This window comes from Kurthia sp. Dielmo, from assembly GCF_000307285.2.
In the GTDB taxonomy this organism is placed as follows: Bacteria; Bacillota; Bacilli; order Bacillales_A; family Planococcaceae; genus Kurthia; species Kurthia populi.
In genome coordinates this window covers 1-49,248 of sequence record NZ_HE578965.1, presented here as the reverse complement: position 1 = coordinate 49,248, position 49,248 = coordinate 1, and the positions used below count along the sequence as shown (strand labels likewise).

The 49,248-nt window shown below is 40.1% G+C and carries 42 protein-coding genes, 3 pseudogenes and 2 riboswitches; of the genes and pseudogenes, 5 read left to right on the top strand and 40 right to left on the bottom strand.

Going from position 1 to position 49,248, the window contains the following annotated elements; all coding sequences use genetic code 11:
* Positions 1-211: 211 nt before the first annotated feature.
* Positions 212-775, top strand: coding sequence for a beta-class carbonic anhydrase (locus KTHG_RS19485; protein WP_126989165.1), 564 nt, complete (start codon positions 212-214; stop codon positions 773-775).
* Positions 776-1,007: 232 nt separating this feature from the next.
* Here KTHG_RS19485 and KTHG_RS19480 read toward each other — a convergent pair whose 3' ends face one another.
* On the bottom strand, positions 1,008-1,553 hold the full coding sequence (locus KTHG_RS19480) for a GNAT family N-acetyltransferase (protein ID WP_126989164.1): 546 nt from the start codon (positions 1,551-1,553) through the stop codon (positions 1,008-1,010).
* Positions 1,554-1,587: 34 nt separating this feature from the next.
* Positions 1,588-2,364: a polyphosphate kinase 2 family protein gene (locus KTHG_RS19475; RefSeq protein ID WP_139996018.1), complete on the bottom strand. Its 777-nt coding sequence runs from the start codon at positions 2,362-2,364 to the stop codon at positions 1,588-1,590.
* A 159-nt stretch (positions 2,365-2,523) separates the two neighbouring features.
* On the opposite strand from KTHG_RS19475, the gene KTHG_RS19470 reads away from it, so the two are divergent.
* Positions 2,524-3,258: a tryptophan-rich sensory protein gene (locus tag KTHG_RS19470; protein WP_139996016.1), complete on the top strand. Its 735-nt coding sequence runs from the start codon at positions 2,524-2,526 to the stop codon at positions 3,256-3,258.
* Positions 3,259-3,309: 51 nt separating this feature from the next.
* Here KTHG_RS19470 and map read toward each other — a convergent pair whose 3' ends face one another.
* Both map and thiT read right to left on the bottom strand, forming a co-directional pair.
* Positions 3,310-4,062 carry a type I methionyl aminopeptidase gene (gene map, locus KTHG_RS19465; RefSeq protein ID WP_139996014.1) on the bottom strand — a complete coding sequence of 251 codons (753 nt, stop codon included), beginning with the start codon at positions 4,060-4,062 and terminating at the stop codon, positions 3,310-3,312.
* A 95-nt stretch (positions 4,063-4,157) separates the two neighbouring features.
* Positions 4,158-4,712 carry an energy-coupled thiamine transporter ThiT gene (thiT, locus tag KTHG_RS19460; RefSeq protein ID WP_139996012.1) on the bottom strand — a complete coding sequence of 185 codons (555 nt, stop codon included), beginning with the start codon at positions 4,710-4,712 and terminating at the stop codon, positions 4,158-4,160.
* 99 nt (positions 4,713-4,811) lie between these two features.
* Positions 4,812-4,916, bottom strand: a riboswitch (TPP riboswitch).
* 199 nt (positions 4,917-5,115) lie between these two features.
* Here thiT and KTHG_RS21990 point away from each other — a divergent pair.
* Positions 5,116-5,229: a hypothetical protein gene (locus tag KTHG_RS21990; RefSeq protein WP_255512513.1), complete on the top strand. Its 114-nt coding sequence runs from the start codon at positions 5,116-5,118 to the stop codon at positions 5,227-5,229.
* Between the two features lie 155 nt (positions 5,230-5,384).
* On the opposite strand, the gene KTHG_RS19455 is transcribed toward KTHG_RS21990, so the two are convergent.
* From KTHG_RS19455 to KTHG_RS19440, 4 genes and pseudogenes are all read right to left on the bottom strand, one after another.
* A complete protein-coding gene (locus KTHG_RS19455; protein WP_126989193.1) occupies positions 5,385-6,614 on the bottom strand; it encodes an aminopeptidase in 1,230 nt (409 codons plus the stop codon).
* A 353-nt stretch (positions 6,615-6,967) separates the two neighbouring features.
* Positions 6,968-8,080: pseudogene (locus KTHG_RS19450) on the bottom strand (DEAD/DEAH box helicase); the annotation flags it as partial.
* 153 nt (positions 8,081-8,233) lie between these two features.
* A complete protein-coding gene (locus KTHG_RS19445; protein WP_139996008.1) occupies positions 8,234-8,398 on the bottom strand; it encodes a Fur-regulated basic protein FbpA in 165 nt (54 codons plus the stop codon).
* A 251-nt stretch (positions 8,399-8,649) separates the two neighbouring features.
* Positions 8,650-10,404, bottom strand: a complete 1,755-nt coding sequence (locus KTHG_RS19440) for a methyl-accepting chemotaxis protein (RefSeq protein ID WP_139996006.1) — start codon at positions 10,402-10,404, stop codon at positions 8,650-8,652.
* Between the two features lie 175 nt (positions 10,405-10,579).
* On the opposite strand from KTHG_RS19440, the gene KTHG_RS19435 reads away from it, so the two are divergent.
* Positions 10,580-11,440 carry a YncE family protein gene (locus tag KTHG_RS19435; RefSeq protein WP_139996004.1) on the top strand — a complete coding sequence of 287 codons (861 nt, stop codon included), beginning with the start codon at positions 10,580-10,582 and terminating at the stop codon, positions 11,438-11,440.
* A 128-nt stretch (positions 11,441-11,568) separates the two neighbouring features.
* Here KTHG_RS19435 and KTHG_RS19430 read toward each other — a convergent pair.
* The 9 genes and pseudogenes from KTHG_RS19430 to KTHG_RS19390 all read right to left on the bottom strand — a co-directional run bounded on the left by KTHG_RS19430 (position 11,569) and on the right by KTHG_RS19390 (position 20,559).
* Positions 11,569-12,053 (bottom strand): annotated as a pseudogene (locus tag KTHG_RS19430) (YehS family protein).
* Positions 12,054-12,189: 136 nt separating this feature from the next.
* Positions 12,190-12,561, bottom strand: coding sequence for a hypothetical protein (locus KTHG_RS19425; protein WP_126989154.1), 372 nt, complete (start codon positions 12,559-12,561; stop codon positions 12,190-12,192).
* A gap of 242 nt (positions 12,562-12,803) precedes the next feature.
* On the bottom strand, positions 12,804-13,313 hold the full coding sequence (locus tag KTHG_RS19420) for a YfiT family bacillithiol transferase (protein WP_126989153.1): 510 nt from the start codon (positions 13,311-13,313) through the stop codon (positions 12,804-12,806).
* A 289-nt stretch (positions 13,314-13,602) separates the two neighbouring features.
* Positions 13,603-15,528 (bottom strand): PTS fructose transporter subunit IIABC, encoded by a 1,926-nt coding sequence (locus tag KTHG_RS19415; protein WP_139996002.1) that lies wholly within the window; start codon positions 15,526-15,528, stop codon positions 13,603-13,605.
* Between the two features lie 12 nt (positions 15,529-15,540).
* Positions 15,541-16,443 carry a 1-phosphofructokinase gene (gene pfkB / locus KTHG_RS19410; RefSeq protein WP_139996000.1) on the bottom strand — a complete coding sequence of 301 codons (903 nt, stop codon included), beginning with the start codon at positions 16,441-16,443 and terminating at the stop codon, positions 15,541-15,543.
* Positions 16,440-17,186 (bottom strand): DeoR/GlpR family DNA-binding transcription regulator, encoded by a 747-nt coding sequence (locus tag KTHG_RS19405; protein WP_139995998.1) that lies wholly within the window; start codon positions 17,184-17,186, stop codon positions 16,440-16,442. The genes pfkB and KTHG_RS19405 overlap by 4 nt, the downstream gene beginning before the upstream one ends.
* 280 nt (positions 17,187-17,466) lie before the next feature.
* Positions 17,467-18,828, bottom strand: coding sequence for a 23S rRNA (uracil(1939)-C(5))-methyltransferase RlmD (rlmD, locus tag KTHG_RS19400; protein WP_139995996.1), 1,362 nt, complete (start codon positions 18,826-18,828; stop codon positions 17,467-17,469).
* Between the two features lie 91 nt (positions 18,829-18,919).
* A complete protein-coding gene (locus KTHG_RS19395; RefSeq protein ID WP_139995994.1) occupies positions 18,920-19,846 on the bottom strand; it encodes a diacylglycerol kinase in 927 nt (308 codons plus the stop codon).
* A gap of 155 nt (positions 19,847-20,001) precedes the next feature.
* Positions 20,002-20,559: a thioredoxin family protein gene (locus KTHG_RS19390; RefSeq protein ID WP_139995992.1), complete on the bottom strand. Its 558-nt coding sequence runs from the start codon at positions 20,557-20,559 to the stop codon at positions 20,002-20,004.
* A 113-nt stretch (positions 20,560-20,672) separates the two neighbouring features.
* Here KTHG_RS19390 and KTHG_RS19385 point away from each other — a divergent pair, with 113 nt between their 5' ends.
* Complete coding sequence (locus tag KTHG_RS19385; protein WP_255512514.1) at positions 20,673-21,827, top strand: MFS transporter; 1,155 nt, start codon at positions 20,673-20,675, stop codon at positions 21,825-21,827.
* Between the two features lie 189 nt (positions 21,828-22,016).
* Here KTHG_RS19385 and gatB read toward each other — a convergent pair whose 3' ends face one another.
* The 23 genes and pseudogenes from gatB to KTHG_RS19270 all read right to left on the bottom strand — a co-directional run bounded on the left by gatB (position 22,017) and on the right by KTHG_RS19270 (position 49,008).
* Positions 22,017-23,453 carry an Asp-tRNA(Asn)/Glu-tRNA(Gln) amidotransferase subunit GatB gene (gene gatB / locus KTHG_RS19380; protein WP_126989145.1) on the bottom strand — a complete coding sequence of 479 codons (1,437 nt, stop codon included), beginning with the start codon at positions 23,451-23,453 and terminating at the stop codon, positions 22,017-22,019.
* A 2-nt stretch (positions 23,454-23,455) separates the two neighbouring features.
* The gene (gatA, locus tag KTHG_RS19375) at positions 23,456-24,916 is read right to left on the bottom strand and encodes an Asp-tRNA(Asn)/Glu-tRNA(Gln) amidotransferase subunit GatA (RefSeq protein WP_139995988.1); all 1,461 of its coding nucleotides are present in this window, start codon (positions 24,914-24,916) and stop codon (positions 23,456-23,458) included.
* Between the two features lie 20 nt (positions 24,917-24,936).
* Positions 24,937-25,230 (bottom strand): Asp-tRNA(Asn)/Glu-tRNA(Gln) amidotransferase subunit GatC, encoded by a 294-nt coding sequence (gene gatC / locus KTHG_RS19370; protein WP_139995986.1) that lies wholly within the window; start codon positions 25,228-25,230, stop codon positions 24,937-24,939.
* Between the two features lie 301 nt (positions 25,231-25,531).
* The gene (locus tag KTHG_RS19365) at positions 25,532-26,680 is read right to left on the bottom strand and encodes a CamS family sex pheromone protein (RefSeq protein WP_126989143.1); all 1,149 of its coding nucleotides are present in this window, start codon (positions 26,678-26,680) and stop codon (positions 25,532-25,534) included.
* A 15-nt stretch (positions 26,681-26,695) separates the two neighbouring features.
* Positions 26,696-28,702, bottom strand: a complete 2,007-nt coding sequence (gene ligA / locus KTHG_RS19360; protein ID WP_139995983.1) for an NAD-dependent DNA ligase LigA — start codon at positions 28,700-28,702, stop codon at positions 26,696-26,698.
* Positions 28,703-28,714: 12 nt separating this feature from the next.
* Positions 28,715-30,967, bottom strand: a complete 2,253-nt coding sequence (pcrA, locus tag KTHG_RS19355; protein ID WP_139995981.1) for a DNA helicase PcrA — start codon at positions 30,965-30,967, stop codon at positions 28,715-28,717.
* 34 nt (positions 30,968-31,001) lie between these two features.
* On the bottom strand, positions 31,002-31,691 hold the full coding sequence (gene pcrB / locus KTHG_RS19350; RefSeq protein WP_139995979.1) for a heptaprenylglyceryl phosphate synthase: 690 nt from the start codon (positions 31,689-31,691) through the stop codon (positions 31,002-31,004).
* A 119-nt stretch (positions 31,692-31,810) separates the two neighbouring features.
* A complete protein-coding gene (locus tag KTHG_RS19345) occupies positions 31,811-32,134 on the bottom strand; it encodes a YerC/YecD family TrpR-related protein (protein WP_126989139.1) in 324 nt (107 codons plus the stop codon).
* 134 nt (positions 32,135-32,268) lie between these two features.
* Complete coding sequence (locus KTHG_RS19340; RefSeq protein WP_139995977.1) at positions 32,269-34,002, bottom strand: adenine deaminase C-terminal domain-containing protein; 1,734 nt, start codon at positions 34,000-34,002, stop codon at positions 32,269-32,271.
* Between the two features lie 240 nt (positions 34,003-34,242).
* Positions 34,243-35,499: a phosphoribosylamine--glycine ligase gene (gene purD / locus KTHG_RS19335; protein ID WP_139995975.1), complete on the bottom strand. Its 1,257-nt coding sequence runs from the start codon at positions 35,497-35,499 to the stop codon at positions 34,243-34,245.
* 96 nt (positions 35,500-35,595) lie between these two features.
* Positions 35,596-37,131, bottom strand: coding sequence for a bifunctional phosphoribosylaminoimidazolecarboxamide formyltransferase/IMP cyclohydrolase (gene purH / locus KTHG_RS19330; RefSeq protein ID WP_126989136.1), 1,536 nt, complete (start codon positions 37,129-37,131; stop codon positions 35,596-35,598).
* A 99-nt stretch (positions 37,132-37,230) separates the two neighbouring features.
* The gene (gene purN / locus KTHG_RS19325; protein WP_139995973.1) at positions 37,231-37,812 is read right to left on the bottom strand and encodes a phosphoribosylglycinamide formyltransferase; all 582 of its coding nucleotides are present in this window, start codon (positions 37,810-37,812) and stop codon (positions 37,231-37,233) included.
* Positions 37,812-38,867, bottom strand: coding sequence for a phosphoribosylformylglycinamidine cyclo-ligase (gene purM / locus KTHG_RS19320; RefSeq protein ID WP_139995971.1), 1,056 nt, complete (start codon positions 38,865-38,867; stop codon positions 37,812-37,814). The genes purN and purM overlap by 1 nt, the downstream gene beginning before the upstream one ends.
* 13 nt (positions 38,868-38,880) lie before the next feature.
* Positions 38,881-40,305 (bottom strand): amidophosphoribosyltransferase, encoded by a 1,425-nt coding sequence (gene purF, locus KTHG_RS19315; protein WP_126989133.1) that lies wholly within the window; start codon positions 40,303-40,305, stop codon positions 38,881-38,883.
* Positions 40,281-42,515: a phosphoribosylformylglycinamidine synthase subunit PurL gene (gene purL / locus KTHG_RS19310; protein ID WP_139995969.1), complete on the bottom strand. Its 2,235-nt coding sequence runs from the start codon at positions 42,513-42,515 to the stop codon at positions 40,281-40,283. The genes purF and purL overlap by 25 nt, the downstream gene beginning before the upstream one ends.
* Positions 42,505-43,184: pseudogene (gene purQ, locus KTHG_RS19305) on the bottom strand (phosphoribosylformylglycinamidine synthase subunit PurQ). The gene purL and the pseudogene purQ overlap by 11 nt, the downstream one beginning before the upstream one ends.
* Before the next feature lies 1 nt (position 43,185).
* Complete coding sequence (gene purS / locus KTHG_RS19300) at positions 43,186-43,434, bottom strand: phosphoribosylformylglycinamidine synthase subunit PurS (RefSeq protein WP_139995967.1); 249 nt, start codon at positions 43,432-43,434, stop codon at positions 43,186-43,188.
* A gap of 1 nt (position 43,435) precedes the next feature.
* Positions 43,436-44,149 (bottom strand): phosphoribosylaminoimidazolesuccinocarboxamide synthase, encoded by a 714-nt coding sequence (gene purC / locus KTHG_RS19295; protein ID WP_126989129.1) that lies wholly within the window; start codon positions 44,147-44,149, stop codon positions 43,436-43,438.
* Between the two features lie 99 nt (positions 44,150-44,248).
* Complete coding sequence (gene purB, locus KTHG_RS19290; protein WP_126989128.1) at positions 44,249-45,547, bottom strand: adenylosuccinate lyase; 1,299 nt, start codon at positions 45,545-45,547, stop codon at positions 44,249-44,251.
* An 18-nt stretch (positions 45,548-45,565) separates the two neighbouring features.
* Complete coding sequence (gene purK / locus KTHG_RS19285; protein ID WP_126989127.1) at positions 45,566-46,690, bottom strand: 5-(carboxyamino)imidazole ribonucleotide synthase; 1,125 nt, start codon at positions 46,688-46,690, stop codon at positions 45,566-45,568.
* Entirely contained in the window at positions 46,687-47,175 is a 489-nt protein-coding gene (gene purE, locus KTHG_RS19280; protein ID WP_126989126.1) for a 5-(carboxyamino)imidazole ribonucleotide mutase, read from the bottom strand. The genes purK and purE overlap by 4 nt, the downstream gene beginning before the upstream one ends.
* A gap of 134 nt (positions 47,176-47,309) precedes the next feature.
* A riboswitch (purine riboswitch) is annotated at positions 47,310-47,408 on the bottom strand.
* Between the two features lie 82 nt (positions 47,409-47,490).
* A complete protein-coding gene (locus KTHG_RS19275) occupies positions 47,491-47,688 on the bottom strand; it encodes an NETI motif-containing protein (protein WP_139995964.1) in 198 nt (65 codons plus the stop codon).
* A 114-nt stretch (positions 47,689-47,802) separates the two neighbouring features.
* Complete coding sequence (locus KTHG_RS19270) at positions 47,803-49,008, bottom strand: NAD(P)-dependent malic enzyme (RefSeq protein WP_139995962.1); 1,206 nt, start codon at positions 49,006-49,008, stop codon at positions 47,803-47,805.
* Positions 49,009-49,248: the final 240 nt, after the last annotated feature.

Genomic DNA, 49,248 nt, shown 5'->3' with positions numbered 1-49,248 from the left:
AAAAAACATGCCGAAGCATGTTTTTTTATTTCTGTTATATAGCACTTTATTTTTCAAACTTTCTGATAAATAAACAAAATTTTATAGTCCAACGCCATTATTGTCTAATTTGTGTCAAAGTAATATATTTTTATACTAATTTTCGATACAATAAAAAATGTGTACTAACACAAATTCAGATTTTTTCTGACATAAAGGGGGAAATATCATAATGGCAGTATTAGATGATATTTTAGATTTTAACGGTACGTTCGTAGAAGAAAAAGAATATGAACCTTACATCACAAGCAAATATCCAGACAAGCACTATGTAATCTTAACGTGTATGGATACGCGCCTTGTAGAACTTTTACCAAAAGCAATGAACATTCATAATGGGGATGTAAAAATGGTTAAAAGTGCTGGCGCAACAGTGAGTCACCCATTCGGTGGTATCATGCGTAGTCTTCTTGTTGCAATCTATGCTCTACAAGCAGATGAAATCTTCGTTGTTGGTCACTATGACTGCGGTATGAGTGCCGTAGATCCAGCAGTTGTCTTAGAAAATATGAAACAACGTGGCATCAGCGCAGAAACAATTAAAAACGTTCAATATTCTGGCGTTGACTTAAACCAATGGCTAAAAGGCTTTGGCGATGTAACGAAAAACGTTGAACATAGTGTAGACGTTATCCGTAACCACCCATTAGTATCAAAAGAAATTCCTGTACATGGCTTAGTAATTGATCCTGAAACAGGAAAACTTGATTTAGTAACAAGTGGTTACACAGACTAATTTAAATTTTTGATTGAGTTAGACTCAACTAAAAAAGAGGCTTTGACATACGTGTAAAAACAACCTCTCATATGAACATAAGAAAAACCGGAATCGCGCCAAAGTGCGGTTCCGGTTTTTCGTTATGAACGCTAAAAAAGGAACATGACGTGTTTTGTACCAGTCTCTTCTTTTATTGATTCAACAGCGCTTTATAGCGTTTCCACCAGCGTCTAAAGGTGGCCTTACCCTTTCAATAAACGTCTTCAAGTAATGCGTACATATAATGGTCTTCCCACTCTCCATTCACATATAGCAGTTGCTTCAAGAGGCCCTCTTGGTCAAATTTTGCCTTTTCTAGCACACGCACAGAGCCGACATTTTTCGGTGATACATAAGCTTCTAAACGGTGAATCCCAATATCCTCAAACGCAAAGCGACAAATAAGCTCCAGTGCCTCTGTCGCAATCCCTTTTCCCGTCTGGGCCTCATCCAATGAATACCCAACAAACGCACTCGAGAAAGGCAAGCGTTTAATAGCATAAATCGAAATATGACCAATGAGCTCCTGCGAACCGCGTAAAAAAATACCAAAACTAAATTCTCTACGCATCTGCATTTGACGAATGGATTCTTGAATTTTACGCAATTGAATTTTCTCCGTGTAATACTCCGAAGGATGCCTCGGCTCATAAATAGACCAATACACTTTATTGCGGCGTACAAGTTCCGTCATCTGACGAACATCCTCTTCTTGTAACGTCCGTAAAAAACATTGTTCTCCGTTTAAAACGACCATCGTTACACCTTCTCTTTATCTACGGCGTGTCAGGTTAAACTTCTTTTGAAACTGCCTCTGCAGGGTCTGTGATTGTGAGACCACGTTTTTCACATTCTGCTGTGACATGTTTAATAACTTGTTTCAACACTTCAATACGCGCGTATTTTTTATCATTACCCTCTACTAATACCCACGGTGCATTCTTTTTATCCGTTTTTTCAAACATTTCATCAGCAGCTTCTACGTATAAAGGCCATTTTTCACGATTGCGCCAATCCTCATCTGTTAATTTCCATTGCTTATACGGATCTTCTTTACGGTCTTTAAAACGTTGAAGTTGCTCTTCCTCTGAAATCTGCACCCAAAATTTTAACACAATATAATTATCATCTGTTAGCACTTTTTCAAACTGATTTAATTCTTCGTAGGCACGTTTCCATTCTTTTTTCTTCGCAAAGCCCTCAATACGTTCAACGAGCACACGACCATACCATGTGCGGTCAAAAATACCGATTTGACCTCTTGCAGGTAGTCGATTCCAAAAGCGTTGTAAATGATTGTATTTCAATTCCTCTGGTGTTGGTGCAGCAATCGGATGTACGATATAACCACGTGGGTCAAGACGCTCTGTTAGTCGTTTGATGGCGCCACCTTTACCAGCTGCATCCATTCCTTCAAAGCCTAAAATTAAGCCAATATCATGCTTAAATAAAAACTGTTGAATGTTCAACATTTCATATTGTAGCTTCTTTAATTCCTTTTTATACGAAATTTGGTCACTCAACTTTTTCGATAAATCTAGCTTGTCAATTTTTTGTACCAACTTCATCGCTCCTTTTAGTAAAAGATTACATATATTTTACAGCTATGTAGTGCTAAAGCGCAATATATGCGTATGTTCGAAGAATGTTCACAGAAATGAAAATTGTTGCACGCGATTCATGAGGTATACTAATACGTATATCTTTATTTTTAGGAGGGGTTATCATTGGGCAGATTTTTAATTGTTCTGTTGGCGTTCATCGCTTTATTTATCGCCAGCTTATCTGCTTATGCACTACCACTCAACAATCATACGGCACTTGAACTGGCCTACAGTTATAAAATATTAATGTTTCCAGCTCTATACGTTTATTGGCTATTCCCAGGCGCTTTGTTATTGCTCGCTTATTGGGTTTTTGCGCAATGGCAAAAGCGCCATACAGCTTCTGCACTAACACTCACGCAAGCCATTTTATTTGCGATAAGCTCGATTGTATTTATCGTTTGGATTAATTTATGGCACTATGAGCAATTTATTCTTGCACTTGCGGCACTAGCTGTGATCTCTATCTGCTTATTCATACTGTATTTAACCTACCCGTTAACAGAGAATAAAATGAATGGACGCCTGCCAATTTCAATTGCATTTGCTGCTATAGCATTCCTCACTTTTTTAACTATCGGCTTCCTGTTTATTTCGAATAACCTCATTGATTTTGGCCTTAGTCGTCAGCTATGGGCTGTTGTATTGTTAACGTGTGCAGCCGCACTTGCACTCGCAATCCGCTTCCATCTTTATGACGCCGCCTTTCCCGCTGTATTCATTTGGTTTTTAATTGGCGTAGCCATTGCTAATAATTTCAATGAATTGCTTGTCACAACAGCTGCATTATTTTTAAGCGGCGTCTTGATTGTTGGGATCATTTTCATACGCAAACGTTTGCCATCTAACGCAAATTAAAAAAGACTGTAACAGAAGAAACGCTTCCGCTACAGTCTTTTTTTATTGAAATTAATCGATTTTTGTTGTTAATACAGGACCATTTTTCGTTACGATAACTGTATGTTCTAATTGTGCAACAAATGATTTATCTGGTGTTAAGAATGCCCAGCCATCTGTGCCCTCTACGATGTTTTCAGCAGCTTGAGAGATGAATGGTTCTACAGCGAAAACCATGCCTTCTTTCATCATTGTTGCATCCCATGCATCATAGTAGTTTAAAACGTATTGAGGTTCTTCATGTAATGAATGACCTACACCATGGCCTGTTAAGTTCATGATTACTTTTAAACCTTTATCATGTGCTTCACGTTCTACAGCTTTACCGATTTGGTTCAAGCGCGCACCTGGTTTAATTTTTCCCATTGCGCGGTCAAATGAGCTTTGAGCCACATCGCAAAGGATTTGAAGTTCTGGTTTTTCAACATCGCCTACAACAAATGATACACCTGTATCTGCATAGAAACCGTCTACATGGCCTGATACATCAATGTTAATCATATCGCCTTCTTGTAGTTTACGGTTGTCCGGAATACCATGGGCAACACATTCATTTACACTAATACATGTATAACCTGGGAAGTCATATTCTGCTTTAGGGCCTGATACAGCACCTTTTTCTTCGAATAATTTACCAGCTAATTCATCTAATTCTTTTGTTGTCACACCAGGTTTTGTCGCATTTTTAAGGGCGTCACGAATTTCAGCCATTGCACGGCCTGCTTTCATTAACGCATCAAATTCTTCTTGCGTTTTCACAATCATCGTTCAAGATCTCCTTTATATTGAATCTTCTTCTACTATATCACACTTTTTTCATGACGAAAAAGGAACTGAATTAATTCAGTTCCTTCGTTTCTTTATCGTTTTTTAGGCTCCAATAGTTTCGGTGCCTTTGTCATGAGTAGACTAACAATCGCTGCTGTTAAAATAATGGCTGGCACCATGTACGAACCATTATAGACAATCGTATAAATTAGTGGATTTTGGTCACCCGCATATTCAGAGAAGAATACATAGCCAGCTATTGCATGAGCTACATAGCGAATTAAACCGCCGATAATCGTCCCAATTGTAATGTACAAAGCTTTCTCACTCGCTGTTTGTGCACGTATAACAAGTGGACGTAAAAGCCCTGCAAGTCCTACTACAGTAAACGCAAAGAAGTAATCAATAAAGCCTTGTAGCGGTGTTAAAATAAAGCCGCCAAACATCGCATTCATCGTACCGATTAATAAGCCCGTCACAAGCCCTGCCACTGTGCCCCAGCGAAACGCCATAATGACGATTGGCACCATCACAAGACTAATCGAGCCGCCCTGTGGCCATAAGCTAAATGTCAGCTTATCTAAAATAAGACCGATGGCCGCAAAAATGGCGATTTCGACCATCATTAATAAATTTTTACTGTTCAATCCCTTCAACCTCCAATGTTGATGTACAAATCAAACCAGTGGGATTAGATAGATATGAAAAAAGCGATGCCAGGGAAAGATCCCTGACATCGCATAGCGTCAGCTGTCTATCCACATTCCTTCGCAAGCATTAACTTACAGGTTCTAAGGGTTAGAAGTCGCACTTCACTCTCAGCTATTTTAATAGCTCCCCTTGTGGTTGTTACATCTCGTTTATTGAACAATCCTATTGTACGGAAAAATGCTCAAGCTTTCAACCTTTTTGAAACTTTTCACACGCGCTTCCGTAAATAAGATGAACCGTTTATTCACAATATTGTACAAGCAATTAAAGCACTGTACGTTTAAAGAAATTCAACAACGGTAATACTATACTAACTACTAAAAAGTGAGGTTATGCATAATGAACTTAAAAAAAGTAATTAGCACAGCTGTTAAATTAGCACCTGTCGTTTATCCAATCGTGAAAAAAGTATTAAATAATAAAAAAGCGTCACAATCTACAAATCGCCGTTAAGGACATTTAAAAAGAGACTGGGATAAAACACGTCATGTTTCTTTTTTAGCGTTCACAACGAAAAACCGGAACTGCGCCATAGCGCGGTTCCGGTTTTTCTTATGCTCATAGGAGCGGTTATTTTTAGATGTATGTCAAAGTCTATTTTCTTTTTATTAAAATGCCCAAGCACCTTTACGGAATACAGCTTCTACTGTCCCGTCTGCATGGATGCCATCGATGTCCATTTCCGCACTACCGACCATAAAGTCTTCATGTGTAATTGAAACATTGATGCCTGCTTTATCCATTTCCTCTTCAGATAGCTCGCTACCGCCCTCATAACAAGTTGGATATGCTGCACCAATTGCGATATGATTGGATGCATTTTCATCAAATAATGTGTTGTAATAAAGTAAGCCAGATGCTGAAATTGGTGATTCATGTGGTACAAGTGCGATTTCACCAATGTATTTAGAGCCTTCATCCGCTTTAATCAACTCATTTAATAATTCCTCACCTTGCTGTGCCTCTGCTTTCACAATCACGCCATTTTCAAAAGTTAATTTGAAGTTGTCGATAATATTCCCTTGATAGACAAGTGGTTTTGTTGATGACACATAGCCGTTTACATCGTATTTAGATGGCAATGTAAAGACTTCCTCTGTTGGCATATTTGCCACGAATTCAGTGCCTTGTGGTGTTTTACTAGAGCCAGTTGCCCAAATGTGTTTGTCTGGTAAGCCAACAATTAAATCCGTACCTGGCGCTGTGTAATGTAATTTAGCAAAATGCTTTTCATTCATTAAATCACCGCGCACATGTAAGTTTTTCAAGTGAGCTTGCCAGTTTTCAACGGCGCTACCTTCACCGATACGTACCGTTTTGAAGATTGCTTCCCACATTGCAGGAACTTGTTCTTCTTCAGGTAATTCAGGGAATACTTTCGCTGCCCATTTTTTCGACGGAATCGCAATGATTGACCATGCGATTTTATCATTCATTACAGCATCACGATAGTTTTCTAATGCTTTACCTGACGCTTTTTGGTTTGCTGAAATTTTTTCAACAGGGATGCCAGCCATTAAGTCTGGATCTGCTGCATCAATCCAAAGAAGTGCGCCACCACGTTCAATCAACTCATCACGTTGCTCTGTAATCCAACGAGGGAATTTTTCAAACTCTTCTACTGATGCATTTTCAAATAATTGTCGTGCGACTACATCATCTGAGTAGTTCACGGTTACGCGTGCTGCGCCAGCTTTATATGCTTCTTTCACAACTAAACGAGTAAACTCGATTGTATCCACGGTTGTGTTAATTAAAAGCGTTTGACCTTGCTGAATGTTTGTCCCTACTTTTACAGCAAGCTCAGCAAATTGAGCTAATTTTTCTTCGAATGTCATCATTAATCGACCCCTTAGCGTTTTTTATATGGACGTTTGCTGCCATCATTCTTTTTGTATGAGCCGCTACGAGTACCTTCGTTATCATACTTTTTGAATGAGCGATTTTCTTCGCCGTTCTTTTTATATGAGCGTTTACCTTCATCATTTTTTTTATATGAATTTTCATCATACTTTTTGAATGGGCGTTTGCCTTCGTCCTTACGAGTAGTGTCACCGTCATAACGTTTTTTGTACGGTTTATCGTCATATTTACGTTCTGAACGGTTATCATACTGCTTATTATAGTCTTTCTTTTTAGAATTGTCAGAGTTTCTGCCTTTTTTCGCAGGACCAGCTGAATAAAAACCTTTCCCTTTTACGAGACCGCCTTTATCCCAAATCTTTTCAGTCGGTTTTTCATCTAATGAACGGGTGATTTGTTTATATTGTTTTTCAGAAGGACCTACTAATAATGTTAGCACTTCACCGCTTTTTCCTGCACGACCTGTACGACCTGAACGGTGTGTGTATTGCTCTTGTGAAACCGGTACATCCACATGAATAACATGCGTTAAGCCTTCTACATCTAATCCACGCGCTGCAACATCTGTCGCGATTAGCACGCGTGCCTCCCCTTTACGGAATGCATCAAGTGCTCTTTTGCGCTCTTCTTTTTTCATATCTGCATGAAGTGTCACGATTGGTGCTTGGCGGTAATGTAACTTCGTTTCTTTCATTAATAATTGATCTAAATTATTAACAAAAGCTATCGCACGTAGGCCTTCTTGGTTTGATAGACGGCGCAGCATATCTGTTTTTTCACGTTCTTGCATTTTAATAAATGAATGCGTCACAATACCTTGGTCTGGCATGTCTTCTAAGCTTACTTTGAAGCGTTTTGGCGTTTTCATTAATTGCTCTGCTACTAATTTAATTTCATCGGTAATTGTTGCAGAGACAACAACTACTTGACGGTCATGATTGGCCCCATCAATAAACTGTTTTACGATAACACGTGATTCACGGCCTAATAATTGGTCCCCTTCATCAAGAACGATGTGATGTAGTTCGTGTAATTTTAATTTTTTCGCACGCACTAATTCATTTAAGCGACCTGGTGTCCCAATCGCAATCGTCGGTTTTTTCTTTAATTTTTCAATTTGACGTTGTGTATTTGCGCCACCAATCAATGGGACAACAGTAATATCTGTGCCGGCAATCCATTGACGTGCTACTTCGGTAATTTGCATACAAAGCTCTTGTGACGGAGCAACGATTAATGCTTGTGTATTTTTTTTCGTACCATCCACACGCTCTAAAATCGGTAATAAATACGCTAATGTTTTCCCTGTTCCTGTTGGTGATTCTGCTACTACATCATCCCCATTTAACATTGCCGGAATCATTTGATCCTGAATCGGCGTCGCCACATTAAACTTCCACTTTGATTGTAAATCTTCATTTAATAAATTAATTACTGACATACTTTGTCTCCTTCTATGTTCGTACTTTCTACATATCTTTCTATTATACAAAAGAATAAGGTTTTGATATACTGCTTTCTCTTTTAAGCATTTCAACAAAAAAGCAGGAAGCGCGATTGTTTCACACTTCCTGCTTTTTATTAAACCGTTATATTATGCATGAACGGGCTTCATCGTATACTGCTGATACGCTTGAATTAATTCTTGTAATGTAGCTTGATATAATTGTTTACCATTAATTTTAAAAATACCTAAATCTAATAAATGATCGACTAAGTGATTTTTATTACATTCTTGATCTTGTAATGTTTTTTTCATTATAATTTCCCCTTAAAACAGTTAATGTTCCTGTTATTTTTATTCCCATTTTCCAAATAAATTAACCACAAAACGCCTGTTTTATTTAAAATCTTTTATCGCACTCGTCAGAAAATAGGACGATTACCTATTGTTTAAGTTCCATGCCCAACTCTATTTTAGAATGCTTTTATTGGAAAAACAATACAAAAGATGGGCATGCTATCCATGCTCATCTTTTATAGTTACGCATTTATCTATAATATTTTTAGTTATCTCTCAAATGGCTTTTTACGCGATACAATTTCATTACGTAAAATATTTAAGTTCTCAATAACTTCAGTAGAATTTTGTTCTACTTCTTTTAAATAGCTCTCTGCTTTTAATTTATCGCCACTATAATAAGCGCGCACCGCAAGCTTCGCCACCTCATGCACACGTGTAAATGGTTTCTCAAGCGCCTTAAATGCCGCATGATCACCTAAGATGTCTCGTCCTTGACCGTAATACCAATCGCCAAGACGTGTTTCACGCGTTGATTGAATTTCAGATTCCTTCATTGTCTCAAAACCAAGCAACAAGTTATAAATACGCCATCTCCATAATAAATGATCTGTAATCGCAAGCTCAATAATATCTTCCTGGCTAATAATAAAGTTTTTCGAAATCGTATCAACACGATATGTGTCAATCATCTTACTTAGCTTATAAATGGCATCCCCTGTTTGATTGACAATTTCTTTACTTTCTTCGGTGCTACGCGCAATATCGCGATTGCTTGCTGTAATCGTCTGTGCCGCCTGTGCTTGTTGCTGTGTTGTCGATGCAATCGTTTCAAAGCTTGAACCTTGCTGCTGCAGCGTTGTATTTAATTCAACAAGTGCTTTTGTAATGCTCGATGTATCATTTACTGTTTCATGTAAATCATGAGCCGATTTTTTCGTTAAATCATTAATATTTGTCGTAATTAATAATAAATGATTAATATCGCCTTGAATTTGCTGAATGGATTGCTTTGTATTGTCAGCAAGCTTACGCACCTCTTCTGCTACAACCGCAAAGCCTTTCCCTGCTTCACCTGCACGTGCCGCTTCAATCGAGGCATTCAATGCTAATAAATTTGTTTGCTCCGCAATACCCTGAATAAAGCGCATTAATTCATTAACGGATTCTACGCGTTCTACTAGCTCCCCAACATGCTCTTGCACCTTCACCTGCTCTCGGTCCGTCGTCTGTAGCGAAGACGTAATGTTTTCAAGCGTTGAAATATCAGCGTTTAATTTTTGCAGTGATGTTTGCGTATCTTTTGCGACATCAACAACGGACATGGATACTTCATCAATCGATGACTCGAGCTGGTCCATCGAAGCATTTGCCGCAAGTACTGCTTGCTGCTGCGTATCTTGGAACTGGATTAGGTTTTTAATTTGGTCAAGCTGCGTATTATATTTAATAATATTTCCTAAACCATTTACAATCGAACCTGCTTGAATTTCAATATATGTCTCAACAATGATTTGTTGGTCAATCGTCACTAAGCTATCGTACGCAAGTAAAACATCTAGCATCTTTTTACGATTTCGGCTATATTTATCCGTAATTAATGGAATAATTAGTTGATTCATTAATGTGTACGCTGAAATCATCCAGTTCGGTAATACTCCAATGCGCGCATGTGTATACGCAATTTTTCGACGCTTGAAAACATAGTCTAATGTTAAATCTTCCTCGAAGAGACTACGGAAATGTGCATCGAACACTTTTTTCAAATGATCGACAGTAGAATGCTCTTCAATCACTTTTCTAAAATCATCAATCGACATTAAATGAACATAAAATTGATCTAATAGTTCAACATTTTTCTCTAGATACAACTCCAGCAACTCATTGACATATTCACGACGCACTTTATTAAATCCTAAAAAATCGAGTTTTCCCTGAAAACGTTCACTCACAATAATGTCTGATTCTGACACTTTATTGAAATACTCATACTGCTCACTTGGACTTTTTGATTTAAATAACATACTTTTTCCTCCCGCATACCAAATTATATTTCCTTAAAAACATGCTATCTCGTCCCTTTTTCAAAAGACAATTCTTTACTGCAAATATACAAATAACGGTCACAAAATGATACTTTTTATATAAAATATTATATAATGGATGAGACAAAAAAACTATAATAATCGAGGTGCTCTTATGAAATTTATTACACGTTTTAATTTATTAATTAGTATTCTATTGTTATTTATCACAATATTTAACATTAATATGCCTATTACTAGCGCAAAAGAACAGAAAAATACGCTCACTTTCAGTAATGGTACAAAAGTATCAACGCTCTTTTTTCCATATCGAGATAAAGTAAACCAAAAAATCGGGACAGAACGCTCCCTTCAAGGAATGACAATTGATGCAAAGGGTAATTATTATTTAATGTATGCATTAGGTGATAAAACGACCTATGGCTATATTTATAAGTACAATAAGAAATTTAAGCTCGTAAAGATTAGTAAAAAATTACGCGTAGGTCATGGGCAGGCAATGGATTATCATAAAGGCTATCTATATCAAATCGTCGATGTTGTTGGCTCAAAAAATTATATACTACAGCGCATTGATGCGAACACGTTAAAAGTAATTAAAAAATGGACGATTCCTGCTGAAATCCATCCAAATGTACTTGCGATGGAAAGCGACACAACAGCTATTGTCGTCTCAAAAACAACTTCTTCTAACGTTTTAGGTGAGGGCTATGAACTCAATCGATTACATATCGGTGAAAACTTTAGGTATACAATTCGTCATCCACGTGAAAAACTACGCGTCGACGGCTTAATTGGTACAACAAAAGGAAAGGAAATCCAGGGTTTTGAGCGTACAAAAGACCGCTACTATATCCTTTCAAATGGTGAGTATACAAGCTTTAAACACGATGGTAGCGACCAGCAAACCGTTTCACTTCAAACAACTCGTGAGCCAGAGGGGTTACTATTTAACAGTAAAGGAAAGATGCTTGTACTCTTTAATAAAGTAAATGAAGTGTTTATCGAACAATAAAAAAGAGGCTTTAAAACGACCGCTCCTATAAGCATAAAAAAACCGGAATCGCGCGGTGGCGCGGTTCCGGTTTTTCGTTTGGAAAGCTAAAAAGAAAAATGACGTGTTTTGTCCCAGTCTCTTTTTATTTATTTACGATAACGTGCTGTTAAGCCGTTTAAGAATTTACGTGCGAATTTGTCACCACATTCTTTATAGTTACGGTGACTTGGGTTACGTAAAATCGCGCCAAGCTCGCCTTTTGATACGTTGATGCCACCATCATAAAAGACATCTAACACATCTTCTGTTGTCATTTGAAGTGCGATTTTCACTTTTTTAATCAACATATTATTCGCTGGTTCGCGTTGAGATTTCACCACTTCTTGCCCTGGTTTTTTTCTTGTGGACCACGTTTTGTTGTGATTAAGCCATTTAAAAATGCTTCAAACATTTCGTTTGTGCATACTTTATAATTTTCTGGACGCGGCTCGTCATCTTTCACCTTTTGAAGCATGTTTGATACGTCTAAAGCCGTTAATGGTACGCCACCTAGTTTGAACATTTCAGCCACATCGCTATTTTTAATATTTAATGCATAGCGCAGGCGAATTAATAAATCGTTTGTTACCATATGATTGGTCTCCTTTATTGTACATCTTATTTATAAGAAGGATTATTTTTTACATAACTAGCTTATTGTAACACACTCTAAGCTTGCATTCCTTACGAAAGAAAAACAGACATCTTATCAATGCCTGTTTTATCATCTAATCATTTTTTTGAATAGTAGGCGAAACAACGGTTCCTTTAAAATCAACATCTTTCAATGCTTCTGCTACTTGTGCGCTCGAAATTTTCGAAATCGGCATGACAACAACCACTTCTTTAAATCCGAAAGTCTGATAGTAAAGGAGGGCTGATGTTAATGCCGATACGACATCTGATGCAAGAGCAGCTTGCATCGTTGCATCGATAATTAATTTGTAGTCTTCGACGACCACTTTATCAGCTGCATCATCAAGATCCTCAAAATACTCCAACACTACTTGCTGTTTAAAAAAACCGTTGAGTTGAGCAACTATTTCACATGCCTCTTCATCAATTGATATTTTATATTTTGGTTTATTTACAACAATCATGCCAAACTCCTTTTTAATACTTATATAAGTTTTTCTTATTTTATTAGTTTCCTAGTATACGGAATTTGTCTCATTTTGTCGAATGTTATTTTTATATTTTGCTAACTATATAGGCATTTTCTTCTACTTCATGGCATTTTTTTCGACTAAAATACATTTATTACTCATTTTAAAAATAATTCGCTATTTCAAACGTTTTTTTAGTCACATTTTACTTTAAATCCATCAATACCCATTTATTTTTAATTTTCAAGTGCAAGTCGTATATGAGCTAAGTGATGATTCTCATGCCAGCTTAATTTAGCGATTTTTTTCCCTACCGTAATCTCACCATTTTCCGCATGTGTAAATTTACGCTGTAATTGTGCATCATTTAATGTGTGACCAAGTGCTACAATACGCTCATTTAGTCCTTCAAGAATCTTAATAGAACTTTCTACGGGTAGTTCAGTGTCTGGCTCTACTGCCCATTTTTCTTGATTAAATGATGGTACGGTCGGATTATCATCTGTTAGTGCGAGTTTTAAACGTTGATACATATTGAGCTGAGAATCTGCAATATGATGCACAAGCTGGCGCACATTCCAAGCACCTTCCCGATATGTTTTGCTTAATTTCTCGTCACTCAAGCCATCGACAACTGCCCGTAAACGTGTCGTATACGTCGAAATATCCGCTAACCACTGCTCTACTTCATTCATCGTAATATGCTCCGGAACCTGCAATTCACCTATTGGAAACCTTACATCCATTATGAAAACCTCTCTTCTCAATGTATTTAACCTTATTCATATTCAATACCTTTGAGAGATGGCATGTAAACATGAAAAAGCCTCAGCGCATACATCTTCACTTATCAATTTGCTTTTTATCTTTTCTTAAAAAACTGGAAGTACTTGAGATAATATAGTCATATTCTAAAAAAATGACCTCATTGGCAATTGTTTTACACGTATCAGAGGAATGCATTCAACGTAGAAAAGCAGCATGTTTGCATTGTGCAAACATGCTGCTTTTCATACGTACCACTTATATAATGATTTACTGCACAGAAGTATTTTTTTGAATCGTTACTTTTTTCTTTAGCAAGCCAATCGATACTGCTGATACTGCGGAGCCAATTAAAATGGCTAATAAATAAAGAAGTGCTTTTGGTAAGCCTCCATCCACAAGACCCATAACGAATATACCACCATGCGGCGCGCGTAATGCGATATCAAATAGCATCGTTAATGCACCTGCTATTGCAGATCCTAGCACGAAGGATGGAATAACTCGAATCGGATCTGCGGCAGCAAAAGGAATAGCTCCTTCAGAGATAAAACAAGCGCCAAGCACATATGCTGTTTTTCCTGCTTCGCGTTCTTGCTTTGTGAAGCGATTTTTAAAGAACGTTGTTGCTAGCCCTACTGCTAATGGTGGCACCATACCACCAGCCATTACCGCAGCCATCATATTGAAATTGCCACTCGATAACATCGCAATCCCAAATGTATAGGCTGCTTTATTAATAGGGCCACCCATATCAACGGCCATCATTCCACCTAAAATCAAACCAAGAAGCAGCACATTTGTACCGCTTAATCCTTCTAGAAATCCTGTCAATCCAGTATATAACTTCGTCAATTGTGGATTGACGAGCATCATAATGATTCCTGTTATCCCAATGCCAAACAGTGGGAAGAATAAGACAGGCTTTAATCCTTCAAGCTGTGAAGGTAGTTTTTCAAATATTTTTTTGAGTCCTAATACGATATATCCCGCTAAGAAACCGGCTAGCAGACCACCTAAAAATCCTGAATTCGCACCAGCATCATTCGTCACTGTAATCGCTAGCAAGCCCCCAACCATCCCAGGTGCAAAACCTGGACGATCTGCAATACTCATCGCGATAAAGCCGGCCAGTACAGGTACCATTAAGAAGAATGCATTTCCTCCCCCAATTGTGTTGAGCATTGCTGCAAATTCATTGTAGGAAGGATCATCCGGATTTGCTGAATTAATACCCCAGAAAAATGAAAGGGCAATTAAAATACCTCCACCAACGACAAATGGTAGCATATTAGAAACACCATTCATTAAGTGCTTATAAAATTGAAATCCACTTTTCCCCTCTGTTTGTGCCTCCACGTCACTACCGCCATCATATGAATAAATTGGTGCCTCTCCAGCAATTGCCGCATCGAGCAACGCATCTACTTCATAAATAGCTTTGCTTACTTTCGTTTGAATAACCTTTTTACCGTTAAAACGGGCCATTTCAACTTTCGTATCAGCTGCTACAATGATGATATCTGCATCGGCAATTTCTTGCTCAGTCAACCGATTTTTCACACCGCCGGAACCATTTGTTTCTACTTTAATAGAGACATTTTTCTCTGCAGCTGTTGTTTGTAGTTTTTCTGCTGCCATAAAGGTATGCGCAATCCCAGTCGGACAAGCTGTAACCGCTAAAATATGTTTACCTGCTGTAGGTACTCGTTGTGCATTAGACATTGGCTCTTCAACATCTACGCCTTCCTTTTCCTCAATTGCTGCTAAAATTTCCTCTTTCGTCGAAGCAGTCATCATTTTTTCTGTAAATTGCGGATCCATTAGAAATGTAGCAAGCTTTGAGAGCGTTTCTAAATGATCGTTATTTGCGCCATCATTTGCTGCAATCATAAAAAATAGCTTTGCTGGCTGACCATCTAAGGAATCATAATCAATGCCTGCTAACTGACGACCAAATGCGATAGCTGGTACTGCAACACCTGCTGATTTTGCGTGTGGAATGGCAATACCTTCCCCAATTCCTGTTGAGCTTTGTGCCTCGCGCGCTTGTAAATCTGCGATATAAGTTTCTTGATCACTCACCTTGCCTGCATCCACGAGTACTTGTGCTAATTCTTCAATCAATTGATTCTTAGATGTTGCTTGTACGTTTAACTGAATCGTACTTGCTGTTAATAATTCGGTAATTCGCATAAAACTCACCCCTTAAAGTTTTTTTACAATTACTTTATTGACTAAATCTAAAATATCTTGCTCCTGACATAAATCTAATTGAAATGCTGTTGCACTACCGGCTGCAACGCCATATTGAAACGCTTTAAGCCATTCCTCAGTTTGGCAATATGTTGCAATCGTCGCTGCAACGACAGAATCTCCTGCACCCACCGTATTTACAACCTCTCCAACTGGTGCCGCCGCATAATATACTTGTTCTTCACTAACGAATAAAGCGCCTGCACCGCCGAGTGACACAATAACATTTTGGACGCCTAATGCCACAAGTCGTTTAGCATAAGGAATTGCCTCTTCTACAGTGACCAATGTCGTCCCAAAAAGTGCACCAAGCTCTTCTAAATTTGGCTTCACAAGTACCGGTTTATACGGTGCGATTTCATGTAGCACTTGACCTGCAATATCCGCGACAAGCTTTACATTTTTTTGTGCAAGCATATCTAACAATGCTTTTAAATCCAAGCTCTTCGGTACAGTACCTGATAAAACGAACCAATCATCGCTTTCTAAGAGCGCAATCTTATGTAGCAGTTGCTCATACATAGCAGTTGTAATCGTAGGTGATGGTCCATTTAATTCAGTCTCTACATCCGATTTAATTTTCACGTTAATTCGTGTCATGTCATTCGTTTGAATAAAATCTGTTTGAATATGTTGCTCATGTAACATCTGCGTTAAATAATTACCCGTAAAGCCACCCACATACCCTAAAGCGGTTGAGGCTGTATGAAGCGTCGTTAATACGCGGGAAACATTAATACCCTTGCCACCTGGTAAATAACTTACTGATGTTGCGCGGTTTAGTTTTCCGGTTTCAAACTGCGCCACATATGGTGTGTAATCAATAGCTGGTGAAAAAGTACATGTATAAATCACGCACGTAACACCTCCGTCCTTTTCTCAAGTTGTTCGTATTGCGCATCTGTTAGTCCACTTGTAATTAAAATAGCATCTTCTAAATCACCAAACTTAGCAAATTGACTGAGGCCAAATTTAGAGTGATCAGCTACGATATACGCCTGTTTTGACTGCTTAATAGCTAATTGCTTCAGCGTCGCTTCCTCAAAGTCAGCGGTCGTATAGCCTTGTAGCTCTGAAAAGCCATTCGCTCCGATAAAGGCACGGTCAAAATAGTACTGCTGAAACTGTGTGATTGCTTTGGCACCAATGACTGCCTGCGTTTTCGCCTTCACTTTACCCCCAATGATAACGGTTTCAATATTTTGTTCCATTAAAAGCGGCACATGCATTAAGCCATTTGTGACGACGGTAACGTTTTTATTGACGATATGTGGAATCAGGTGAATAATCGTTGACCCTGCATCTAAATAAATGCATTCACCATATCGAATATGCTGAGCGGCCAGCTTCATAATCTCTTGTTTTTCAGTTAATGATTCATCCGACTTTTCTAATAAACTTTTTTCACTAAGTAGTGGCTGATTTAAAGTCGCGCCTCCGTGAAAGCGGTCGATTAGCTGCTGTTTATCAAGCTCTGTTAAGTCACGGCGTATCGAAGACTCTGACGAATTTGTAAATTCTATGAGTTGCTGTAAAGACGCAGAGCCATATTGTCTTAAATAGGCTAAAATCTGCTGTTGGCGTTCTGTAAAATTCACTGTCTTCACCTCTTCTATTTATTTGTACTTGATTTTAAACGAAATATTCTGTAAAATCAATCAATTTTCTTTCAAAAACATTCATTTTTATAATTATTTCTTTCAAAAACATTCAGAAATCATTCAAAAAAATGATGATACACGTAGGATTACACCTCTTCTAGAAGTGCATAGTAGCCAGTCCTTTAACATTTCTTACAACGGTTAGCCAAGCACTTCATTTAATTGACATAAAAAAACCGCGTTAAATGCCTAATAGACATTTAACGTGGTTTTTATCTTAAACCAATTCCAACCAAGCTACTGCTTCACAGTGTGCTGTGTGTGGGAACATATCAACTGGCTGTACTTCTTGTGTTTTGTAGCCACCGTCTTCTAGTACGCGTAGGTCACGTGCAAGTGTTGCAGGGTTACATGATACGTAGACGATGCGTTTTGGACGCTCGCTTAAAATCGTTTCAAGTAAGGCATTGTCGCAGCCTTTACGTGGTGGATCGACCATTAGGACGTCCGCTTCCTTGCCTTCTTTAAACCAGCGTGGGATGACTTCCTCTGCTGGGCCAGCTTCAAAGTACGTGTTCGTAAAGCCGTTTAATGCGGCATTACGTTTCGCATCCTCAATGGCTTGTGGCACGATTTCTACACCCATTACATGCTTCGCTTGTTTCGCTAGGAATAATGAAATTGTCCCGATACCACAGTAAGCATCGATTACTGTTTCTTCGCCTGTTAGCGCCGCATAATCAAGTGCTTGCTTGTATAATACTTCCGTTTGGATTGGGTTCACCTGATAGAATGAACGCGCTGAAATTTCAAAGCGTACATCGCCAATATGGTCCTCAATCGTTGTGTCACCCCATAGGCAAATGGTGTCGTCACCGAAAATGACATTCGTATTATTCGGATTGACGTTTTGCATAATTGATTTCACATTTGGAACTAATTTACGGATGGCCTCAACGACAACATCCTTTTGTGGGAATTTACGTTTTTTCGTTACAAGTACAACCATTACTTCATCTGTAGCACGCGCTTTACGTACGACAACATGGCGCAGCTGCCCTTGCTTTGTTTCTTCGTTATATGGTGTTAGCCCAAGTGCCCAAAGCTGTGGTTTTAAGCCTTCTAAAATCGCATCTGCCTCATCTGTTTGGATTAAGCAGCGATTCGTATCGACAATCGCATGTGATTTCGTACGGTAAAATCCTGCAACTGGCACATCTCCATTCATACCAAATGGAATTTGTGCTTTATTGCGGTAGTTCCACGGCTCTGACATCCCTTTCGTTGGATGGACAGGCACGTCGATTTTAGCGATACGCTGCATGACATCACGGACCATTTTGCGCTTCCACTCAAGCTGACCCTCGTAAGATAAATGCTGAAGCTGACAGCCGCCACACATGTTAAATACAGGACATGGTGGCTCTACGCGATTTGGCGATGGCTCCGTAATGTCTACTACTTTCGCAAAGCCATAGTTTTTAAGCGTCTTCATCACATGGACCTCGCATGTTTCATCCGGTAGCGCGCCTTGGATAAACAATGGATAGCCATCCACTTTTGCGACGCCCGCTCCGTCATGTGTTAAATCTTCTATATAAACAGTTAATCGATCATTCTTTTTCACTGGTGCAGTCATTCAATTCGTTCCTCCATTTCAATTTCTCTATTGTATCACGAATCCCAATGAAAAAGGAGGTATCCAAACTTAGTTGAATACCTCCTGCTTTTTATTCTTCTATTTCAAGTACACGGTCTTGCTCACGAATTTCATCGATTGGAACGAATAGCTCAACATGACGTTTTAAGTTTCTAAATTCTGTCGGCGCATCGCCACCATATTCACCGTCTAAGTTGATTAACACACGAGCATCCGATGATACTTTTACATGGTCAGCTTTCGTATAAATCACATGCGGATCTTTTAAATGCTCTCCGCGTACAGCAAGTGTCACAAGACGTACGAACTCGGCAATATTACATTTTTTCAAAATAAATACCGTAAACTGTCCATCATTGATGCTTGCGTCGGGTGCAAGTTTCTCAAAACCACCTACTGAATTGGATAAACCGATAAGGAACATCATCGCATCGTCGTCAAATACCTCGTCATTGTATTCAATGCGCATTTTTGTAGCCTTTACTGACGGCAACATTTCAATTCCTTTTAAGTAGTAGGCAAGCTGTCCAAGCATCGTTTTAAGCTTGCTTGGCACTTCATATGTTAGTTCGGTAATGCGTCCACCAGCGGCAATATTAATAAAGTAACGGTCATTCGCCACACCGACATCGACTGGAATCGAATCGCCTTTAATAATAATATCGACAGCGGCCTTAATATCGCGTGGAATATGCACAGCACGTGCAAAGTCATTTGTCGTGCCCATTGGAATAAGACCTAGTTTCGGGCGCTCCTCAAATTCACTAACGCCAGCAACCACTTCGTTTAATGTACCATCACCACCAACCGCAATAATAATATCAAAGCCGCGCTCTACCGCATGTTTGGCGGCAACTGTCGCGTCTCCTGCACAAGTAGTGGCGTGACAAGATGTTTCATATCCTGCCACTTCAAGTTTTTGTAGAACTTCGGGCAAATGTTTTTTAAATAACTCTCGACCTGATGTTGGGTTATAAATGATGCGTGCTCTTTTCATAACTGTACCTTCCTGTTTCTAAAAATTCTGTCCAAAATCACGAAAACAGGCCCCCACTTCTTGCTACGTGCACAAAAAAGAGTCAGCCTGACCTTTTAACAATCTTTATCATTCTATACCTAAATGTTTTGTTTCTGCAAATCTACTACTTCACTTCACAATATATTCAATAAAGTCGTCCTTAAATCTTCATACACATACTGCCAAAACTGTTCATTCGATGCATACTCTTCACTTAGTGTCATAAATAATTCGCGCTGTTTCATCGAAAATTCATCATCTGTTTTTGGTGGTAAAAGTGCCCATTTCGCCATAACAAATGCCTGTAGCTCTGGTGCACGTGGCCCCCATTGTCCGATAACTTCTCCCGCTTCGTTTAAAAATAAATAAAGTGGAATCGACCGACTACCATTCGTCAAATACGCGTCCATTAATTCGATATGCTGGTCGCGCATCACACAGCGTACATCGAGCTCGGCAGCTTCTGCGATATTACGCAAGATGGCATTATTCATCATAGCATCGCCGCACCAATCTTCTGTGATGACTAAAATATGTATGTTTGCTCGTTTTACTGCTTCGATAAACTCAGGGTCTTCTGGTAAGTCAAATGCATTGTAGACGCGGTAACTATCGTTTTTAAGTGTTGCCATATTACTCATATACGTAGCCAAATCGACGCCCTGCTCAAAATAATGTTGTTCATTTAACATTGTGAACCCCCCTTTGTCATTTTTATTCATTATAACAAATTTCCACACGGCATATAAGCATGCTGTATACATGACCGTTTTTGTTCGGTACAATGATTTGTTGAAAGGGTATGGTGACCTGCTTGAAAAAAACAACAGTTCTTTTAAAAGGCTATAATTTTTTATTCTTCGGTATGCTGGCAATGTTTATTCCATTTTTACCGGTCTATTTACAATCTGCCGGCTTAAATACGAGCGAAATCGGTCTAATTATTGCGCTCGGCGGGATTGTGACTGTCATCGCACAACCATTATGGGGCATGATTAGCGATAAGCTCAAAACAGTTCGTAAAATCTTATTAATTCTTGTTGCGATGACGGCCGTTTTTGGCTACTTTTTATATCAGGTGGATAGCTTCCTATTGCTTGTACTCCTAGCAATGTTCGTCTATTTCTTCTTAATGCCACTTGATCCATTAACGGAATCATTAACGTTCACTACAACTGAGACGAATGGTATCAGTTATGGTTCCGTCCGTACATATGGTTCTCTAGGCTATGCGGTGCTATCACTGGTTATCGGTTATTTAACAGATTGGTTTGGCATGGGTGTAATTGGCTTATCATTTGTCGTCATCGGCATTATCTGCTTTGCCATCGTGTGGAATATTCCAGACGTCCCGGCATCGTCTGCACCTGTAACGCTAAGTAGCTTAAAACAAGTTTTAACAAACAAAGAAATGATTTTATTTTTAGTATTAATTTTTATTAGCTCGATTCCTGCACGAATGAACGATACGTTTTTAGGAATTCATATTACGACGCTTGGTGGCGCCAATAATCTAGTCGGCATCGCCTTCTTTATTTCTGGTGCAAGTGAGATTGTCGTCTTTGCGCTAAGCTATATGTGGCTCAAGCAAGGCAAGGAGCTGCAATTAATTACGGCAGCAATTTTCTTCTATGCCCTACGCTTTTTCCTAACGGGCTTTATTGATGACCCAAAAATGATTGTCATGCTACAAGTACTTCAAATGCTGACATTCCCTGTATACTATACTGCGGCGATTCAGTATTTATACCGTATTATGCCTCGTGAATGGCGTTCGACAGGACAAACCGTTCTCGCGCTCCTATTCTTCGGTGTATCCGGTATTATTTCCTCGTATATCGGAGGAATTATGTACAATGACTTCGGTGGTACAACATTTTATTATGTTATCGCGGTTATTTCATTTATTGCCGCAATCTACGGCACTGTGCTTGTCCTACGTAGTCGTAAAACTGCATAAATAAAATAGAAAAAAGCCCACAGTCTCAAATGAGATTGTGGGCTTTTTAGACGCATTTTGATGGTAAAATTCCGGCCATCGAGTACTAGAGAAATCATTGATTTCATGCCGTTATAAGGATAGATGGTCCTCTAGCATGTCATCCATCTTTCAAAAACAAGCGTGCTGAACAAGTGTGTTCAACACTTATTATCGTTTTTGGATTTCTTCTAATAAGATTTTATTAACCATTTGTGGGTTGGCTTTACCGCGAGTAGCTTTCATAATTTGACCAACTAAGAAGCCAATCGCACGGTCTTTACCGTTTTTGAAGTCGATGATAGATTGTTCGTTGTTATCAAGGATTTCCGTAATCATTGGTACAAGCGCGCCTGCATCAGAGATTTGAACTAACCCTTTTTCTTCAACGATTTTCTTCGCATCGCCACCGTTTTCGATTAATTCTTTAAATACTTTCTTCGCAATTTTAGAAGAAATCGTACCGTCAGAAATTAATTTAATCATGCTAGCAAGACCAGCTGGTGTTAATGCCGTATCATGTAATTCTTTTTGTTCTGCATTTAGGTATGCACTTACTTCACCCATTAACCAGTTAGAAGCAAGTTTCGCATCTGCACCTTCAGAAACTGTGCCTTCAAAGAAGTCAGCCATTTCTTTAGAAAGTGTTAATACGCCGGCATCATAAGCTGGTAAGCCCATTTCTGCTACGTAGCGTGCTTGACGAGCATCTGGTAATTCAGGAATCATAGCGCGTTCTTGTTCTAACCATGCATCATCGATTACGATGTCTACTAAGTCAGGTTCTGGGAAGTAACGGTAATCGTCCGTACCTTCTTTGACACGCATAAGAATTGTTTTACCTGTTTTCTCATCGAAACGACGAGTTTCTTGCTTGATTTCGCCACCAGCGTTTAATACCGCTTCTTGACGTTGTGCTTCATACTCAATCCCTTTACGAACAAAGTTGAATGAGTTTAAGTTTTTAAGCTCTGTACGTGTACCGAATTCATCTTGACCGTAAGGACGGATTGAGATGTTGGCATCACAACGTAGAGAACCCTCTTCCATACGTACGTCTGAAACGCCTGTGTATTGGATGATTGCTTTTAGTTTTTCAAGGTATGCATACGCTTCTTCCGGTGTACGGATATCTGGCTCAGATACGATTTCAACTAAAGGCGTACCTTGACGGTTGTAATCGACTAATGATGAGTTTGCACCGTGCGTTAATTTACCAGCATCTTCTTCCATGTGGATACGCGTGATACCGATACGTTTTTTCTCACCGTTTACTTCGATTTCTAACCAGCCGTTTTCACCGATTGGTTTATCAAATTGTGAAATTTGGTAAGCTTTCGGATTATCAGGGTAGAAATAGTTTTTACGGTCGAATTTTGTATGTTGGTTGATGTCCATGTTAAGAGCTAGTGCTGCGCGCATTGCGTAGTTTACTACTTCTTTGTTTACAACCGGTAAAACACCTGGGTAACCTAAGTCGATTACAGATGTGTTTGTATTTGGTTCAGAGCCGAATTGGTTAGGAGATGGAGAGAAAATTTTAGATTTCGTTTTTAACTCAACGTGTACTTCTAAACCAACGACTGTTTCATAATTAGTTGATGCCATTGTTATTTTACCTCCCAAGTTTGAGGTTTTGCGTTGTGGAAGTCAGTAGCTTTCTCGAACGCATCTGCTACGCGGTAAATTGTGCCTTCTTCGAAGTATTTACCGATGATTTGTAAACCTACAGGCATGTTGTTATCGAAACCACAAGGGATTGAGATAGCAGGTACGCCAGCTAAGTTAATAGGAACAGTTAAGATATCGTTTGCATAGACAGTCATTGGATCGTCTAAGTTTTCGCCTAGTTTGAATGCAGTTGTTGGTGTTGTTGGTCCAACGATTACATCATACTCTTCGAATACTTTATCGAAATCTTGTTTGATTAATGTACGAACTTGTTGTGCTTTTTTGTAGTAAGCATCATACGTACCAGCTGATAATGAATACGTACCAAGCATGATACGACGTTTTACTTCATCACCAAAGCCTTGTGCACGCGTTTGTAGATATAAATCTTCTAAGTTATCTGCTTCAGCACGGAAACCGTAACGGATACCGTCAAAACGAGAAAGGTTAGATGATGCTTCAGAAGAAGAAATGATATAGTAAGCAGCTAATGCATATTTAGAGTGTGGAAGTGACACAGTATCAACTGTTGCGCCAAGTTCTTTTAATTTTTCAATTGCAGCAAGAACTTGTGCTTTCACGCCTTCTGATACACCTTCTGCTAAGTATTCTTGAGGTACAGCAACTTTAAGACCTTTGATGTCACCAGTTAATTGGTCAACATAGCTTGGTACTTCTACGTTTGCTGAAGTTGAATCGTGCTCATCCACGCCAGCGATTGCTTCAAGTAATAAAGCGTTGTCGCGTACGTTGCGTGTGATTGGTCCGATTTGGTCTAATGAAGACGCGAACGCTACTAAACCGTAACGAGATACGCGGCCATATGTTGGTTTCATACCGACTACACCACAGAATGCTGCTGGTTGACGAATAGAACCACCTGTATCAGAACCTAATGTGAATGGTACTTCGCCAGCTGCTACTGCTGCTGCAGAACCACCTGAAGAACCACCAGGAGCACGGTCAAAGTCCCAAGGGTTATGAACTTTTTTGATTGCTGAGTTTTCGTTGGCAGAACCCATCGCAAATTCATCCATGTTTACTTTACCAACTGTAACCATGCCTGCTTCACGTAGTTTTTCCACAACTGTTGCGCTGTAGATTGGGTTGAAGCCTTCTAAGATTTTTGAAGCACATGTTGTTTCAATGCCTTCAGTTACGATATTATCTTTCACACCGATAGGCAAACCAAATAGTGGTCCACGTTCTTCAAATGGTACTTGATCTTTTTCTGCAGCTTCTTGTTCTGCAGCTTCTTCGTTTAAAGCTAAAAATGCGCCTACTTCGCCGTCTAAAGCGTCGATGCGTGCATATGCTTCTTTTGTTAAATCAGCGATTGTAATCTCTTTGTTTAAAAGAGCTTGTTGTAATTCAGCTGATGTTTTATCAAACAATGACATCATTGTGCCTCCTTGTAAAATTATTGAGCGATGATTGGTGGTACTTTAACTAAACCATCTTGTTGTTCTTTAACGTTTTTCATCATTAAATCGCGATCAAGACCTTTAGCAGGAATATCTTCGCGGAATACGTTGTGAACTGGTAGAACGTGCGTAGTTGGTACGACGTCTGTTGTATCTAATTCTTGTAATTCGTTCGCAAAGTCAGTGATTGCGTCTAATTGCGTCGCAAACTTTTCTGCCTCTTCGTCCGTAATCGCAAGACGAGCTAATTTCGCTACGTGTTTTACTTCCTCTACTGAAAGTTTTGCCATGTTGTACACCTCCAAATTCGATAACCATACCGATAATAATATCATTTCTATGATTGTTTAATCAAGACACTCTAATTCACTAAAGTGTCGGCCAATCCTTGTAAATAAAGGGTTTAAAGCTTTTTTATGCCAATTAGGCAGGAATGCACTTTAAACGACACTATCAAATTATACAATGAATTGTCTGAAAAAAATCATTCTTTTCAAAAACGATTGTTGCAGTTTAATGAAAAGTTGTCTAGTCATTTCCAAAAAAAATAAGAATCACGCCTTCGCGCAATTCTCATTGTCATGTTACAAGCTAGTCATTGTAAATATGCACATATGGCTCAGCTTCGCCAGAATCTTTTACAACGAGCGCTTCTGGTTTATTGGACGATGTGATACTAATTTCTACTTGTAAATCTTTTTTAAATTGTGATGATACAGCGCTTGAAACATATTGTACGAAGCCAATCATTTCCCCTGTACCATTAAATTTAACTGGAATCTCAATTGATAAACGTTGGATTTTGCCATCTTTGAAGAAGCCACGACCAATTACATTGGTGTTGTTTGTAAAGTACGTATCAATGTCATCTTTAAATGTATTAAAGTTGTCATTTGTTTCGCTGTACTTGTCATCTGTGCTATCCGTTGGGAAACGCACATACTCCTCATCAACGGTTTCCCATTTTTGAAGAGAGGACGAACCTTCCCCAGCTGTGGCAGTTGCAAAATAAGTGCCTGGCACAATGTCTTTATGGCTCAATTGTTTATATAAACCAACTGTAATCGGCACATTCCCTAAGCCGTCCATACTACGTAGACGCTTCACCATTTTTTGTGCGATTTTTTTACCATTCTCTAAAAGCTGTGCTTGTGGAATTGCTTCCTCATATGTCGCACCGTACGCTTCTTTTTGATAATAGTAAACGGAGTTCATAGCTAGACCAATTGAAATACCGCCTAGTTTCACTTTTTTGTCGCCAGTTTTTGTTAAATAATTTTGTTCGATTACATGTGCTACATAAATAGGAGCTTTTGTGGCGCTTTCTTCAGGATTCATTCCTTTATTACTTGGGTTTAAGCCTAATTTGTCTACATTGCTGCGAGAAAGCCAGCTCTTCATTGTTTTTGCATCTAAATATTGGCCTTCTTGGAAGTAATATTTATCCGTCGGGAATTGGTTTAATGATAAACGCATTAAACCGGTTTCCGCTTCCTGAATATCGTAGCGAGAATAAATATTTGATACGATTAATCCACGTGACGCACTCTCTTTATATGGTAGTAGCGTACGGTAATATTGGTCATCAATTTGCATGCTCGGAATGATTGTTGATTCTGAACTTTTAGAAGTTGTTTCAGTCGTTGTTACTTCGGAGTTTTTGTTAAACGAAGGTAGACTACAACCTGCTAATAAGGCAGTCGCAACCATCGCCGGAATCCAGCGAAGATGTCGTTTCATAGTATGCGATCTCCTTTACTCTGATAATTCTTCGATTAGGCGTTCTTCGTCCCATACGACAATGCCTAATTTTTCGGCCTTGTCGAGTTTTGAGCCAGCTTCAGCACCAGCAATGACAAGATCTGTCTTTTTGCTGACGCTCCCTGTTACATTTCCACCTAATGCTTCTATTTTCGCCTTTGCTTCGGAACGTGTCAATCGTTCAAGTTTCCCTGTTAGGACGATTGTTTTGCCGTTAAAGTTGCTATCGATTTCAGATGTATCTACTTTTTTGCCAGTATACGACATATTGATCCCTGCATCGCGTAAACGCGCTAGCAATTCTTGCACCTCTTCATTCGCAAAATATGTCACAAGAGAGGATGCCATTTTTTCACCAATTTCAAATACTTCTGTTAGCTGCTCCTCTGTCGCAGCCATTAGTGCATCCATCGTTTCAAAATGCGCTGCTAAAATTTTCGCTGCCTTTGAGCCGACATGGCGGATGCCTAACCCAAACAATAAATGCTCTAGTGAATTTGCTTTCGATGCTTCCACTGCATCGATTAATTTTGTCGCAGATTTTTCACCCATACGCTCTAGCTGAATTAGTTCGTCCATCTTTAAATGATATAAATCCGAAACATCCTTCACTAAGCCTTCACGTAAAAGTTGTGCGACCACTTTCTCACCACAGCCATCAATATTCATCGCATTACGTGACACAAAATGCGCTAAGCCCTCTGCAATTTGTGCGAAGCATTGTGGGTTCACACAGCGCAGTGCTACTTCATCTTCAAGGCGCACAAGCTCGCTATCACATGCCGGACAGTGTGTCGGCATCGCGTATGGTGCCGCATCCTCTGCACGTTGGTCAAAGAGTACCTGCTTCACCTCTGGAATAATGTCGCCCGCTTTGCGGATAATCACATGGTCTCCAATGCGAATATCTTTTTCGCGAATAATATCTTCATTATGCAGTGATGCACGTTGTACTGTCGTCCCTGCAACAAGCACAGGCTCAAGAACAGCTGTTGGTGTTACAACCCCGGTACGACCAACCGTTAAATCGATATCGAGTACCTTCGTGACAACTTCTTCTGCTGGGAATTTGTACGCAATCGACCAGCGAGGAACTTTTACAGTGTTGCCAAGCTCTTGTTGTTGGTCATAATCATCAACCTTAATTACGATACCATCGATTTCATATGGCAATGTCGGACGTTTCTCCGTCCATTCCTCGATATATGCAAATACCTCATCTAATGATGTACAAATACGGCGCTCGTGATTTGAACGGAAACCTAATTCTTCTAAGAAATCAAGTGCATCACTATGACATGTAAGACCAAACTCCTCGCCATTTGTACCAAGTGCATACATAAATGTTGAGAGATTACGGCTTGCTGCGATTTTAGGATCTAGCTGACGTAACGAGCCAGCCGCCGCATTACGTGGGTTGGCGAATAAGTTTTCTTCGCGCTCGGCACGCTCTTTATTTAAATTATTAAATGAACGTTTCGGCATGTAGCACTCACCGCGCGCCTCAAGCGTTACAGGTTTCGTTAAACGAAGTGGTACGGAACGAACGGTTTTTAAGTTTTCAGTAATATTTTCACCGATTGTCCCGTTTCCGCGTGTAGCGCCTTGTACGAAAACGCCATCGACATATTTTAATGAAATCGCTAAACCATCAATTTTGAGCTCACAGACGTAGCGGAAGTTATCACCGATATTTTGGCGTACACGCTCATCAAAGGCACGTACATCTTCCTCGCTAAATGTATCACCAAGACTTAGCATCGGATGGTCATGTGTGACTTTTTCAAACGCTGTTAATGTTTGCCCACCGACACGTTGCGTTGGAGAGTCTGGAAAACGTAAATCTGGATATTCCTCTTCAATATCGATGAGTTCCTTCATTAATTGATCATAAATTGCATCCGGAACAGTTGGCGCATCCAAATCATAATATTCGTGACCGTATTGTGTTAATACTTTATTTAATTCAGCCGCGCGTTGCTCTAGCTGTACTTTTTCCACATGAATTCCTCCTTATTGCTTCGTAATTGGCGCAAATTTAGCCATCAGACGTTTGATACCTGTTGGTGCTGGGAACGCAATATCAAGTTCCATACCATCGCCCTCACCGCGAAGGGATACGACCGTACCGACACCCCATTTACCATGAGCTGCTTTGTCCCCCACTTGCCAAGCTACCTTACTACCGCCTGTATCTTTTAATGCTGATTTCGACGCTAATGCTTTCCCGCGTGTTTGGCCTGTTGACTGACGATAGCCTGACTGACGACGAGGCGCACTATATGCCCCACTTTGCGATGAACGTTTTGTCATCGTTTCTTCAATTAAATCCGAATCAATTTCATTTAAGAAACGAGAAGGTGTATTGAAACTTGAGCGACCATACAGCGTACGCATTTGCGCACAGCTTAAATAGAGCTGTTTCTCTGCACGCGTAATTCCTACGTAAGCAAGACGTCGCTCTTCTTCCATTTCATCATTGTCCATTAATGAACGTGAGTGCGGGAAGATATTTTCCTCCATACCGATAATAAAGACGATTGGGAATTCAAGACCCTTTGCAGAGTGCATTGTCATTAATACAACGCCACCTGTTTTTTGCTCTTCTTCCTCTTTGCCAAGCTGGTCAATATCTGCGACAAGTGCTAAATCCGTTAGGAAGGCAATCAATGTTTTGTCATCACTGCTTTCCTCGAACGCTTTCGTTACAGATAAAAACTCTTCAATATTTTCTAATCGGCTTTCCGCTTCAATGGTTTTTTCCGCTTTTAACATTTCGCGGTAGCCTGATTTATCAAGCACTTCCTCTACAAGTTCCGTCACCGACATATAATCTTGCATTTGTGTAAAACGCTCAATCATCGCACGGAAACCTACTGCTGAATTTGTAGCACGCATTGATAACCCCATAAAATCAACTTCACGTAGTGCATCAAAAATCGAACGATCCTGCTCAAATGCAAACTGCATCATGCGCTCAAATGACGTCGCTCCAATACTACGCTTCGGTTCATTGATGATACGCGCAAGTGCTAGGTCATCATCATTATTCGCAATCAATCGTAAGTAAGCTAATAAATCTTTAATCTCTTTACGGTCATAGAACTTCGTGCCGCCAACGATTGTGTACGTCATATTTGATTTCACAAGCATTTCTTCCATTACACGTGACTGTGCATTTGTACGGTAAAGAATGGCAAAATCATCCGCGTTATAGCCATCACGCATCGCCTCTTGAATCGTTTTCACGACAAATTGTGCTTCGGCTTTTTCATCGTATGAACGATTTAATATAATTTTTGCGCCTTCCTCATTTTCCGTACGTAATTCTTTTGGAAAACGACTTGAGTTATTTTTAATAACGCTATTGGCCGCCGCTAAAATCGTTTTGGTCGAACGATAGTTTTGCTCTAACATAATTGTTTTAGCTGTTGGATAATCTTTTTCAAACGATAAAATATTCGTAATATCCGCACCACGCCAGCGGTAAATTGATTGATCTGAATCCCCCACAACGCAAATGTTTTGGAATTTAGACGCCATCATTTTTACGAGCTTGTACTGTGAGTGGTTCGTATCTTGATATTCATCAACGTGAATATACTGGAATTTATCTTGATAAAACGCTAATACTTCTGGTACTTCTTCAAATAAACGAATGGTCATCATAATTAAATCATCGAAATCAAGACTTTGGTTTTTCTCTAATCGACGTTGATAACCTTCATAGACATTGGCAACCGTTTTTTCATGTGGATTATTTTCACTTGCCGCTGCCTTATACTCACGATGCGAAATGCATTCATTTTTTGAAGAACTAATCGCATTTAATAGCATGCGCGGGTCATATTGTTTTGGGTCAATATTTTGTTCTTTTAATACATTTTTGATAACTGTTAATTGGTCTGTCGTATCTAAAATCGTGAAGTTTTTACTAAAGCCAATCCGGTCGATATCGCGACGTAAAATACGCACACACATCGAGTGGAATGTAGATACCCACATTTGCTGACCTGTACCATTACCTAGTAGACCGTCAATACGTTCACGCATTTCACGTGCCGCTTTATTCGTAAAGGTAATCGCTAAAATATTCCATGGATTCACCATTTTTTCAATTACTAAATACGCAATGCGATGTGTTAGCACGCGTGTTTTACCAGAACCGGCACCTGCCATAATTAGCAGGGGTCCTTCCGTTGCTTGGACTGCCTGTGCTTGTTCTTTATTCATACCGTTCAATAAATTTTTCGTTAGTTGGTCCATTTTGCACCATCCTTTACAAACATTTGTTCTTATTTTAACACATTTCCTGAACAGCTTTCACTGTTTTCAATGCGGTTTTCAAATCATCATAAATTACATTTCCTACAACGACGATATCTGCATAACTAGCCATTGCCTTCGCCTGCTCAACCGAGGTAATGCCACCGCCATAAATTAACTTCGTCTTCGTTAGCACACGACTCACTTCGTAAACAAGATCTGGGTCGCCATATGTGCCGCTATATTCCATGTAGAAAATCGGCAAATGAAATAACTCCTCTGCCATTTGTGCATACGCTACAACATCTTCATCTTCTAAATCTGTCTTGGCTTCCGTTAACTTCGCCACTTTACAGTCAGGATTTAATACACAGTAGCCTTCTGCAACAATTTCATCCCAGTTCATAAACATGCCGTATTCTTTAATCGCAGCATGATGTAAATCTTTCACAAACGTCGTATTTGTACTATTTAAGACCGTTGGAATGAAATAGAAGTCATAGCCAGGTGTAATTGATTCTAAATCTGAAACCTCTAATACGACTGGCACAGAAAAACGGCGCACACGAGCTAATAAGTCGAGTACACCATCGATTGTAATGTTATCCGTACCACCAACTAAAATAGCGTCTGTCCCTGACTCACATAGCCTCTCTAGTGCCTCGTCGTCGATGTCCTTTGCAGGATCTAGCTTGAAGACATGCTTCCACTGTTGAAATTCCATCGTTCTCCACCTTTATCAATTTTCTATTCTCTTAGTATACCTTGTCTAACGTCTTACTGCGAATAGAAAAAGGCCTCATCCTACTTTTGTAAATGTGTAGGACAGGCCTTTTCTTGTGTCTATTTTCGTGTTGCTTCTGCGTAGCTTTTTTCGTCCGGATAAAGACGACCCAACATTTCATCATACGTATCATTTCCATAATCGAAGCAGCGACGTACGCGTGAAATTGTCGCAGTAGATGCGCCAGTTTCATTTTTAATCGCTTCGTATGTTTTTTTCAAACGTAGTAAATGAGCTACTTCAAAACGTTGTGATAGTGATTGAATTTCACTAATTGTGCATAAGTCATCAAAAAATTGATAGCATTCTTCAATATCTTTTAATTCTAAAATGGCTTTAAAAAGTTGTTCTGTTTGATGACCACGAATTTTCTCAATTTGCATAAGAATCCTCCTCCCACAGTCCGGGCAAGATTTTTACTATAATTCCTCTTTATTTTAGCACGTTAAAGTGTGAGAGAAAAGTAAAATTACTTTCATCTGTGAAAGCGTCGCACTTCAACGTGTGAAAGGGAAAGTTAGCGCATAACTGAAGGGAATAGTACCTGTTTTTTCATAACGTCAAAAATGCCGCGCTGTGTAATGCGAATATACGGTAAATGCGTCGCCTGTAGGAACAATAAAGTATAGATTAAATCCCCATGTTTATAGCCACGTTCTTTTACGGCATTAACGATACGTGCTTCCTCAACGATGAGGTCATCCATTGACTTATCTGACATAATACCATCGAGTTTCAGCTCCATTTTTTCAATAACTTCATTGCCTTCTACAACAACGATACCGCCTTGCATAGCACGGACTTCACGGAACGCGCGCATCATCGATGTTGTATTTTTTCCGATTAAAATAATATCGCCCGTAATTGAATAGCTTGAAGCAAAGCCATCTAAATGCGTCGCAAAACCTTTTAACATCGTATTAACACGCCATTTACCATAGCGGTCAACGAGCACAAGGAAACATTCATCATGACCTTTTTCAAGGTCCCCTTCATTCACATGTAAGTTAATGCTGTAGGGCTTCGTAATGACATCATTAACCATCTCAATTCCAAATGGCATCGAGAACTGGAAATCATCCTCAGTCAGATCAAAATCAAGCGTCAATGGCTGATGATAGTCGTTGAGTGAGAAATCATTCAGTGAACGCACCTGTTTATTATCACGCTTTAACCATTGACCCTTTGATAATACACTGACAGGCGTTGGATGGAATTCATCCTCTAACACATTAATATTTGCTAAGCGGCCCGTCGCGATAAAGCCCTGGTATTTATCAAGATTATAATAGCGCGCTGTATTGTAAGATGCCATTTGGTACGCTTCAATCGGCGGTACACCCGCTTCAAGTGCGACGCGAATACATTTGTCCATTAATCCATCTACATGGAAGTGAGGCATCGAACCATCTGTTGTTAGCATTAAGTGGTCATAAGCTGTCCATTGCTCTGCCACCATATCGCGTAAAATGTCTGGTAAATCCGGGCGAATCGATGAATAACGTAATGTCACATCATAACCATGCAATAAACGACGCTTCACTTCATCAAATGTCATCGATTCATGGTCCCCATCAATGCCAAACAATTTCATTTTCGCTAATGTTTTTTCAGAAGCACCCGGTAAATGCCCCTCGATTTTTTTACCGTATGTGCTCGCAAGTTGTAGCCAGTAAAGTAGCTGGTCATCCCCGTCTACTAAACGCGGCCATGACGTCAGTTCTCCCGCCATTAATACATCTGGTCGCTTCCCCCATTCTTTAAGTGCATGCCCTGAGAATAAGTTATGCTCACGAATCATTTGTGTTTGGGAATCTAAGCGTACCCACCAATAAAACGTAAACGGTAATTTTTTCAATTCATCCAGCAGGTGAAATGCTGTATCATTTTTCATATTCAAATAAAACGTTAAGTTATCACAAAGCATCGTTGTCGTTCCTGTTTGCGCTGCAAAGTCTGCAAATGTGACGGCATTGTATAGCTGGAATGGATGAACATGTGGTTCGATATATCCTGGTACAAGTGTTTTCCCTGACATCTCTACTACTTCTGTACCCTCTAGATTTTTTGGCATATCTGGACCCGCGTAAACAATGCGCTCTCCCTCAATCCAAATATTCCCCTGTAACCATTGTTTTAGTGTGCTATGTAAATAGCGTGCATTCATTAAGAGTATTGACGGCCCTTTTTTACCGTCCAATACGTCTGCCTGTTGATGTAAATCCTGTAGTTTCCAAGTTGGCTCAAGCATTTCTTCCACCTCTTTCTTTATTATTTTTGTGCATAGATTATGTTCGATTCATACTTTTTAAACATCATATGGTGTATCGTATCATATGGCCTATAAATTAAACATGCCTTCACTCATTCGTTAACAAGGTGTTCACAAAATAAGTAAGTTAATGTAAGCGTTATCATTAATAGGTATAATTATGCCATATATGCATAAAAAAAAGCTATCCCTAGTACTCGGATAGCTTAAATATTTACATTACTGAAATGTTCGCCAACCAATATCATGACGATAGAAGAAGTTCGGCCACTGTATGTCCTGAATCGCTGCATACACTTCTGCCTGTGCTTCTTTTAAACTATCTGCCTGTGCAGCCACTAAAAGAACACGTCCACCATTCCCAACAAATTGTTTGCCTTCTTGCTTCGTACCCGCATGAAATACTGGATACTTCGCTGCTAATGCTGTCAAATCTGGTAGTGCATTCCCTTTTTCCACTGTACCCGGATAGCCTTCAGATGCAATCACGACACCTAGCATTGCCTTATCCGACCATTGTAAATCAAATGGCTTTTTATCAAGCAGTGCCATCATAAATTCACCAAAATCAGAGGCCATACGCGGTAGCACAACCTGTGTTTCAGGGTCACCAAAGCGTGCGTTAAACTCGATTACTTTTGGTCCGTCCTCTGTTAAAATTAAGCCCGCATATAAAATACCGGTAAAGGATTTTCCTTCTTGTTCCATTGCCGCAACAGTCGGTACGACAATTTCATCATACGCACGTTTTACGACTTCATCAGAGATTTGAGGTACGGGTGAATAAGCCCCCATACCGCCTGTATTTGGCCCTTTATCGCCGTCATACGCACGTTTATGATCCTGCGCAATCACCATCGGATAAATCTGTCCATCATGTACAAAGGACATATATGAGAATTCTTCACCGTCTAAAAATTCTTCGATTACAACACGTGATGAAGATTCACCAAAGCGTTGATTGCCAATCATATCACGTACCGCTTCAATAGCTTCACGTTCTGTCATCGCTACAATAACGCCCTTACCAGCCGCAAGACCATCCGCTTTTACGACGATTGGCGCGCCCTGTTTTTGAATATATAACGCTGCTTCCTCTGCATCCGTAAACGTCGCATAAGCGGCCGTTGGGATATCGTATTTTGCCATTAATTCCTTTGCAAAGGATTTAGAGCCCTCGATTTGTGCGGCTGCCTGTGTTGGACCAAAAATGCGTAAGTCCTCTGCTGTAAATGCGTCCACAATTCCTTCTGCAAGTGGTTGTTCTGGACCAACAAATGTTAGCGCCACATCATTTGCCTTCACAAACTCAATCAATGCTTTGAAATCATTTTGTGCAATACCAACAACTGTTGCATCATTTTTCATTCCATCATTTCCTGGTGCTACAAATACTTCCTCAACTGAGGGTGAATCATTAAATTGTTTTGCAATGGCATGCTCGCGGCCACCGCTTCCGATTACAAGAACTTTCACGTGTCATTTCCTCCTTTGATTTAAAAAAGAGGCCGGAACACCTTCCTTAGATTAGTAAGTGTATCCTAGCCTCTCAGTTGTGTCATACCGTAAATTCTAGTGTTTAAAGTGACGTACGCCAGTCGTTACCATTGTGATACCTGCGGCGTTTGCTACGTCGATTGAATCTTGATCACGTTTTGAACCACCTGGGTGGATAATCGCTGTAATGCCGGCTTTAATCGCTTCTTCTACTGTGTCAGGCATTGGGAAGAATGCATCCGATGCTAATGCAGCACCTTTTGCTTTTTCGCCTGCTTGCTCTAAAGCAATTTTCGCAGAGCCTACGCGGTTCATTTGACCAGCACCTACACCTAATGTCATTTTATCGTCAGTTACAACGATTGCATTTGATTTCACATGCTTCACAACAGACCAGCCCAGTTTTAGTGCTGCCCATTCTGCTTCTGTTGGTTCGCGGTCTGTTACTACTTGAATATCTGCTTCGTCAAAGCCATTGCGGTCTGGCTCTTGTACTAGTAAGCCACCTTCAACAGATACTGTGTTGAATTTATCTTTTGTATTTTGGTCGAATGAAATAGTTAGTAAGCGAATGTTTTTCTTCACTGTTAGCTTTTCAATCGCCTCTTGTGAGAATGAAGGGGCAATGATAATTTCTAAGAAAATACCCGCAAGTTTTTCAGCTGTTTGTGCATCCACTTCACGGTTAAGCGCGACAATACCACCGAAGATTGATGTTGAATCTGCTTCGTATGCTTCGTTGAATGCTTCCGCAATTGTTTCACCTACACCTACGCCACACGGGTTCATATGTTTCACAGCAACTGCTGCTGGTTGTGTAAATTCTTTTACAATTTGAAGTGCTGCATTGGCATCTTGAATATTGTTATAAGAAAGTTCTTTCCCGTGTAATTGCTCCGCATATGCTACTGAGAAATCAGAAGCTAGACGTTTTTGATAGAATGCCGCTTTCTGGTGAGGATTTTCACCGTAGCGTAATGTTTGTTTTAATTCGTATGTTAGTGTTAATTGATCTGGGAACTCTTCGCCTACATAGTCTGTTAGGTAGTTTGAGATGTATGAATCGTAAGCCGCTGTGTGACGGAATACTTTTGCAGCTAAACGACGGCGTGTTTCAAGTGTTGTTTGACCGTCTGCTTTTAATTCCGCTAATACTGCCGGGTAATCTGTTGCATCAACGATTACAGACACATATTTTTGGTTTTTCGCTGCTGAGCGTAGCATTGTAGGACCGCCGATATCGATATTTTCGATTGCATCAGCAAATTCTACGTTTGGTTTTGAAATCGTTTCAACGAATGGATAAAGATTTACACAAACGATTTCGATTGGCGCGATGCCATGTTCGTCCATTTGTGCTTGATGTTCTGGGTCATCAAATTTTGCAAGAAGACCGCCATGGATTAATGGGTTCAGTGTTTTTACACGACCGCCAAGAATTTCTGGGAAGTTTGTTACTTCGTCGACAGCCGTTACTGCTACACCATTTTCTTGTAAATGTTTTTTTGTACCACCAGTTGATAAAATTTCATAGCCTAATGTTTCTAATTCCTTCGCAAATTCTAAAATGCCTGTTTTATCAGAAACACTGATTAATGCTCTTTTCGTCACAATAAGTTCCTCCTTAGATTATGTACAGCAATTTAGCATCATAAAGTGCCTGTACGCACAAACACTTTACTCTACTAATATAATAAAGTTTTGATAATTCTATCTTACACGATTTTCACTAGAATTGAACAAATATTTTAACACTTCTGTATATAATTGATGCTCAATCGCATGAATCGCCGCTTCCGTTTCCTCGCGGTTGCCTTCTACTACATCAACGGCACGCTGCATAATGATGCGTCCTGTATCCATTCCTGCATCTACATAGTGCACGGTCACACCAGTGATTTTGACACCATGTGCTAGCGCCTGCCCGATCGCATCTTTCCCTGGGAATGAAGGAAGAAGTGATGGATGAATATTAATAATATGATTAGGATAGGCTTCAAGTAATGTAGCGCCAATCAGACGCATATAGCCAGCTAGCACTAAAAACTCAACTTCATTTTTACGAAGCTCGGCTAAAATCGCCTGCTCATACGCTTCCTTTGAGTCATATGCTTTTGGACTAAGTGCTAATACAGGGATATTTTTCGCTGCTGCTCGCTCTGTCACATAGGCACCTGGCTTATCTGTCACAACGACCTTAATCGTCGCATCGATGTCACCACGCTCAATCCCCTCTTGAATCGCCTGAAAGTTTGAGCCGCTACCTGATGCAAAAACTGCGATGCTCTTCATTACGCAAGACTCCCATCATGCTCGCCTTTGAAGACAACGCCTTCGCCTGCAACCACTTGACCGATTTTGTATGCTTTTTCGCCATGACGCGCTGCTACAGCAATTACTTTTTCAACGTCCGCTGCAGGAACTGCTAACACATAGCCAATCCCCATATTAAATACGTTGAACAAATCTTTTTGTTTTAGCTCGCCTTGCTCCGCTAAGAAATCAAAAATCGGTAACACAGGCCATGAACCAAGCTCTACTTCTGTCGCAAGACCTTCTGGCATCATACGTGGAAGATTTTCATAGAAGCCACCACCTGTTACGTGTGCCATACCATGCACATCCGCCTCTTTTAACATATCAAGAACCGGTTTCGCGTAAATTTTCGTTGGTGTTAATAATGCTTCACCAATTGGACCAAGATCTTCGTAACCTTCTACGATTTGCTCCGGTGTATAGCCTTTATCCGCAAAAACAATTTTACGCACTAATGAATAACCGTTTGAGTGCACACCGCTTGATGCAAGCCCAACTAAGACATCACCTTCAGCAATACGCTCACCTGTTACAATATCCTTCTTCTCACAAGCCCCTACTGCAAAACCAGCTAAATCATACTCATCCTCATCGTATAGACCTGGCATCTCAGCCGTTTCACCACCGATTAATGCAGCACCCGATTGTACACAACCATCGGCTACACCTTTAACGATTTGTTCGATTTTTGCAGGAACTGCCTTACCTACCGCTACATAGTCTAAGAAATAAAGAGGCTCTGCACCTTGTGCAACGATGTCATTGACGCACATCGCCACAGCATCTACACCAATTGTGTCATGTTTATCGACCATAAATGCGAGCTTTAATTTCGTACCAACACCGTCAGTACCTGAAATTAAGACAGGTTCTTTTAAGTTTAACGAAGATAAATCAAACATACCTCCGAATCCCCCAAATGTTCCCATAATGCCTTTACGTTCTGTGCGGGCTACATGTGATTTCATACGTTGTACTGCTTCATAACCAGCTTCGATATTTACGCCAGCTTGTTCATATGCTTTTGACACAATAAGTTCCTCCTTAGTTTTGTAACTCTTTTTCGTGTGGTAGTACGGTATCTGCAAAGATTTGTGTTGGATATTCACCTGTGAAGCAAGCAAGACATAGGCCACGATTTTGTTCATCAAATGGACGCTCTGTCGCTTCAATCATGCCCTCAGGAGATAAAAATGTTAAGGAATCCGCACCAATTGTGTCGCGAATTTCTTCAACTGTTTTTGTCGAAGCAATTAATTCCTCACTTGATGAAGTGTCAATGCCGTAGTAGCAAGGATTCGACATCGGTGGTGAACTGATCACAACATGTACTTCTGCTGCGCCGGCTTCTTTTAACATCGTTACAATACGACGAGACGTTGTGCCACGTACGATGGAGTCATCGACCATGACAACACGTTTGCCTTTAACAACTTGCACAACGGGTGATAATTTCATTTTTACACCGCGTTCACGTAGCTCCTGTGTTGGTTGAATAAATGTACGACCAACATAGCGGTTTTTAATTAAACCTAGCTCATATGGCAGACCACTTTCTTCAGCAAAACCAATCGCTGCGGAAATACTTGAGTCCGGAACACCCGTTACAACATCCGCTTCGATATGTGCACATTCACGTGCTAATTGACGCCCCATACGTTTGCGTGCCATATGCACGTTAATGCCATCAATATCTGAGTCCGGACGTGCTAAGTAGACATATTCCATCGCACACATCGCACGATTCGTTTCGACTGCAAAGCGCTCCGACTTAATACCGTCATCATTAATGACTAATAATTCACCCGGCTCGACATCACGCACATACGATGCACCGATTAAATCAAAGGCGCATGTTTCAGATGCGACAACATAGCCTTCACCTAGCTTGCCTAATGCTAGTGGACGTAAGCCTTGCGGGTCACGTGCCACAATCATTTCGTCCTTTGTCATCACTAAAAATGAATAGGCACCGATTAATAAATTCAATGCACTTTTCACTTTTTCTTTAAATGGTAGTAATGTTGAGCGCTTAATTAAATGCGCGACAACTTCTGTATCCGAACTAGAATGGAAAATGCTTCCTTGACGCTCAAGATGCTTTTTTAAACGATTCGCGTTTACTAAGTTCCCGTTATGAGCAATCGACAAGCTACCTGTCGAAGAGTGGAATAATAACGGTTGAACATTTTCGATACCATTGCCACCAGCTGTCGCATAGCGAACATGTGCAATGGCAGCAGTACCTTCAACAGCGCGTAATTTTTCTTCGTCAAAAACATCGTTAACTAACCCTTCACCCTTTACAGCACGTAAGCGTTCACGGTCTGATACGACAATACCAGCGCCCTCTTGCCCACGATGTTGTAAAGCATGGAGCCCATAATAACTTAATTGTGCCGGATCTGGATTATTCCAAATACCAAACACACCACATTCTTCGTTTAAGCCTCTGAGTTCAGCAAGCATGTGATAGCTCCTCTCCAAGCGTCATGGAATTCTGCTACGGCGCCCTCTACATAAGTTGTTCCATCTGTTCCTTTAATCACAAGATCAGCATTTGGCGTAATGATCCCCACTTTATTTGCAGCAGGAACGATTTCTTCAAATCGTGCTGCTTTTTCTTGTGCAACTGTTACAACAAAGCGTGATTGTGATTCAGCGAATAAAGCAGTCGTTGCAGAGCCTGTAAGTTCTACTTCTGCACCAAGTTGTGTACCGAATACTGTTTCAGCAAACGCTACTGCTAAACCGCCCTCTGCTACATCATGTGCAGATTGAACAACGCCCGCTTTGATTGCTTGTAATAATGATTGTTGATGTGCATGTTCTACATCTAAATCAATCGCAGGTGCTAAGCCAAATACTTTACCATCATTTGTTAATTTTTGAAGCTCTGAGCCACCGAATTCCGTTGCTGTTTCACCGATAACGTATACAACATCGCCCGCTTGCTTCGCTTCTTGTGTTGTTACATGTGCCAGGTCCTCTACTAAACCAACCATACCAATTGTTGGTGTTGGGTAGATTGCTTCTGAACTACGTTCGTTGTAAAGAGATACATTCCCACCGATAACTGGTGCGTTTAATGCGCGACAAGCATCTGAGATCCCGTCTGCTGATTTTTCGATTTGCCAGAAGATTTCAGGCTTCTCTGGATTACCGAAATTTAAGCAGTCTGTAATAGCAAGTGGCTGACCACCTGATGCGATAATATTACGTGCTGCTTCTGCTACAGCGATTTTACCGCCCACTTCAGGGTCTAAATAAATATAGCGAGAGTTACAGTCTGTTGTCATCGCTAATCCTTTATTTGTACCACGTACACGAATAACGGCTGCATCACTACCAGGAGCCACAACAGTTGATGTACGTACTTGATGATCATATTGACCATAAACCCACTCTTTTGAAGCGATTGTTGGTTGTTGTAATAATGCTAGTAATGTTTCTTTATAATCTGCTACTTGAGGCTCCTCATTTTTCATTTTTTGGAATTCCTCGTAGTAAGCTGGAACAGCTGATGGTTTGTGGTAAACAGGCGCATCCTCTGCTAATGCATCAACTGGAACATCTGCTACAACCTCACCATGATGTAATAAGCGGAATTGTTTATCATCTGTTACGACACCAACAGATACTGCATCCAGACCGTATTTTGCGAATAGATCAACGATTGGTTGTTCTTCACCCTTTTTCACGACAACAAGCATACGCTCTTGCGATTCTGATAGCATCATTTCATATGCTGTCATACCTGTTTCACGTTGAGGCACTAAGTCTAAATTCATTTCGATACCAGAGCCGGCTTTTGATGCCATTTCTGATGCAGATGATGTTAGACCAGCGGCACCCATATCTTGAATCCCAACTAAGCTATCAAACTTAACTAATTCAAGACAAGCTTCTAATAGCAGTTTTTCCATGAATGGGTCACCCACTTGAACAGCTGGGCGATTTTCGTCTGATGTTTCTGTTAGTTCTTCCGATGCAAATGTTGCACCGTGGATACCGTCACGACCTGTTTTAGCACCTACGTACATTACCGTATTGCCAACACCCGCTGCGATACCTTTTTGAATATCATCATGGTCGATTAAGCCGACACACATCGCATTAACTAATGGATTTCCTTCGTAGCAAGGGTCGAATTGAATTTCGCCACCTACTGTTGGAATCCCGATACAGTTCCCATAGCCTGCGATACCAGCAACGACCTCTTCAAATAAATATTTCACACGTTTGGATGCGTCTAGTTCACCAAAGCGTAATGAGTTTAACATCGCAACAGGGCGTGCACCCATTGAGAATACGTCACGGATAATACCGCCGACGCCTGTTGCAGCACCTTGGTAAGGCTCGATTGCTGATGGGTGATTATGCGATTCCATTTTGAATACGACCGCTTGGTTATCACCGATATCAACGATTCCGGCACCTTCACCAGGACCTTGTAATACTTGTGGACCTTCTGTTGGGAATTTACGAAGAACCGGCTTAGAGTTTTTGTAAGAGCAGTGTTCTGACCACATTACTGAAAACAGACCAAGTTCTGTCCAGTTTGGTAAGCGTCCTAAAATCTCTTCAACAAGGGCAAACTCGCTGTCGCTCATACCTAAATCTGCATACATTTGTTGTTCTTTGATTTGCTCCGCTGTTGGCTCAAGCTTAGTTGACATTTGATTCCCTCCACTGTTTTACAATTGATTTGAATAAATTAAGACCATCTGCACCGCCGATAAGCTCGTCTACTGCGCGCTCTGGGTGAGGCATCATACCAAGCACATTGCCGCGTTCGTTGACGATACCTGCGATGTTTTCTAAACTACCATTTGGGTTTTCACCATTATACGTGAAGACAATTTGATTATTGTCTTGTAATTGCTTTAATGTCGCGTCGTCACAGTAGTAATTTCCTTCACCGTGAGCGATTGGAATAGAGATAACTTCATCGCTGTTATAACCATTTGTAAATAATGTATGGTTATTTTCTACTTTGAGTTCCACTGTTTTGCAGATGAATTTCAAGTCGCGGTTACGTAGAAGTGCACCTGGTAAAAGACCCGCTTCCGTTAAGATTTGGAATCCGTTACAAACGCCTAGTACTGGCTTACCAGCTTCAGCGGCTTTTTTACTTCTTTCATAACATTTGATTGGTTCGCCATTGCGCCGCAGCGTAAGTAGTCACCGTAAGAGAAACCACCTGGTACTAAAATGCCATCATATGCGCTTAAATCTGTTTCGTCATGCCAAACATATTCTGCTTCTTCGCCAAGTTCGTCCTTGATTGCGTGATACATGTCTAAATCACAGTTCGACCCAGGGAATACGAGTACTGCGAATTTCATGTTAGTTAGCCTCCTCGACTTCGTAACGGTAGTCTTCGATGACTGTATTCGTTAGTAATTTTTCACACATTTCTTTGACTGCAGTATCAACATCGCGTTCTGCGTCAGCAAGCTGTAATTCTAAGAATTTACCGATGCGCACATCTTGTACTTCATCGTATCCCATGTTGTGTAGTGAGCCCATTACTGCTGAGCCTTGTGGATCTAAAACACTTTCGCGTAATGTTACGTATACTTTGACCTTTTTCATGTTAAGCTTGTCCTCCTAGACGAGAAAGAATAATTTTATAAACCTCTGTTAAGTCACCTAAACCACGGCGGAATACATCTTTATCTAAATGCTGATTCGTTTCCGTATCCCAAAGACGGCAAGTGTCAGGTGAAATTTCATCTGCTAATAATACGTTACCTTGTGCATCACGACCAAACTCTAATTTGAAGTCGACTAATGTTACGCCGATTTCCTTGAAGAATGGGGCCATGACATCATTCACTTGTTGTGCTTTTTCATATAAGGCTTGAACTTCTTCTTCTGATGCGATGCCTAAAATATCAATATGCTCGTTGTTGATGATTGGGTCACCTAAATCATCATCTTTGTAGTAGTATTCGACAATCGTGCGAGGAAGGACGGTACCCTCTTCGATGCCTAAACGTTTTGACAGGCTACCCGCTACAATGTTACGGACTACAACTTCAATTGGAATAATGTCGACTTTTTTAACTAATTGATCATTATCGTTTAGTTTCTCGATAAAGTGAGACTCAATGCCAGCTGCTTTTAATTTGTCGAAAATCAATGATGTAATGCTGTTATTCAGTACGCCCTTACCAGCAATTTCAGCTTTCTTTTCACCGTTAAATGCTGTTGCGCTATCTTTGTACTCAACGTATAAAACGTCCTCTGTATCTGTTGCATATAATCGTTTTGCTTTACCTTCGTATAAAAGTTGACCTTTTTCCACTTTGAATTCCCCCGTAGGATAATAATTTATTGAATAATCAAAATTTTGAAAATAGAATGTCAGCGCACTCACTGTGTGCTGACATTATTAAAGCAAGTATTAATCGTTAAGACCAAGACGATCGAAAATCATATCCACATTTTTTAGGTGGTAATTATAATCGAAGCAATCGTCAATTTCTTCTGCAGAAAGTAGAGAAGAGATTTTTTCGTTTTCTTCTACTAATGGACGGAACTGAATTTGCTCATCCCAAGAACGTGCAGTAAGCGGTTGTACTGTATCGTAAGCTTCTTCACGAGAAAGACCTTTTTCGATAAGTGCTAATAATACACGTTGAGAGTAGATTAGACCGAATGTACGTGTCATATTGCGTTTCATATTTTCTGGGAACACAGTTAAGTTTTTCACGATGTTACCGAAACGGTTTAACATGTAGTTGATTGCAATTGTTGTATCTGGAATGATTACGCGCTCTGCTGAAGAGTGAGAGATATCGCGCTCATGCCATAATGGAACATTTTCGTAAGCAGTAAGCATGTGACCGCGTACTAGGCGAGCCATCCCTACCATGTTTTCAGAACCGATTGGGTTACGTTTATGAGGCATTGCTGAAGAGCCTTTTTGACCTTTAGCGAAGCCTTCTTCTACTTCACGAGTTTCTGATTTTTGTAAACCACGAACCTCCGTAGCGAATTTTTCAATTGATGTTGCGATTAATGCTAACACTGAGAAGTATTCAGCATGACGATCACGTTGAAGTGTTTGTGTAGAAATTGGCGCTGCTGTTAGGCCTAATTTTTCACATACGAATTTTTCAACGAACGGATCGATATTTGCGTATGTACCTACCGCACCTGAAATTTTACCAGCTTCGATTGTTTTAGCAGCCGCTTCAAAGCGCGCTTGGTTACGAAGCATTTCTTCATGCCATAAAGCTAGTTTTAAACCGAAAGTTGTTGGCTCTGCATGAACACCGTGTGTACGGCCCATACAAACAGTCATCTTATGCTCTTTTGCTTTAGCAGCAATGATGTCGATGAAGTTTTGGATGTCTTTACGGATAATTTCATTTGCTTGTTTAATTTGATAAGAAAGAGCTGTATCAACTACGTCTGTAGAAGTTAAGCCGTAGTGTACCCATTTACGTTCGTCGCCTAATGTTTCAGAAACGGCACGAGTGAATGCTACAACGTCATGACGTGTTTCTTTTTCGATTTCTAAAATACGTTCGATATCGAATGAAGCATTCTCGCGTAATTTTTGAACGTCTTCTTTAGGAATAACGCCTAGCTCTGACCATGCTTCACAAGCTAAAATTTCAACTTCAAGCCATGCTTGATAACGGTTTTGTTCTGTCCAAATGGCGCCCATTTCAGGACGAGTATAACGTGCGATCATTGTATAATGTTCTCCCTTTTATTCTGCCCAAATAGCAGATTGATTAATTTCCTCTAAGGTATGATTAATATCATCCGTCATTATTGTAACATGTCCCATTTTACGATTGTTCTTTGCTTCTGATTTTCCGTATAAATGAATCGACCAATCAGGATACTTCCCAATCGAATTAATCACCGGTACGACATGTTGACCTAACACATTGACCATAATCGATGGTGCATGTAACTTCGGCTTACGAAGTGGCCAGCCACATACCGCGCGAATATGTTGATGGAACTGTGAAATGTTGCAAGCTTCAATTGAATAATGCCCTGAGTTATGAGGACGTGGCGCTAATTCGTTAATGACAATCGAGCCATCTTCTAGCACGAACATTTCAACTGCTAGTGTACCGATTAAGTTCAGTGCATCCGCAATTTTAATGGCTTCCTCTTCTGCTTGCTGAAGTGTTTTTGCCTCAACACGCGCCGGTACAATCGTTTCGTGTAGGATGTGATTGACATGTATATTTTCACCCATTGGTAAGCAATACGTTTCGCCTTGCGGATTACGCTGTACGATAACAGATACTTCCATTACAAACGGTACGAAAGCTTCAGCAACACAGGCAGAGTGTTCAAATAATACTTCTGCTCCAACAAGATCTGCTGCTGATTTCAATGTTTGCTGCCCTTTACCATCATAGCCACCACGCGCTGTTTTCACTACACATGGATACCCAACTTCTTGGACTTTCGCTAAAAGTTCTTGGTAATCATTAGCGACAATATACGGTGCGACAGGACTGCCTGCTTCCGTAATTGCAGCCTTCTCTAAAATACGATCTTGTGTCGTGCGTACAAGCTCTGCACCTTGTGGAACATAAGCAATTTCAGTTAAACGTTTTAAGCCTTCGTAATCGATGTTTTCAAATTCGTATGTGATCACATCACTTACTTCTGCTAATTCTTCAAGTGCCGCCTCATCATCATATGGTGCGACGATGCGGATGTCTGCGACTTGGCCACATGGAGAATCCATTGAAGGTTCAAGTACAGCAATTTTAAATCCTGCTTCCTTTGCAGCTAATGCCATCATACGACCTAGCTGACCTCCACCGATAATGCCGATTGTTTGTCCTGGATAGATTGTTGCCGTCACTGTAGGTCACCTGTACTTTCCATTGCTTTTGCTTTCATTTCTAAACGACGTGCTTCAAGTTTTTCTGTGATGTCTTTGTCTGTCGTTGATAAAATTTGTGCTGCTAGCAAGCCGGCATTTGTCGCTCCAGCTTTCCCAATTGCTACTGTTGCTACCGGTACACCACCAGGCATTTGAACAATTGAAAGTAATGAATCTAAACCGTTTAATGCGCGAGATTGAACCGGTACACCAATGACCGGTAATGTTGTTTTCGCAGCAACCATACCTGGTAAATGCGCTGCACCACCTGCACCTGCAATGATTACTTCGATACCACGTTCGCGTGCTCTCTCAGCATACTCAAACATTAAATCAGGAGTACGATGTGCGGATACTACTCGTTTTTCATAAGGAATTGCTAGCTCATCAAGAATGTCACACGCATGCTTCATTGTTTCCCAATCACTAGAACTTCCCATAATGACACCAATTTTCGGATTCATGTTATATACGCTCCTTTAGACAAATAAAAAATCCCCAAATAACGTCAGCTCTACACACATATGTGGAAAAGCTAGTTACTCAAGGATCAACGAAAGCGACAAGTCCCCCTCTGTGAACTCGAGCGCAATATTCCTAAGTGCTTGCTTTCCCGCATAGTCCAACATTTACGGTGTCGGGTAGAGACACTAGAGCCAATCCTCTAGCATATATGTGGGATATATTGTTTTCATTGCCATTCTAACAACGCTACGTAAAGAAGTCAATAAAAAACGAACAATTAAATTTTAAAAAATTCAATCGTTCGTATTTTTTATCTATTTTTCGTCACTTTCAATCAAAAGACCTTTGAATTTAATCAATTGGCGAACTGGTACTGGATTCCCATCAATCATTTCAAATAACGGTTCCTCTTTTCGTCCTGCAGGCATATAGCCATCTTTCTGCATTCTATCCAAACATTCGCTAATTGTTTCATTTTCTTCTACTTCATACCATACGGTTTTCTTTGCCAAGCTTGTACACTTCCTTATAACTCTTTGCCATTACCTTACCTTTTATTGTACCGAAAAACAACTAAAAGAGCGTCAGTTTCACATAACTGACGCTCTTTTTGCGAAAACCATTTATTATTTTGTAAATACCGGAATTTTCGTCTTGGCAATGCCTGTTTCATACGCACAATGGCGAACAGCATGTGCTACAGCTTCCGTTACATCGATTTCAAAAACATTTGGAACAACAATGCCTTCTACTAACTGGTCACTCGTTACAAGATTTGCAATGGCTTCAATTGTTGCAAGTTTCATTTCTTCTGTAATAGCGGTTGCATGCACATCCAATGCCCCTCGGAAAATACCTGGGAATGCAAGCATATTATTAATCTGATTCGGATAATCAGAACGTCCTGTCGCAATCACTTTCGCTCCCCAAGCAAGCGCATTTTCATAGGTCACCTCTGGATCTGGATTTGCCAGAGCAAAGATAATTGGATCCACATTCATCGTCGAAATCATTTTCTCTGTTAACACATTTGGGGCTGAAACACCGATAAAGATATCTGCATTCACAACTGCCTCTTCTAATGATCCTGTTAGATTCGCTGTATTACTCCAAAGCGCCACATATTCCTTCTCTGAATTCATGCCCTCTTTGCGCCCTTCATAAATAATGCCTTTTGAGTCACAAACAACGATATTCGATCCTTGATAACCAAGAGATAATAAAATCTTTAAAATTGCGACACCCGCTGCACCAGCACCGTTAATTACAACACGAACTTGTTCTTTTTGCTTTCCTACAATTTTCAGAGCATTAATCAGTCCTGCCCCTACAACGATTGCCGTCCCATGTTGGTCATCATGGAATACTGGAATTCCTAAATCCTGTAGACGTGCTTCAATTTCAAAGCAACGCGGAGCTGAAATATCCTCTAGATTAATCGCACCAAACGTTGGTGCCAATGCACGTACGATTTGTACAATTTCATCCGTATCCTTTGTATCTAAACAAATTGGTACGGCATTAATTCCTGCAAACTGCTTTAAAAGAAGCGCCTTTCCTTCCATCACTGGCATCGCAGCTTCGGGTCCAATATCTCCTAATCCTAATACCGCTGTACCATCTGATACAACACCCACAAGATTGCCTTTCATTGTATATGTGTAGGCCTTCGTTACATCATGTTGAATTTCTACACATGGTGCTGCTACGCCAGGTGAATAAACTAAACTCAGCTCTTCAATACCTTTTACGGGAATACTTGCCTCAACTGACAACTTCCCTTTGTATTGCTCATGCAATGCTAATGCTTCTCTCTTCAACGCTTCCTTCATGCTCATCCCTCATTCCAATTTTTCGTTTTCTGTTGATAGCTCAATATATTACGAGAGGATGTTTTTACTGTCAATAGCAACTTTTAGAATTTTCAGATAAATTACGCTCATGTGAAAAAACGCACAAACTGGATATATAATAGAAGAAAGTCAAAATTTTCTAAAAATAAATGTTTCTAAATCTTTTTTAGAAAAAAATTTTTAGTACACTTAAAAATATTTTAAACACAAAAAAAGCAC

Excerpts from the sequence above, each read along its gene's own strand:
- KTHG_RS19485 (WP_126989165.1), top strand. The coding sequence starts at position 212 with ATGGCAGTATTAGATGATATTTTAGATTTTAACGGTACGTTCGTAGAA.
- KTHG_RS19480 (WP_126989164.1), bottom strand. The coding sequence starts at position 1,553 with ATGGTCGTTTTAAACGGAGAACAATGTTTTTTACGGACGTTACAAGAA.
- KTHG_RS19475 (WP_139996018.1), bottom strand. The coding sequence starts at position 2,364 with ATGAAGTTGGTACAAAAAATTGACAAGCTAGATTTATCGAAAAAGTTG.
- map (WP_139996014.1), bottom strand. The coding sequence starts at position 4,062 with ATGATTGTGAAAACGCAAGAAGAATTTGATGCGTTAATGAAAGCAGGC.
- KTHG_RS21990 (WP_255512513.1), top strand. The coding sequence starts at position 5,116 with ATGAACTTAAAAAAAGTAATTAGCACAGCTGTTAAATTAGCACCTGTC.
- KTHG_RS19455 (WP_126989193.1), bottom strand. The coding sequence starts at position 6,614 with ATGACATTCGAAGAAAAATTAGCTCAATTTGCTGAGCTTGCTGTAAAA.
- KTHG_RS19445 (WP_139996008.1), bottom strand. The coding sequence starts at position 8,398 with ATGAAAAAAACATTACAAGATCAAGAATGTAATAAAAATCACTTAGTC.
- KTHG_RS19440 (WP_139996006.1), bottom strand. The coding sequence starts at position 10,404 with ATGTTATTTAAATCAAAAAGTCCAAGTGAGCAGTATGAGTATTTCAAT.
- KTHG_RS19435 (WP_139996004.1), top strand. The coding sequence starts at position 10,580 with ATGAAATTTATTACACGTTTTAATTTATTAATTAGTATTCTATTGTTA.
- KTHG_RS19425 (WP_126989154.1), bottom strand. The coding sequence starts at position 12,561 with ATGATTGTTGTAAATAAACCAAAATATAAAATATCAATTGATGAAGAG.
- KTHG_RS19420 (WP_126989153.1), bottom strand. The coding sequence starts at position 13,313 with ATGGATGTAAGGTTTCCAATAGGTGAATTGCAGGTTCCGGAGCATATT.
- KTHG_RS19415 (WP_139996002.1), bottom strand. The coding sequence starts at position 15,528 with ATGCGAATTACCGAATTATTAACAGCAAGTACGATTCAGTTAAACGTA.
- rlmD (WP_139995996.1), bottom strand. The coding sequence starts at position 18,828 with ATGACTGCACCAGTGAAAAAGAATGATCGATTAACTGTTTATATAGAA.
- KTHG_RS19395 (WP_139995994.1), bottom strand. The coding sequence starts at position 19,846 with ATGAAAAGAGCACGCATCATTTATAACCCAACATCAGGTCGAGAGTTA.
- KTHG_RS19390 (WP_139995992.1), bottom strand. The coding sequence starts at position 20,559 with ATGTTAAATGAACAACATTATTTTGAGCAGGGCGTCGATTTGGCTACG.
- gatB (WP_126989145.1), bottom strand. The coding sequence starts at position 23,453 with ATGGCATCAACTAATTATGAAACAGTCGTTGGTTTAGAAGTACACGTT.
- gatA (WP_139995988.1), bottom strand. The coding sequence starts at position 24,916 with ATGTCATTGTTTGATAAAACATCAGCTGAATTACAACAAGCTCTTTTA.
- gatC (WP_139995986.1), bottom strand. The coding sequence starts at position 25,230 with ATGGCAAAACTTTCAGTAGAGGAAGTAAAACACGTAGCGAAATTAGCT.
- KTHG_RS19365 (WP_126989143.1), bottom strand. The coding sequence starts at position 26,680 with ATGAAACGACATCTTCGCTGGATTCCGGCGATGGTTGCGACTGCCTTA.
- pcrA (WP_139995981.1), bottom strand. The coding sequence starts at position 30,967 with ATGGACCAACTAACGAAAAATTTATTGAACGGTATGAATAAAGAACAA.
- pcrB (WP_139995979.1), bottom strand. The coding sequence starts at position 31,691 with ATGGAATTTCAACAGTGGAAGCATGTCTTCAAGCTAGATCCTGCAAAG.
- KTHG_RS19345 (WP_126989139.1), bottom strand. The coding sequence starts at position 32,134 with ATGCAAATTGAGAAAATTCGTGGTCATCAAACAGAACAACTTTTTAAA.
- KTHG_RS19340 (WP_139995977.1), bottom strand. The coding sequence starts at position 34,002 with ATGCTTGAGCCAACTTGGAAACTACAGGATTTACATCAACAGGCAGAC.
- purN (WP_139995973.1), bottom strand. The coding sequence starts at position 37,812 with ATGAAGAGCATCGCAGTTTTTGCATCAGGTAGCGGCTCAAACTTTCAG.
- purF (WP_126989133.1), bottom strand. The coding sequence starts at position 40,305 with ATGCTTGCTGAACTCAGAGGCTTAAACGAAGAATGTGGTGTGTTTGGT.
- purL (WP_139995969.1), bottom strand. The coding sequence starts at position 42,515 with ATGTCAACTAAGCTTGAGCCAACAGCGGAGCAAATCAAAGAACAACAA.
- purS (WP_139995967.1), bottom strand. The coding sequence starts at position 43,434 with ATGAAAAAGGTCAAAGTATACGTAACATTACGCGAAAGTGTTTTAGAT.
- purB (WP_126989128.1), bottom strand. The coding sequence starts at position 45,547 with ATGATCGCACGTTATACTCGTCCTGAAATGGGCGCCATTTGGACAGAA.
- purE (WP_126989126.1), bottom strand. The coding sequence starts at position 47,175 with ATGAATCCGAAAATTGGTGTCATTATGGGAAGTTCTAGTGATTGGGAA.
- KTHG_RS19270 (WP_139995962.1), bottom strand. The coding sequence starts at position 49,008 with ATGAAGGAAGCGTTGAAGAGAGAAGCATTAGCATTGCATGAGCAATAC.